Raw genomic sequence first — 57671 nt, forward strand, 5'->3', positions numbered from 1 at the left:
TCCAAGTCGAACCGGTACAGCATCAGCAAGGAAATGCCCTTGCCGACCGCCGCCACGACCGCACCAATGACCACCAGCAGAACCTGGATGCGATCCCGCGTCAAAGGCATTCGACCCAGGGCCATGCCCAGGCAGATGAAGGCCATCCACGGCAGCGCCGGATACGTACCGGTCAGGAACAACTCCGCGAGCACCGTGGTCGGTTCGGTCACCAAGTCCAGCGCGTCCGGATTGGCGTGCACGTGGGCCGGAATGTGATCCAGCGACCACTGCATGAGGAACGGCGAGCCCACCGCGAACGTCACGGCGGAGACCAGCAGCCACCGGACGGACAGCATGGTGAACGGGATCGCAAGCAGGAACATCAGGCCGTAGTAGATCAGGATGTTGTAGGCCGGGATCGCCAGGAAGTTCAGGGACAATCCCACACCGAACAACAGCATTGCCCGCACAACCAGGGACACGCGTGACCGGGCGGCGTCCCGGCCACGGCGCGGGTTGCGGCCGCCGGTCAGGAACGCCAGGCTCACTCCGGCCAGGACTGCGAACAAAGCCGCCGCGTTGCCGCCGAACAGGCTCCACGTCCAGGTCGGGTTGCCGGCGGCGTCCGCGGTTGCGGGCAGGGTATGCACCGCAACCATTCCCAGCAGCGCGAACCCGCGCGCCACATCCACGCCCACGATACGGCGACTCGTGCGCCGGCCGTCCGCGCTGGGCACATTGCGAATGGCCGCACCCTGACGGGGTGCCGGCGCGGGTGTGGGGGCCGGGGCGGTGATGATGGGAGTCTGGGCTGTCCACAGCTCATTCTCCGTGACCGGTTCGGCACGGTCCTGGCCCTCACCCGTCCATACCTGGCGTTCCGGCCGGGGTCCCGGCGCCGGGCGATGCCCCGGGGGTAGGTACCCCTCAACCACAACTTTTGCTGATTGCTCGCTCATTTCACGGCCTCCTGCGTGTCTGCGCTGTGTGCCGCAAGTGTGGTGTTCGCGGGACCTGCCCACGGTGCCATGCGGATGTTCGATGCGTCATAAATGGGTACGGGTTGGCCCGTCACGGGCGGGCCCGGGTTCACCTGACAGCTGATCGCCTGGTCTCCCGGTTCGAGGTGCTGAATGGGATTGCCACCCCAGTTGCCATCACCCGGAACGGTCTCCTGGCGCATGACCAGCGATCCCGGCCCCACGGTTGAGCGGTCTTCGATCGTGGCGCCGGGGAGCACAAAGCTGTTCGGTCCCAGGGTGGAACCCTGTTTCATGGTCACGGGTTCCAAGCGCATGATCCGATCGTGGAACAGATGTGTCTGCAACACGGTGCCTCGGTTCACGGACACGCGGTCCTCTAGTTCGACCAGGTCGAATTCGGGCAGCCACCAGGTCTCGCACCAGACGCTGCGGCCGATCTTGGCGCCCATGAGTCGGGTCCACATGTTGAACATGGGCGAACCGATGCTCAGGCGAATCAGTGACGGCACGGCCAGCGACTCGGCAAAGACGTCCGCCAGCTCATTGCGCCACACGAAGGAACTGAACAGCGGACGTTCCCCCGCGCGGAAGCGACCCATGAGCGACCACTTGACCACCACGGGAACCAGACACGCCAGGGTACTGGCGACGATCAGCACCGGCCCGGACCAGAGGAAGGTATAGAGCACACCGCTCAGCCCCTGCCCGTGGGTCATGAAAATGCTCGTCAGGGTGAACACGATCAGCAGATCGATCCACGCGGACACCATGGCGGGCACCACGCGGAACAGCTCCACGAATGCCCGGGCGGCCTTGAGTCGGTGTGGTGGCTGGAACGTCACGTCGTCGGCGGCGTCGGCCTGGGCACGCGCGATCGGCTCGGCATTGCGCCCGAGCCACGAGGACCCGGCCGGGGCTCGGTGGGGAGCCGAGCTCAGAACGGCCACCAGCACGTCGTTGGGCAGGTCTCGGTCCGGCCCGACGATCGCGGAGTTACCCACAAACGTCCGCTCACCAATCACCGAGGTGCCCACGTTCAACCATCCGAAGCCGGAACGATGCGAAGCCACCAGGGAATGGTCCGCAAGGAATGAACCGTCCTTCAACGAGGTGAGGTGCGGAATCGACTCCATGGTGGAGATCTCCACGTTGCGTCCGACCCGCACGCCCAACAGTCGCATGAACCACGGCGTCACGCAGGAGGCGTAGATGGGATAGGTGGAGATCAGAGTCCGCTGCAGCAACATCTCCGTGAACCACGTGGCCCACGCGACCTTGCCGGTGTGCGGGAAGTAGCCCGGGGTGATCATGTCCGCCACGAGCCGGATGCAGCCGGCCACGAGCAACAACCAGGTGGCCGCCGTCAGCACCGTGAAGACAGGAACCCAGAGTGCGAGAAAGGAGAAGACCTCTTCGTAGCGCTCCGTGAAAACGATGTTGACGAGGGCCAGCACTGACCCCGGGATGATTGCCAGAAGCGGCAGCAGAGAAATCAGCACCACGCCGCCCGAATACGCCAGGTGAGCTTGGAACTTACCCCACGCACCCAGTCCGGGGACCTCCTGCGGGGCCACCGCCGGCCAGGTCTGCCCGGCCACCCCCAGGTGCTCCAGAGGCGATCCGCCCCACAGCTCACCGTCAGGAATCGTTCCGCTCACGTGAGAACCGGGGGAAATCTCGGCCCATGCGCCCACACGGCTGCCGGGGTCCACGAGTGTTCGTGTCCCCAGGCGGGCGTGGGCACCAATCTCGATGGCTCCCACGTGGAGGGTGTCGCCGTCCAGCCAGTAACCGGCGATGTCCGTTTCCTGTTCCAGCGAGGCGTTCTCGCCGATGATGACCAGGCCCGTCACGGGCGGTAGGGCATTGAGGCTGGCCCTGTGGCCCACGGTGTTGCCGAAGAGCCGATGCAGCGTGCGGGCCATGGGCGTGCCCAGCAACAGCTCGTACTTGTTGAAGACCACGAGTCGTTCCGCGGCCCAGATGCGCAGATGGGTCCAGCCACCACGCGGATAATGCCCCGGCTTCAGCCCCGCATTCAGGATTCTTACGGCGCCGGCACCGATGAAGACCCGCCCCGGCAGTGAGAACATCACGAGCCAGCCCAGGAACAACGGCCAGAACGGAGGCTGCGGCACCCAGGCCGCGTCCACCACCACGGAGAGCACCCACACCACGATCAGCGAGCCCATCACGTAGCGCAAGCCGTTGAGAATGCACAGCCCCACCAGGAAAGCGCCCTGGACCCAACCGGTCCACCCCGGCATACGTTCCGGATCGACCTTGGAATCGGTCGACGCCTCCAAAGTCTCCAGGTAGGTGGCCATCCCGCGCAGGGTCGGGTCCGCATAGATGCGGGCAATCTCGGTGTCCGGATGGGTCTGCCGCAACGCCGACACCAAACGGGCCACACCCACAGAGCTCCCGCCCAGGGCAAAGAAATCACTGTCCGCGGTGAACGGCAAGGGACCCAATTGGTCCGCCCACAGCTCCGCGAGCCACTCCAGCTCCGGGTCGAGGTCCGGCTCCCCGTCCCCGCCCGAGTTCGGCAGTGGCCACGGCAGGGCCTTGCGGTCCACCTTTCCCGAGGTCTTGAGCGGTAGTTCGTCCATCAGGCACAGCGCGGGCACGAGCTGCCCCGGCAACCGTTCCGACAACCAGACACGCGCCTGCGCGAGATCCACGGAGCCTTCTGATTCGGCGACCAGGTAGCCCGCGATCACGCTGCTGCCGCCCGGAGTGGAGTGCACGGCGCACGCACCGGCGCGCACCCCGGGTACCCGAGACATGTGGTCGTCGATCTCGCCGAGCTCAAGTCGACGCCCGGAAACCTTGACCTGGTCATCGGCGCGTCCCGCGAAGACGAGACCTTCTTGGTCCGCGCGGACCACATCACCCGTGCGGTAGGCACGATCCCAGCCCAGGGAGGGCAGTGGCGCGTACATTTCCGCGTCCTTGGCGGGATCCAGATAGCGGCCCAGGCCGACGCCGCCCACGATCAGTTCACCGGTTTCGCCCCAGGCCACCGGCTGGCCCTCGGAATCCACCACCGTGAGTTCCCACCCCGGAACGGGAAGGCCGATCCGCACGGGATCCTCACCCGTCAGGATGGCCCCGGAGGCGATGACGGTGGTTTCCGTGGGGCCGTAAGTGTTCCAGACCTCTCGACCCGGACGGACCAAATGCTTGGTGAGTTCCAGCGGACAAGCCTCACCGCCGAAGATCAGGAGCCGGACGGTATCCAGGGCCTCGCGGGGCCACAGCGACGCCAAGGTCGGGACGGTCGATACCGCGGTGATGTGATGTGCCACGATCCACCGCCCCAGATCCGGGCCGGAGCGCACGATGTCCCGCGGTGCCGGAACCAGGGTGGCACCGTGGCGCCAGGCAAGCCACATTTCTTCGCAGGAAGCATCGAAGGCCACGGACAGTCCGGCCATGACGCGGTCCCCCGGTCCCAACCGCCGGCGTTGCAGGCACATCAGCGCCTCGGCGTCGACGAGCGCGGCGGCCGAGCGATGGGTGATGGCCACGCCCTTGGGCTTACCTGTGGAGCCCGAGGTGAAGATGATCCAGGCGTCGTCGCGTGTGCGTGGTGAGCCGATGTCATTGGTGGTCTTGACCTGCTCAACCCGAGTGAGGTCAAGGTTCCGACCGAAAATCGCAGCGACCCCGGCTTCTTCCCAGACGGTCCGTGCGCGCTCATCCGGGTCGTCCCAGTCGACGGGCACGTAAGCTGCGCCCGCGAATAGCGTGGCCAGAATCCCAACGTAGAGGTCGATGCTTCCGGACGGCACGCGAATCCCGACCCGGTCCCCACGCCCCACGCCCATATCCCACAGCCTCTGGACATGAGTTTCGATCAGGTCTTCGAGCTCGCCGTAGGCCACTCGCTGGTGTTCGTCCTCAAGGGCGATCGCATCAGGGGACTGCGAGACCGTGTCGAGCACGATGTCGACCAAGGTGCGCGCCTCGGGAGGCTGTTCCACCGGGTAAACGGCGCGGTCTTCGGCTACGTCTATCGGTGATCTGTCGTGAATCGTGTGGTGGTTTTCCACGGACAAGGCTTCCCCCAAACGGATAACCATTGAACACAGGGGTAGCCGGGCTCCGTCGACTCACAACGGCGATCCATTGGCGATGCGAAATTCATCCGGTCCAGTCCCCCGACGGTCCGGAACGCGCGTCACATCAACGCGCCCGCTCATTAGACAGCATCCCCTGCTGATTGTATTGTGCGTTAACCGTACATCGCAGCAGGTCAGACGACAATTTGCGTGAAAAACGATTCAATATTTGCGACCGGATCTCAGCCCCGAGCGGCCTTCATCAAGTCGTCCAGGATTCGCGCGTCCGGCATGTCGTAGTGATCATGACCGTCCAGGATTTCCAGATCTACTTGTTCGAAACCCTCGTCGTCGTAGAAATCCGCACCGGTCACCGCTGCACTCACGGCATCAAACGGCGCTGATTTGGTGGAACCGTCATCTTCTTCACCCGTGACCCACCACAGCGGCATGTTCTCCAGCTGAGACTCAGTGGCAGCTTTGTCGAGTGTCTCCGGGGCTCCCCCGCCGCCGACCAGGGCAGCACCCTGGGTCACCAGATCCCGTGGTCCGGCGAGGATACCGTAGCTGAGCATTTCGGCGCCGCCCGAATAACCCATCCAGGTGATGCGATTCCGGTCGACGGGGTAATCCTGAAGGATCCGATCCTTCACCAGGGACGTCAGCCAGTCGCGGTTACCTTTGAGGTTTTCCCACCAGGTGGGCTCCTGGGCCCTGTCCGGCGTGCGAGGCACCACGAGCAATGCGTTGTGGGATGCAGCCACGGCGGCCAGGCACGTGGTTCGGCCGCTGGGATCGTGGTATTCCCTGGCGCCGTCGCCATGCAGGTGCATCACCAGTCCGACGGGCTTGTTCGTGTTCACGCCTCCGTCAATGACGTGATACTGCCCCGTGAGACCGTTGTGAGTGAAGGTCTGAGCCATCTCCCCCAGCTCCCCGGCCGCAGAGTAGGTGCTGCCCGCCCGGAAGCTCGCATCAATGATCTGCGTGGGTTCAGCGCGCGGGTCATCGGCCGCAAGACCGTAGGTCGTGCAGCTGACAGCGGTAGGTTCTTCACCGGGATCGAGGGAGAACATGAGGGGGGAAAGAGCAGTTCCCGTTGCCAACACGAGAGCAGCGCCGAGCGCAACGCGAGCGGTGACAGAAAGGGAGCCGTCCCCCGTACGTCGGGTCGGCATGGAGCGATTCTAACGGTGTCTACGCACCCCTAACGAACTGGACGCGGAGTTACCGTGAAATAGAGAACTGCCCCGCCATCAGGCGGGGCCCTTCTCTCAATTTCAATCGTACTGAGGATTCCCTCAACCCACAGTGACGTTGCTCGGGACCCGGTCCCCTCTCGTTGGCATCGGACGTGTTTCGTGCAGCAGCCCCACGACCAGACCCGCACAAGCACCGAGCAGGAGCAGCCCGGACAGGTAGGTTGCCCACTGTGTGAAGTTGCTGCCAACGAACTCGACAACGACGAACGCGAGCAGCACCGGCCCGGTCCATCGTGGTGCAGCACCGGAACGGAGATGGGCGATGCCGAGCAGTACCAGGCCCAACACCGTGCCAATCAAACCGACCATCATGAACGGCATCAAAGGTGGAGAAGACTGCAGCTGGCCGGCCACCGAGGCGTTGACGTCAGGATCGACCGCCATCACCTGACGGGCCATTTCGGCTCCGCTGAACACAGCGTGACCAAAACCGCCGAGCACGGTGAGCGTGCCGCCGATCGTAGCCAGCTTGGGGCTGGTCGGATATAACCAGGCCGCGACACCGGCGAAGGCAATTATGCAGGCGAGTTGGCTGAGAGACAGTGCCAGAACTGCGATCCGGGCGGTGCCGCCTGCATCAGCGATGGCAAGCAAACCGTCGTGTGGATCCGCGAAGTGGTCCGGTAATAGCAGCGTCCACACGGCCGACAACAATGCGAAGAATACGAGACTTGCGGCGACGAGAAGTCGCAGTTTCTTGTTCATGTCTCCAGCACACCGCAGCTGGACCCGCCCGTCATCGGCCACAAGTCGCGACTATTGTCATCCGTGGGATGACGCCACGCGCACACATCTCGCCTACCGTTAACTCATGGAGCGGCACCGGCCCAGGATCGTAGATCTGATGATCGTCCTCGCGGTGCTCCTTGTCGGCCTGATGGAGATCTGGGTCCCGTTCGCTTCCCGAGCCGGGGGCGGGAACCTCTGGTTATCATCGGCGCAAGTGCTGATCGTGGCGGCGGCCATGGTGGTGCGCCGCACCCGTCCGTTGATTGCGGCCGGCGTGACCTTCGTGCTGTTCAGCGGCCTGCACATCGCCGAGATGACCTTTCTCCTGTTCTACGGACAGTTCGTCCCGATGGTGCTGACGACCTTCGCGGTGGCCCGCCACGGAAAGTACCGGGAGCCCTACATCGGGGCAGCCCTGATCATCGGCACGATGCTGCTCGGCGACCTGCTAGTGCCGGAATTGCAGGACCCGGACGAAATCGTCTTTCACTGGAGTGCCCTCTTCGGCGCCTACGCCCTCGGAACCTGGCAGCGAGTGATGGCAAACCAGGCTGCGCAAGCTCGGCAACGAGCAATCGATGCTGAGGTCGAAGCCGCGGCCCGGGCCACCACAGCGATCCTCGAGGAGCGCACTCGGATGGCGCGTGAGCTACACGACGTGGTGGCCCACGCAATGAGCGTAATCGTGGTCCAGGCCGGTGCGGCCCAGCTTGTCACCGATGACGAAGATGATGTCCGCCGCTCGCTGGAGACGATTCGCAGCACCGGGGCCAACGCGCTGGCTGAAATGAGGCGGTTCGTCACGATGCTCCGGGACCAGGACGAGACCGCCCTGCGCGTCCCGCAGCCGGGGCTGTCTGCGGTCGAACAGCTCGTGCACGATGCCAGGGCGAATGGTCTTCCGGTCACCTTCGAGGTGCGTGGCACGCCAAGGGATCTCCCGGCGGGGATTGACCTTGCGGCCTATCGGATCGTCCAGGAGGCGTTGACCAACGCACGGCAACATGCGTCGGGGGTCTCGTCGATCGAGGTGATTGTCGATTACGCCGGGGGTGCGCTGCACCTGGGGGTCCATGACGACGGGATGGCCGTGGCTCAGACCTCCGGTAAGGGTCACGGCCTGATCGGGATGCGAGAACGGGTTCAGCTCTACGGGGGGTCTTTACGCGCCGGGCCGTCGGATACTCGCGGCTTCCTGGTGGATGCCGTTCTGCCCCTGGGGCCACAATGACTATTTCGGTGTTAATCGTCGACGACCAGGAGCTGCTCCGGGAGGGTTTCCGGCTGATTCTGGAGAAATCGGGTCTTGACGTCGTCGGGGAAGCCTCCGACGGGGTCGAGGCCATTGAGCGCGCTCGGACCCTGTCGCCAGATGTCGTGCTGATGGATATCCGAATGCCGCGCCTGGACGGGATCGAGGCCACCCGCCGGATCGTGGCGCAGCAACCCTCCACCAGGGTGCTGGTGCTCACCACCTTCGATCTGGACGAGTACGTCTACGACGCCGTTCGGGCCGGGGCGTCCGGCTTTGTCCTCAAGGATCTGCGCCCGGCCGACCTCGTACGGGCCGTGGAGATTGTCTCGCAGGGTGAGGCGATGCTCGCTCCACAAGTGACACGCCGGCTGCTCGAACAGTTCGCGCCGGTGCCCTCACGGGCCGTGGCGTTGCCTGCACTGACAGAGCGCGAAACCGACGTGTTGCGGCTGATCGCGACCGGAATGTCGAACGCCGAGATCGCCAGTCACCTGTTTCTCAGTGAGGCAACGGTGAAGACCTACGTGTCGCGGTTGCTCGCCAAGCTCGGCCTGCGCGACCGCGTGCAGTTGGCGGTCCTGGCCTACGAGAGCCGGCTTGTTCATCCCGGATCAGGGTGACAGTTCAAGCTTTGATAACCCGGACGCGGGATATTCCGGGAAATGCGGAATGCCCCGCCATCAGGCGGGGCATTTCTGGATATTCACTTGTGGAGCTAAGGGGACTCGAACCCCTGACCCCCTGCATGCCATGCAGGTGCGCTACCAGCTGCGCCATAGCCCCGTGCTTTACCTCGAAGACTTTACCACAGTCGTCACGCCCAACCTTTGGCGGTTGTTCGTACATATTCTGTGGCGTTCCCCGTGGGCAACGCATTTATCCTAGACAGTCATTTACCCGCCGTGCAAATCGAGTTTGCCCCCGCGTGGCCGCCCGGATACCAAGCCGTTATTCGGCGTGGGAGGTGCCCGGAGCGGCGTCGGCATTCGAGGTGGCCGCCTGCTCGGGAAGGTTCAGGGAGATCTTGGGGCTGTCACCCCAGAGCCGCTCGAGGGCGTAGAAGACGCGGTCCTCGTCGTGGAGCACGTGGATCACGATGTCGCCGAAATCGAGCAGGACCCAGCGGCCCTCTCCGCGGCCTTCGCGGCGCAACGGCTTGACCTTGTGCTCCTGGATGAGCTTGTCCTCGATGGCGTCGACCACCGCGGAGACCTGTCGTTCATTCGGCGCGGAGGCGACCATGAACGCGTCGGTGATCGCCAAGGAATCGCTGACGTCGAACGCCACGATGTTCTCTGCCTTCTTCTCGTCCGCGGCCAGGGCGGCGGCGCGAATGATCTCGACAGATTCGGGGAATGCAGTCACAGAGTTGTGAGTCCTTTCAGAGGTTTTGGGATTAGAGCACAAAGATGATGAGTACCGCGATGAGTGCGGCAATGACCAGGAACAACAGGACGAGCAGCGGAACGAGCGGGCCCGATTTCTGCTTGTAATCGTTGGGTTCGAGCAGTTCCAGCCCCTGGGCGTCCACGGCGCGAACGGGCGTGCCGGGCGCGCTGACCTGCTCCGAGGGCGTCGGTTCCGGTGCGCTGGGGGTCGCCACAGGCAGTGCCTTGACCTCGCTTGAGTGCTCGCGTTCGGGCTGGGGTGCAGGCTTGGTATCGCCCACGGCCGCGGCATCGACGGCACGGTCCTGGGGCGACGACGCCGCTCGCACAGGTTCGTCCCGCGGTGCAGCTCGGTCTTCCGAAGACTCCGCCGCTGCCGCCGGTGCAGCGGCCGCCTTGGTCCCGGGCCGAGCTGGGGCCTTGGGTACCAGACTGATCGACACCGTGTTCGGGCCGGAAGTCTGGGCGAGCGGCGAGCTCGGGAACTGCCCTGGATCCACCGTCAACGGATCTGCAGCCAGCGATGATCCGATTGTCGCGGACTGCGGGAAGGACACCGTAATGGTCTCCTCACCCCCGGTCGTGGTGGAATCAGCAGCAGAAACGCCGGACTGCGTACTGCCGCCCTGTCGGGCGTCCGCGGCGCGCAGGGCTGCCTGGGCATCCTGCCGATCTTGTTCATTGGCGGCGGCGGCACGCAGAGCTAATTCCGCGAACCGTTGCTGCTTCAGGAGCAGGTCCTGATCCACTTCCCCGGAGTTGGCCGTTTCCGCTTTCTGGATCTCCTGAGCGTGGGCGGCCATTTCGCGTTGCAACCTGGCCAGCCGACGGGGACCCAACGGCTTGACGGGGCCAGAATTCACGGGGGCGTCCAGTTCGATCATGGGCGCCGGGCCGGCCACCTGTGGAACTTCAGAGGTCCACGGAGCCACCTTGGAGTCGGCTCGTTCCTCGTTTGGGTCGGAGCTGGCCGATCCGGTCGTGACCGGTTCCTGCTGATCCCCGGAATTCTCGGGATTGTTCTTCTCGGAACGAGGCTCACTCACGTCATGCTCCTGCTGGTTTCTTGATGTCCGTTCTCAGCACCACGCTCGACGGTCGCCAAGGAAGTGGTCGACGTGTTCTCGTCCTGGACATAGAGACCGTATTTATTGATGTACTGCACCACACCGTCCGGCACCAGGTACCACACGGGCTTTCCCTCTTCGACACGGGCGCGGCAGTCCGTGGACGAGATCGCCATGGCGGGAACGTTCAACAGGGACACGCTGGATGATCCCACCGGCGCGGCCAGTTCATGCCCCGGGCGAGTGACACCCACGAAGTGCGCCAGGTTCCAGAGCTCGTCCGTGCCCTTCCATGTGAGGATCTCCCCCATGACATCCGCACCGGTGATGAAGAACAGTTGCGCATCCGGCCGTTGCCGCGACAGATCGCGCAGCGTGTCAATGGTGTACGTGGGGCCATCGCGGTCGATGTCCACACGGGACACCGTAAAGCGAGGGTTGGAGGCGGTCGCGACCACCGTCATCAAATAGCGGTGTTCGGCGTCCGAGACCTGTTTACCGGCCTTCTGCCACGGCTGACCGGTGGGCACGAAGACCACTTCGTCCAGGTCGAAGACCGAAGCGACCTCGGACGCCGCCACAAGGTGACCGTGGTGGATGGGGTCGAAGGTGCCACCCATCACGCCCAGCCGGGTTTTACCCGGCTGGCGCGGTGGGATGTGCAATTCGGTGCCTTCAGCCACGGCTGAAGAATCGATCGGATTCACGCAGTCAGAATTACCGACGGCTCAGTGCTGACGCGGTGAATTGAGGTCGTTGATCATTGCACGCTCGTTGGCGGGCAGTTCCGACGGGTCCTCGTATTGGCCGATCTCCGGGCTCTTGCCGCGAGGAGAGAAGGAAACCGTGGCGATCAACATGAGGATGAACAAGATGAACGCGATCACGCCGAACATCTCCGTGGGGATGGGCAGTTCGTTCACCACATGGTGTCCGCCTTCTTCGGCGGACAGAGCGGCGTTGTTCAACAGGTGCAACATGTCTGTGCGGTTTCCCTTCTGCTACCGGGCGGTTCCGGTGTCAACAGTGCGATCCGCCCGGGGGCGGTTGATTACATGGTACTTGTCAGGAGCGCACGTGGCCGTCACCCTGGACAACCCACTTGGTGGTGGTCAGCTCTTCCAAGCCCATGGGGCCGCGCGCGTGCATCTTCTGAGTCGAGATGCCGATCTCGGCTCCCAGACCCAGCTGACCACCGTCGGTGAATCGCGTCGAGGCGTTGACCATCACGGCCGCCGACTCGATTTCCGCGACAAAGCGCTCCGAGTTGGTCAGATCGTTGGTCACGATGCACTCGGTGTGACCGGTCGAGTATTTGGCGATGTGCTCAAGCGCCTCGTCCAGGGAGTCCACGACATTCACGGCCATTTCCATGCCCAGGTACTCGGTTTCCCAGTCCTCCTCCGTGGCCTGCAGGTGGTCCGAACCCGGGGGCAGCAACTGTGCCGCACGCTCGTCCACGTGTAGTTTCACGCCGGCCTTGTCGAGGGCCGCCAGTACCTGCTTGCTGGCTTCAGCCTTGGAGTGCAGCAGCAGGGTCTCCGCGGAGTTGCACGTGGAGGTGCGGTGCGTCTTGGAGTTCACGGCGATCTTCTCGGCCATCTGCGGGGTGGCGGACTCGTCGATGAACACGTGCACGTTGCCCTCACCGGTTTCGATGACCGGCACGGTGGCGTTCTTGACCACGGACTGGATCAGTCCTCGACCGCCGCGCGGGATCAACACGTCCACCTTGCCGCGAGCACCCATCAGAGCGTTGGCGCCGTCGCGACCGTAGTCATCCACGGTCTGCACGCTGTCCACGGGGAGCTTAGCATCGGTCAGTGCGTCGCGCAGGATACCAACGAGTGCACGGTTGGACTCGAGTGCGGCGGAGCCACCGCGCAGCATGGCGGCATTGCCGGACTTCACGGCGATGCCTGCAATGTCCACGGTCACGTTGGGGCGAGCCTCGTAAATGACGCCGACCACGCCCATGGGCACGCGCATCTGACGCATCCGCAGGCCGTTGGGCAGGATTTGGCCGCGCACGATCGTACCCACCGGATCGGGCAACGCAGCCAGTTCACGCAGCGAGTCGGCGAGTCCCTTGATGCGGGCGGCATCGAGCTTGAGACGGTCCAGGAGCGCCGGCGACGTGTCGTTCTTTCGTCCGCGCTCCAGATCCTTGCCGTTCGCCTCGAGAATGACGTCGGATCGCTCTTCGATGCGCTGAGCCATGAGCAGCAGCGCACGGTCCTTCCACGCTCGGGGAGCTCGTGCGAGTCCTCGAGCAGCCTGGCGCGCGTCGTCGGCCATGAGGCCGACGCCCACCACGGGGTCTTCGCCAAACGTTTCTTGTGCGGTCAGTCCTGAAGTGTCTTTCTCGGCCAAGAGTCCTCCTGGATGTTGGTCGGTGCGGCGCCCTTGGGAGGCGCCTGCATCAGCGTACTTCTCGTAAATTTCTGCCCGGGTTACTTTGCGGGGTTCTGCTTGAGCTTGGTCTTGGCGGAACGCGGACGCAGCGTGACCAGGTTGTCCACGTGGATCAACTCGCGGGCGAATTCCTCACCGAACTCGTCTCCCAGCTCATCGGTGCGCTTACCCAGCATGCCGGGCACTTCGTCCGAGCCGTAGTTGATCAGACCGTGGGCAACCTCGTCGCCCTCCTTGTCGACCATGGACACGGGGTCACCCGCCGTGAACTTGCCGGTGACGGCGTTGACGCCCGCGGCCAGCAAGGAGCGGCGACCGCGGATGGCTTCCACAGCGCCGTCGTCGAGAGTCAGCGTGCCCTTGATGTCGGCGAGGTGTGCCAGCCAGAGTAAACGCACGTTGCGACGACCGCCGGTGGTGGAGAACCAGGTTCCCACGTCTTCGCCGGCCAGCGCCTCGTTGATGTTGCCCGCCGAGGTCACCAGGGCGGGGATGCCCGACGCCGCCGCGATACGCGCGGCCTGCACCTTGGTCACCATGCCGCCGGAGCCAACGCCCACGCGACCCACGGAACCGATCTCCACGCCCTCGAGGTCAGCGATCGGGTCGTCGATGCGTGCGATGCGTTCGCCGCCGTCCTTGGGCGGCTTGGTGTAGAGGGCGTCCACGTCGGAGAGCAGCAACAGCGCATCGGCCTTGATCAGGTGCGCCACCAGCGCTGCGATGCGGTCGTTGTCGCCGAATTTGATCTCGTGAGTGGCCACGGCGTCGTTCTCGTTGACGATGGGCAGAATGCCCAGGTCCAGCAGACGCTCTATCTGGCGGTGCGCGTTCTTGTACTGCGAATGACGCATGAGGTCTTCCGCCGTCACGAGCACCTGGCCCACGGTGATGCCGTAACGGGCAAAGTAATCGGTGTAGCGCGAGATCAACAGGCCCTGCCCCACGGAGGCCGCGGCCTGCTTGGTGGAGAGATCCTTGGGGCGCTTGGCGAGGCCCAATGGTGACAGGCCGGCGGTGATGGCACCCGAGGACACGAAAATGACGTCCGTGCCGCGAGCCTTCGCGCCGCCGAGTGCGTCCACAATGCTGCGGAGCGCGTTCTCGTCAATGGAGTTCTCGACTGAGGTCAGCGAAGACGATCCCACCTTGACTACCACGCGTCGTGCCTGGGGCAGCTGGGCGCGTTCGGTGATCGGAGACCGGCGGTTCTTTCCGCGGTTCTCCGTGCTCAACTGCATGGCCGACTTGGCCGCATCCTGTTCGACAGCTGCGACGTCAATCTTTTCGGTGGTCGTTTTTTCACTCATGCTCGGGGAGATCCTTTCGACGCTGATCAGTTTGGCGGCTGCGTGCCTGGTCCACGGACTCGGTCCAGACACCTGCCTTGCGTTCGGCTTCGAGCTCGGCGCGAGCCTCCGCCTTCGCGTCCATGCGGTCGTAGAACTGTTCGCGCTTCTCACGACGCGTGGGACGGTTCGTTTCGTCCAACCGCAAGTCCGTACCGCGCGGGCCGCCCAACAGCTCCGCGCCTCCCACCATGGTGGGTTCCCAATCGAAGACCACGCCATTGTCTTCAGGGCCAATCAACACTGCATCACCGGGACGGGCACCGGTACGGAACAGTTCGTCCTCGATACCCAGCTTGGCGAAACGGTCCGCGAGATACCCCACGGCTTCGTCATTGTTGAAATCTGTCTGCTGCACCCAACGTTCGGGCTTCTCACCGCGCACGTGCCACAGCGGCTCTCCGCCGCGATCATCGCGGGAGATGCTGAAGCCCTTGCGATGCTCTCCACGGCGGTTGCGCACCGGTTCGGGACGGACCACTCGGGTCTGCTCGTCGGCGTCCTCGGGTGCATTCTCCGTGCGGGACTCCGCCACGAGCTCCGCCATCGCGAAGGCCAATTGCCGCAAGCCCTCGTGGGAAGCCGTGGAGACCTCGAACACGCGGTAACCGCGCTTCTCGAGATCCGGGCGGATGAAGTCCGCGAGCTCACGGGCCTCCGGTACGTCGATCTTGTTCAGTACCACCATGCGGGGGCGCTCGGTCAACGGCACGGTGTCCTGGGCGTCGTCCTGAATGTCCTGGGCGTAGTGGGCCAGCTCGGCCTCCAACGCGTCCAGGTCCGTGAGCGGATCACGTCCGGGCTCCAGGGTGGCGCAGTCGATCACGTGCACGAGTGCCGCGCAGCGCTCCACATGGCGCAGGAATTCCAGTCCCAATCCCTTACCCTGGGAGGCTCCGGGAATCAGACCGGGAACGTCCGCCACGGTGAACCGCGTGTCACCGGCCTGCACCACACCCAAGTTGGGAACCAATGTGGTGAAGGGGTAGTCCGCGATCTTGGGACGGGCCGCGCTCATGGCGGCGATCAAACTCGACTTACCGGCGGAGGGGAAACCCACCAGCGCGATGTCCGCAATGGACTTCAGCTCGAGTTCGACCTCTTGCTCCGCACCGGGTGTACCCAGCAGAGCGAAGCCGGGAGCCTTGCGCTTCTGGGACGACAGTGCGGCGTTTCCCAGACCGCCGTGACCACCGCTGGCGATCACGTACTCTGTACCTTCGCCCAGCAGGTCCGCCAGCACGTTCCCCTGGCGATCCTTCACCACCGTTCCATCGGGAACGGACAGAATCAAATCCTGCCCCTTGAACCCGTGGCGAAGATCACCCTTGCCGGGCTCACCATTGGGAGCCTTCTGGTGGGGTGAATGGTGGAAACCCAGCAGCGTGGTGGACTGGCCGTCCACGCGAAGAATCACGGAACCGCCATCTCCACCGTTGCCGCCGTCAGGTCCACCGAGCGGCTTGAACTTCTCACGGCGAATGGACACGCAACCGTGACCGCCATTGCCGCCAGTAGCGTGCACGATGACTCGATCGACAAAACTGGCCACGGGGCTCCTTTAAAGTCCTCGGTGCCTACGCTGCCGTGAATGCACAGCGAACACCTCTAGTTGTAAAGACTAAAGGGTGAGCGCGTATCGCGCCCACCCTTTAGTGGTCGCCGTCCACGGGATACCAGTGGAAAGCGGGTGGACCCTGGGGTCCGAAAGATAATTACTCGGCGATCTGGATGTTGACCACGCGACGACCGCGGCGGGTGCCGAACTCGACGGCACCGGCGGACAGGGCGAACAGGGTGTCGTCCTTGCCGCGGCCGACGTTCAGGCCCGGGTGGAAGTGGGTGCCGCGCTGGCGAACCAGGATTTCACCGGCGCTGACGGTCTGACCGCCGAAACGCTTCACGCCCAGGTACTGAGCGTTCGAGTCACGACCGTTGCGAGTGGAGCTCGCGCCCTTCTTATGTGCCATGGTGTGTGCCTACCTTCGTTTAAAAATTGACGGGACGGGGTGACTCAGGCGTCGATGCCGGTGACCTTGACGGTCGTCAGCTCGGCGCGGAAGCCCTGACGCTTCTTGTACCCGGTCTTGTTCTTGTACTTCATGATCGAGATCTTGGGACCGCGAAGGTCTTCAATGATCTCGGCAGTGACCTTGACGTTGGCCAGGGTCTTGGCATCGGAGGTGACCTTGTCCCCATCGACCAGCAGCAGTGCAGGAAGCTGAATGGTGCTGCCTGCCTCGCCGGCGACGCGGTCAAGGGTCACGAGGTCTCCAACGGAAACCTTCTCCTGGCGGCCGCCTGCGCGGACAATCGCGTACACCACTTGGGAACTCACTTCTCTCGACATCTATGGACTACGTGTAAGGACGGGAACACACCTGGAGGACCACGAATGTCGAGACATCACGTCGCGGCGGTCAGAACTGACCGCGCCTCGCGTGGCTTTCGCATCGAACAGGAGGTGAACCCGAATGTGCCGCCTGACGGGGTGGAATTAACTGACCACACGCACGTCGGTACCCGGCACCGAAAATCTAGACTACCCGATGCGTGGAAGCTACGGCAAACGGGCGCGTCTCGGCGCGTCGAACGGGCTCCGCGAAGAACCGCAGTTCCAGCTCGCACGCACGCATGAACGCGTCCCGCATGCGCTGCCGGGTCACAGGATCCGCGGCGCTGGCGGCACGATCCACGATATCGCGGGCGCGTTCGGTGGCCAGTTGGAAATCGGGGGCGTCGTAGGTGGCCAGCCAATCCCCGTACGGGTGCGGGTCCAGCCCGGCAGCACGAGCCTTCTGGGTGAGCGCGCTACCCACGGCCGCGTAGAGCCAGTAACACGGGAGGACTGCGGCAGCGCCCACGGCGTAGGGTTCACTGCCCGTGGCCGCCAACAGGAAGTCCGTGTAGGTGCGGGTCACCTCGGAGGGCGGCAGGGGCTCGGTGTCACCCAGTCGAGCGCGGTGGAGTGCGGACTCCACGGCGACGACCTCGGCCGCTCCCCCGGCGAAGAATTCTCGTTCGGTCTCCGACGTTGCCGCGGCGGCCAACGCAGCCAGGGCCCGGGAGTACACGTCCAGGTACTGCATGTCCTGATCCATGTACCACTCGAACGTCTCGAACGGCAGCGAACCGTCCGCCAATTGGGTGATGAACTCCAACTCGTTGATGTCACCGCGCACACCCGCGCAGTCGCGCCACAGGGAATCCGTGAAGCGTTCACAGGACTGGCTGTCCTGCAAGGTGGCCTGGACGTGATGGAAGTGGTGCACCGGACCGTTGCCGTGCCCCACGTGCAGGCTGTCCGCGTGTGCCAGCGCACCGCGCAGCCACGCGCGTGCCGTACGCACCGCCCCCGCCCAGTCCCCCGTGCGGGCCACCACCGTGGCAATGGCGGAGGACAGCGAACATCCGGTGCCGTGAGTGTTGGAGGTCGCTACCCGAGGATCGTCGAACGTCACGACCGGCTCGGTGCGGCCCGGTTCGAGCAGCGCGTCGGGAGTTCGTGACCCGGGCAGGTGACCGCCCTTGACGAGCACACGTGCGCCGAACCTCTCGGCTACGAATCGTCCTTGTTCTAGCGCCTCACTCCACGTGGTTGCGGTGGGGGCATCGGCCAGCACCGCGAGCTCCAGGAGGTTGGGGGTGATCAGATCGGCCAGTGGCAACAATGACATGAGTGCCGTCTCGGCCTCAGCCCGCAGCAAGCGGCCGCCGGCGGTGGCCACCATCACGGGGTCCACCACGGTCACCGGAGGTTTCACGGCGGCCAACCAGTCGCGGACGGTGTCGATCACCTCGATGGATCCGAGCATGCCCACCTTGACGGCATCCAGGGTGACGTCGGAGCTGACGGCTTCTAGCTGGGAACGCAGGATGTGCACGGGCGGGGTGTGGATGTCGATCACGCTGGTGGTGTTCTGGGCGACCACCGCGGTGATCACATTCATGCCGTAACCGCCCATCGCGGCAATGGATTTCAGATCGGCGGCCTGGCCGGCACCACCGGTCGGATCCGTCCCGGCAATCGTGAGCACGCGGGGCACGGTCAAAGAATCAGAATGCGCAGTAGTCACGACATTCCCTTCGCTAGTACGAGCTAGATCAGGTTCAACGGGTGTCATCTCAGCCGCTCGTGCGGCACCCCGTGTCAGTGATACACATCATGCCACAGGGCCGCGGGTTCTCATCTTCCGCGGCCCTGTGGCATGTCATATCTCGGTGCTGGTGCTCGGTGTCAGTCCTTGGAACCGCCGGTCATCTTCATGTCCGCGGCCTTCACGCCCACGCCCACCACGCTGGGTTGCGAGGCGGCCTTGGGCGCGTCCTGCCTGGGCGCGTCGGCGGTGAACCGTTTCACGTTGCCCGTGGAGCTGACCGGCTCGTGCTTCTGCACGCTCGCCGTTCCCGGTGCTGCCGTGGGTGCGGAAGCACGGCGCGAACGACGCCGCGTGGCCGGCTTGGTCTCCGTCGCGGCGGCGGGTGCCGCGCCCTGACGTGACGCCGCCTGCTTCGGAGCAGAAGTCCCGGCGGACTGGCTGGCCGAAGACTCCGACGGCGCCTCGGCCTTCTCCGCCGCACCGGACTGCTTCGATGAATCTGCGGTCTCGGCTGAATCCGGAGTAGACTTCTCGGTCCCCTGACGGGATTCATGAGTTGCTCCACGCTGCGCCCTGCGGGAGCGGCTCCGGCGGTTGCCCCGCGAGGGCTGTTCCTGGGAAGATTCCTGCGCGGGCTCTTCCGTGAACGCTGCCGTCAACGAGTCCAGCGTCAGCGACTGCTGACCGCTCTCCGGCTGGTCCTCCGGGGAACCACCGCCGTGCGGTAGCTCGATGACCTCACCGTGAATGGTCAGGCTCGAGGACTGGTTCTCGACCTTGTCCTCCGAACCCCGGTCACGATCCTGGCCGTCCGAATCCGAGGCATCCTTCGACTGCGAATCGTTGCCCTGGCCGTCCTGGCCCGACTGAGCGCGGCCGCGGCTGCGCTTGCCGCGACGCTTCTTGCGGCGACGATCGCCGTCCTGATCACCGTGGTCCTGGTTGTCCTGGGAACCAGACTGATCCTTGCCCTGATCCGGCGTCTGTTCCTTACCACCGGAGCGTTCGCCGGACTGGTCGTCGCCCTGGTGACCCGAGGCGGCGTCGTCGTCGTGCTGGGAAGCTGCAGCAATACTGGCCAGAGCGTTGCGTGCGGCTTCCGCGCGGGCCTTCGACTCCTGGTCGTTGCCCTCGTTGCCGTTGTCCGATCCGTTGTTGCCGCCGTTACCGGAGTTCTTGGGCTTGTCCTGCTGGTTGCTCTGCTGGCCGCCCTGGTGCTGCTGCTTGTGCTTGGAGCGCTTGCGCTCGTTGCGGTTATTACGGTGATCCGGGGCGGAATCCCCCGCGCGACCCTTGAGCGGGTGGTCGTGCACGATCGCACCGCGGCCGGCGCACGCCTCGCAGGGCTCCGAGAAGACCTCGAGTAGGCCGGTGCCCATGCGCTTACGCGTCATCTGCACGAGACCCAAGGAGGTCACCTCGGCGACCTGATGCTTGGTGCGGTCTCGGCCCAGGCACTCGACCAGGCGACGCAGCACGAGTTCGCGGTTGGACTCGAGCACCATGTCGATGAAGTCGACCACGATGATGCCGCCGATATCGCGCAACCGCAGCTGGCGGACGATCTCCTCGGCAGCTTCCAGGTTGTTCTTGGTGACCGTCTCCTCCAGGTTGCCGCCGGAGCCGGTGAACTTACCGGTGTTGACGTCCACCACGGTCATGGCCTCGGTGCGGTCGATCACCAGGGAACCGCCGGAGGGCAGATAGACCTTGCGGTCCAGGGCCTTCTGGATCTGCTCCTCCACGCGGAAGGATTCGAACAGGTCCGTATCCTCGGTCCATTGCTGCAGGCGGTCCAACAGGTCCGGGGCCACGTAGGTCACGTAGGCCTCGATGTTGTCCCAGGCCTGCTCGCCCTGGACGACCATGGCGGTGAAGTCCTCGTTGAAGACGTCGCGCACGGTCTTGATGGTCAGATCCGGCTCCGCGTAGAGCATCTCCGGGGCCAGGGTCTTGGTGGACCCTGCCTTCTCCTGAATTTGTTCCCACTGCGAGCGCAACCGGTTGATGTCGTTGGTGAGTTCCTCTTCGGACGCGCCTTCCGCTGCGGTGCGCACGATCACGCCCGCACCCTCGGGTAAGCGGTCCTTCAGAATCTTCTTGAGGCGCTGTCGCTCCACGTCCGGGAGCTTGCGGGAAATACCGGTCATGGAACCACCCGGCACGTACACGAGGTAGCGGCCCGGCAGGGAGACCTGGCTGGTCAGGCGAGCGCCCTTGTGGCCCACGGGGTCCTTGGTGACCTGCACCAGGACGGAGTCTCCGGACTTGAGTGCGTTCTCGATCTTGCGGGGCTTGTTGCCCAGCTCGGCAGCGTCCCAGTCGACCTCGCCCGCATACAGCACGGCGTTGCGGCCCCGGCCGATGTCGACGAACGCCGCTTCCATGGAAGGCAGCACGTTCTGCACCTTGCCCACGTACACGTTGCCGATCAGCGAATCCTGCTGGGTATGGGACACGAAGTGCTCGGCCAGCACGCCGTCCTCAAGGACACCGATCTGGATCCGGTCCTCCTTCTGACGCACGAGCATCTTGCGCTCGACCGATTCGCGCCGTGCCAGGAACTCTGCCTCGGTGATCACGTGGCGGCGACGCCCGGACTGGCGCGATTCACGACGCCGCTGCTTCTTGGCTTCCAGCCGCGTGGAACCCTTCAGACCGGTCACCTCACCGGCGCCGCTCTCGGACACGCGCGGGGCCCGGACGCGGGTGACGGTGCCGTCGGCCTCGTCCACGAGTTCCATGTCCACGTCACCGCGGCGACGACGGCGCCTGCGACGGCTCGTCACATTGCCCGAAGAATCGTCCTCGTCCGCATCATCGTCGTCCTGCTGGCGCGACTGGCGACGCTGGTTATCGCGTTCCTTGGCGGCCTCGCGCTGACGAGCGGCCGCGGCCTCCGCGGCAGCGCGGATCTCATCCGGATCCGGTGCGTGGAACATCAGGCCGGCGCCCAGACCGAAGGACGGTTCGGTTTCAGAGGCCTCGGATTCGGAGGTCTCGGTTTCGGTCTCGTGGTTGTTGGTCTGCTCGGAGGTTTCTTGGCCGGCGGCTTCGGTGACCTCGGCGTCCTGAGTACCCGGGGTCTGAGCCTCAATGGCGTCAGTGGCGTCAGCCTCGGTGGTCTCAGCCTGTGAGTTTTCCGACTCAGTGGTCTCAACCTTTGAGTTTTCCGGCCCAGTGGTCTCGCTGCTGGGCGACGTGTCGGCAGCCGACTCCTCGATTGTCTCGGACTCGACCTGCGATTCCGCTGATTCGTCCGTCAAGGCCTGCTGCGCATCGGTCGACTCGACCGAGGTGTTCTCGCTTGCGTCAGCAGGTTGATCCGTCTCGGGGGCTACCGTTTCGGCATCCGGCGTTTCGGTCTGAGGCGTCTCAGTCTGCGACGGCGCGTCAGCCTGGGAGTCGGCCGAGTCGTCGGCCACGTCAGTGCCGGCGGGCTGCGGGAGCATTTCGGGCTCGTCGTCAACCTGGGTGTCTACCTGGGGTTCGGTCGGGGTTTGCTCAAGAACGGGCTGTTCCGCGGGGGTTTCCGCCACCGAAGTTTCGGCGGGGGTCTGCTGTTCCGCGGTAGCTGCCTGGTCCTGTGTCGTCTGTTCCGCGTTGTCCTGTTCGGATTCCATGTGAGGTTGTACTCCTGCTCGGAACACCGTCCGCACTCGGGTCCGAGGTGTGCTCGGTCGGTCGAACCGGTGGAAAATCCACGCGGCCGCCGGAAGTCATTGTGGTACTTACCGAGTGCGCTGACTGACTAGAGCGCTACTGGCAAGCCGGCGGATGTCCGAGTCGCTTGACCCTTCAGGGTGGCGAACTTTTTTCGGACGGACGCGCTCGATCTGTTGAGAGCCGCGGGTCCATCCATTTTTTATCGGAGGTCCTGCCGGACCGGTTCCCGTGTACGGCTGGGAACCGACCGTTGCCAAGTATCTCACAGGACGTACACGCACCCCAGGATTGACGTGTGCGGCAGACCACATCGCCCAAGGTGTCGGGTCGATTAGCATCGGCCTGTGAGCTCAACAAACACCATGGACCGTCAGCCCAGCACTTCCTCGGACCGAGGTTGGGGAATCCTCGCCCTGATCCTGTCGATCATCGGCTTCGGGGCCTCCGCGACCCTGGTGATGGAACGCCTGGCCATCTATGCCGACGCCGGCCACCGCACCAGCTGTGACATCAACGCGTGGCTCTCATGTGGCACCGTGATGCGCACCCCGCAGGCCGAGCTGTTCGGCTTCCCCAATCCGTTCATCGGCATCGTGGCCTACGCGGTTGTAATTGCCCTCGCTTTGGCGGTGTTGGCCGGGGCCCGCTTTGCCAACTGGTACTGGTGGCTCATCTGGGTGGGAATCCTCGCCGGTTCGGTGTTCACCCTGTGGTTGTGGTGGCAGACCACGTTCGAGATCAACACCCTGTGCCTGTACTGCATGATCGTGTGGTGCGCACAAACCATCCTGTTGGTTCACACCACGGCCCGGAATGCCCGCGCTGGGATGTTCGGCGCCCGCATGATCAATGCGGGTCACTCGACCGCGTGGGCCTGGCTGATCGCCATCGGCCTCCTGGTGATTGCTTTCGGCATCATTGCCATCCGCTTCTCCACGGTAATTTTCGTCTAACCGTGATCTGCCTGAACCCGTGAGCTTTCGGCAGTGGTGGTCAAGGGTTACCGATCGGACCGTGCCCATCCCGGTGCCCCTTGAGGAAGACAGTTGTGACCCCGTGGAACTTCGCACCGATTGCGTCATTGGCGGACATGTGAGGCGCCTTTAGGACCAGCCATGTCATCTCAGGTGCCGATGGGACCTCGTAGAAGGCCTTCAAGGGCTCCACCGACACACCAGGTGCGATCTAGGGCTCCAACCAAACACAGCATGCGGGTCATTCTGAGGGTCTTGAAAGGCGCCGTCATCATTTGGCGCCGATCCTGAGGCCCGTGATGACTCAGCGGCGCCGCTGGCGGGTTTGATCACGGCAACCCTCCGTGCACATTAGGGGCACGGGTTCGTCCACCGGGTGACACTCAAGGCACAGGCTGGCACCCTATCGACATTAGGGGCACGGGTTCGTAACGAGTGCCATACCTCGTGCGGAATTTCGTACCCGGGGTGACACTCAAGGCACAGGTTCGCGCTCGGTCGACATTGGTGGCGCAGGTTCGTAATGGGAGTTACATCTCGGGCGGAGGATCGTACCCGGTGACAATCCGGGTAGAAGTCCGTTTCGAAAGCGCACTTCACGGCGTGACACTCTGCCAGATATGTCCCGGCGGCACTCGAGTGCATTGGATCGCCCAGAGCGCGGCCCACCGCGATCCCCGCTAACCGGGTCCGGCCACAATTACGGTGAGATCCATGGCCCACGACCCCGCAACCCACCCACTACTGGCTGGCGGGTCGGCTCGCCCAATGACGACGACGGCGGGGTGAGACTGGATTTCCAGTCCCACCCCGCCGTCGTCGGTTCAGCAGGTCACCCGATCAGGCGAACCAGATGCCGATCTCGCGGTCAGCCGACTCGGGAGAATCCGAGCCGTGCACGAGGTTCTTCTGCACCTTCTCGCCCCAGTCGCGGCCGAGGTCGCCTCGGATGGTGCCGGGAGGCGCAGTGGTGGGTTCGGTGGAACCGGCCAGGCTGCGGAAACCTTCGATCACACGGTTGCCCTCGACCACAGCGGCGACCACGGGACCGGATCCCATGAACTCGACCAGCGGTTCGAAGAAGGGCTTGCCCTGGTGTTCCTCGTAGTGCTTTTCGAGGATGTCACGCGTGGCCTGCACGAGCTTGAGCTCCACGATCTTGTAGCCCTTGGCCTCGATACGGGCCAGGATCTGTCCGGTCAGGCCGCGCTCGACGCCGTCCGGCTTCACCAGCACCAGGGTGCGTTCCGTCATCTACATCTCCTTGAAATTGTTCTCGTCAGAGGTACCGCGACCAGCCTACCGGCCGGGCACCATGGCCCGGGTACTCACGCACGATCTTGCGGATGCTCGGCTTCCCACTGTTCCTGGAGCCGATCGCGCTCCCGGTTCTCACGGTCGATGGTGGTGCCCTTGGCCACCGCGTACCACCAGGCCAGGGCGCACAGCGCACCGATCACGAACATGGCGGGAAGCAGGAAGCCCGTGGCGATGAGCACCAGTTGCAGCACCCAACCGAGCACGTAACCGCCCGGTCGGCGCACCATGCCGCACGCGAGCAGGAACACGAGCGTGAGGAGCACCCCGCCGCCCACCAGCAGCCACTGCTGAGTGGTGCCCCAATCACGGGCCAGAATTCCGAAGACCGCCAAGGTCGCGAAGAAGACGATGAACGCCTCGATCGACAGGACGGACACGGCGAACATCGCCTTGATCGAACGGCGCGGTTTCTTCTGTCCCGGGCGCCATTCGCGCTGGGCCTTGGTCATTTTTGCCATGCTCAGTCCCTCCCGAGGTTCCGGCGGTTGTCAGAGTCCGAGCAGCGCACGGGCTTCACCCACCACGGTGACGGAGCCGGTGATCAGTACCGCGCCGTCGAACTCCTGACGGTCGGCGGCGTCCTGGATGGCGGAGGCGATGGCGTCGTCCAGGCGGTCCTGGGCGTGCACCATGTCCTCGTCGAAACCCATGTCCGCCGCAATCTCGGCCAGTTCTTCGGGCGCGATGGCCCGCGGGGACCGGGAGTGGCTGCACCACAGTTCGAGTTCGTACTCGCTGTACTCCTCAGCGAGCGTGCGCAACATGGTCTCGACATCCTTCTCGCGCAGGATCCCGACCACCAGGTTGAGTTTGGCGAACGTGAACGATTCCCGGACGGCCCGGGCCGAGGCCTTGAGGCCGTGCGGGTTGTGGGCGGCGTCCAGCAACACCGGAGGTGCCTTGCGGGCCAACTCCAGCCTGCCGGGCGACGTCACTGCACCCAACCCCGTGACCAACAACTCCTGGTTGAGGGGCTTGTCTCCCCCGCCCAGCAGTGCCTCCACCGCGGCAATGGCCAGCGCAGCGTTCTCCGCCTGGTGCTCGCCGAACAAGGGCAGCATCAGGTCGATGTACTCCGCGGCGAGTCCCTGGACGGCAATGATCTGTCCCCCCACGGCGATGGTGCGACCGCGCACGCCGAACTCGACACCCTCGAAGCGGAACTGTGCCCCAATTTCTTGAGCGCGTTCCAGCAGGATCTGCGCCACCACGGGATCCTGTGCAGCAGAGATGAGGAAGCCACCCGGCTTGATGATCCCGGCCTTCTCCAGGGCGATCTCCTGCAGGGTGTCCCCCAGCATTTCGGTGTGGTCCAGGTCCACGGGCGTCACGATGGAGACCGCCGCGTCCGCCACGTTGGTCGCGTCCCAGCTGCCACCGATTCCCACTTCCAGGACCATGACGTCCACGGGCTCATCCGCGAAGACCGCGAATGCCAGAACGGTCAGTACCTCGAAGAACGTAAGCCCCGGTTCCCCTCGTTCCGAAAGCTCGGTGTCCACGAGCTGAAGGTACGGGGCGATCTCCCCGTAGATCCGCACGAACGTTTCGTCCGCCACGGGCCGGCCGTCCAGGCTGATGCGCTCGGTGACCTTCTCGAGATGCGGGCTCGTGTAGCGGCCCACCCGGAGATCGTGAGCGAGCAGGAGGGACTCGACCATGCGCGCGGTCGAGGTCTTGCCGTTGGTCCCGGTGATATGGATGACCGGCGCGCTCTTCTCGGGATTACCCAGAATGTCGACGGCGCGCTGCACCGCATCCAGGCGCGGCTCCATCTTGTTCTCCGGCGCACGGTCCAGCAGTTCCGTGTAGACCTCCTCCACGGACTGGGGCGTGGACATGTTCCAGGCGTCGTTCATCAGTTCACCACCTTCACGGTCACCGAGGAATCATCGGAGACGATGAGCTCGAGTTCGCGGCTGAGGGTCTCCCCCGCCACGAGGTCACGATTGGCCTCGATCGCGGCACAGGTCTGGGCGTCCGCATGGATGGTCGTATGGATCCGGTCCGAGACGTTGAGGTCCGCGTTCTTCCGTTCCTGCTGGATGGCGCGGATCATGTCGCGGGCGGCACCCTCGGCACGCAGCTCGTCGGTCAGTTCGGTGTCGAGCACCAGGAAACCGCCCTCGGGCGGCACGGTGACGGCGCGCGCCGAGGTTTCCGCGGCGTCGTCGACGACCGTGGCCAATTCGTACTCGCCCGTTTCCAAGAGAATCGAGCCGGCCGTGACGGCGCCGTCCTCGGAGACCGACCAGTCACCGGACTTGGCGGCCTTGATGACCTGCTGGACCTGCTTGCCCAGGCGCGGGCCCGCGGCGCGGGCGTTGACCTTGAGCTGCTGCGAAATGCCGAAGTCCGCGGGCGAAACCTCTGCGGAGTCGAGCAGCGTGACGGACTTGAGGTTGAGCTCGTCCGCAATGATGGACTCGAACGTTCCGGTGAGGCGTTGGCCCTCGGGAACCGCCACGGTAAGACCGGCCAGCGGCTGGCGCACGCGCAAGTTGTGGGCCTTACGCAACGCGGAACCGGACGAACAGATGGCGCGCGTGCGGTTCATGAGCGTCATGAGGTCCTCGTCCTGTGGGAACAGGGACGCGTCCGGCCAGTCCGTCAGGTGCACCGAACGGCCGCCGGTCAAGCCACGCCAGATTTCCTCAGTGACCAGGGGCAACAGGGGCGCGGCCACGCGGCACACGGTCTCCAGACAGGTGTAGAGCACGTCGAAGGCCTGGGTGTCCTCGTCGAAGAACCGCTCGCGGGAACGGCGCACGTACCAGTTGGTGAGCGTGTCCATGTAAGAGCGCAGGGTTTCGGCGGCGGACCAGATGTCATAATCGTCGAATTGCTGCTTGGTCTCGGAGACCAACCGTCCGGTCTCGGCCAGGATGTAGCGGTCCATGACGTTCTCGGCCTGGTAGCGCAGCTGCGCCTCGTACCCGGAGCCACCCTTGGCGGCGTTCGTGTACAGACCGAAGAAGTGGTAGACGTTCCACAGTGGCAACATCATCTGACGCACGCCCTCGCGGATACCCTGCTCGGTCACGACCAGGTTGCCGCCGCGCAGGATGGGTGAGGACATCAGGAACCAGCGCATAGCGTCCGCGCCGTCGCGGTCGAAGACCTCGTTGACGTCAGGGTAGTTGCGCAGGGACTTGGACATCTTCTGCCCGTCCGAGCCCAGCACGATGCCGTGCGAGATCACGTTGCGGAAGGCCGGGCGGTCGAACAGCGCGGTGGCCAGCACGTGGAGCAGGTAGAACCAGCCGCGGGTCTGACCGATGTACTCCACGATGAAATCGGCCGGGTTGTGGGTCTCGAACCACTCCCGGTTCTCCATGGGGTAGTGCACCTGGGCGTAGGGCATGGAACCGGAGTCGAACCACACGTCCAGGATCTCGGGAACGCGACGCATCACGGACTGGCCGGTGGGGTCGTCCGGGTTGGGGCGGGTGAGATCGTCGACCCACGGGCGGTGCAGGTCCACCTCACCCTCGGCGTTGCGCGGAAGCGTGCCGAAGTCCCGTTCGATCTCGGCCAGCGAGCCGTAGACGTCGCGGCGCGGGTAATTGGGGTCGCTGGACTCCCACACCGGGATGGGCGAACCCCAGTAACGGTTGCGCGAGATCGACCAGTCGCGAGCGTTCTCGAGCCACTTGCCGAACTGGCCGTCCTTGACGTTGTCCGGGATCCAGTTGATCTCCTGGTTGAGCTCGACCATGCGGTCCTTGATGTCCGTGACCTTGACGAACCACGAGGACACCGCACGGTAGATCAAGGGGTTGCGGCAGCGCCAGCAGTGCGGGTAGGAGTGCACGTAGCTGGATTCGCGCACGAGCGCGTCCTGGGCACGCAGGTCCCGGATCACGGTGCGGGCCACTTCCTTGTCGAACACGTTGTGCCCGGCGATACCGGCCAGGGGTGCCCCGGCGGCCAAGGACTCGTCCTGGAAGAAGTCGTAGAACACGCCGGCCTCGTCCACCGAGAGCACCACGGGGATGTCGTAGCGGGCGCACACGTTCTGGTCGTCCTCACCGTAGGCCGGGGACTGGTGGACCAGTCCGGTGCCGTCGGTGGTGGTGACGTAATCGGCCACGAGGATCTGCCACGCGGTGCCGGTGCCGAAGCGCTCGGCGTCCGTGAAGTAGTCCCACAACGGGCGGTAGCGCACACCTTCCAGCTGGGATCCGGTGAAGTGGGCGGTCACGGCATCGTGGGCGGCCGCTGCCGGGTCCTCGGCGTCTCCGAAGCCCAGGTCCTTGGCGTAACCGGCGAGCAGGTCGGAGGCGATAAGGTAGCGACGCCCGGCCAGGTCTCCCCCGCCGTTGACCAGCACGTAGTCGATGTCCGGGCCGACGGCGAGCGCTTCGTTGGTGGGCAGGGTCCAGGGCGTGGTGGTCCAGGCCAGGGCGCGGGCCCCTGCGAGCTGGGACACGACGTCGGGTTGGACGGCCCACGCGGCGTCGTCGAGGATCTCGAAGCCCACGGTGACCGTGGTGTCCTGGCGGTCCTTGTAGACGTCGTCGTCCATGCGCAACTCGTGGTTGGACAGGGGCGTCTCGTCCTTCCAGCAGTACGGCAGCACCCGGTAACCGGAGTAGATCAGTCCCTTGTCGTTGAGGGACTTGAACGCGGCCATGACCGATTCCATGTACTCGACGTTGAGCGTCTTGTAGTCGTTGTCGAAATCGACCCAGCGGGCCTGGCGCGTCACGTAGTCCTGCCACTCGGTGGCGTACTTCATGACGGAGGCGCGGCAGGCATCGTTGAACTTGTCGACGCCCATCGTTTCGATTTCTTGCTTATCGGTCATGCCCAACTGCTTCATGGCCTCGAGTTCGGCCGGCAGACCGTGGGTGTCCCAGCCGAACCGGCGTTCCACGCGGCGACCCTGCTGGGTCTGGTAGCGGGCGACGAGGTCCTTGACGTAGCCGGTCAGCAGGTGCCCGTAGTGGGGCAGTCCGTTGGCGAAGGGAGGGCCGTCGTAGAAAACGAATTCGTTGGAACCGTCCTGGCCCCGTTCGCGCTGGTCGATGCTCGCCTGGAAGGTGTCGTCGGTCTTCCAGTAGTCGAGAACGCGTTCCTCGACCTGCGGGAAACGCGGGGCGGACGGCACGCCTAGGGCGGTGGGGTCGGTGCTTACCTTGGGGTAAACGGGTGAATCAGTCACGGTGCTCCATCCTGAGACGTCAGTAAATTCAGGATGCGAGGACGCTCGGGCGTACGGAGTACGCCGGTGGCGCGGTACCACCTCGCTTACTCGCGTCGGTTCGTCCCATGCCGGGGACGACGACGCCGCGAGCCGCTCATTCGCAGGCTGTCACGGGCCCACCCGCTCGGTTCTACTGAGACCCACCCGAAGGCTTGATCCGTTCTTCCGAAGACTCCCCGGTGATGGCCGGTTCACAGTCCGTGTACACACAGTGCACCGCGCCATTCTAACCCCACCGGGGACTCAGTCGTCATCCCAATCGTCGTCGCACTCCCATTCGTCGTCATCCCATTCGCACACACTGCTCAGAGCCGGCGCCTGGGGCACGGACACGGGAGCCTGCGGTGCCGGGGCGGGAGCGGGAGCCACGGGAGCCGGAAGCGGCGCGGGTGCCGCCGGGCGCTCGATCGGCGCGGGAGGCGCGGGGGCGGGCGCTTGGGCCGGGGCCGCGCGCTCGGGCGCGGGAGCGGCGTCGTCGTCCTTCTTCTTGTCCTCGGCGGCCTTGTCAGCCTTGTCGGAACGGTCGGGAGCGGCCGTGTCCGAGGGCGAGGCCGACGGCGCCGCGCTCTGACTCCCCGTCGAGGTCGGTGAAGCGTTGGGCGCGGTCTGCGGGGTCACCACAACACCGGGAACGGGCGTGGCCTCGTTGGAGTCCATGGGCATGATGACGATGGCGGTGGCCGTTGCCCCAAGTGCCGTCAGGATTGCGGCGTTCCGAAGCGTTTTCATGCTTCAAGTCTGATGCGGGTCGATGAAACCACCGTGAACCGGATATGAGGAAACTCTCATAATCACCCCGATTGGGGCGCACAGGCCTATGATTCGCGCGGGTCCACCAGCTTGTAGCCCGCGCCGCGCACGGTGATGAACCGATCCGCACCCATCTTCTTCCGCAGGTAGCGCAGGTAGACCACCACCACGTTCGACGCACCGTCGTAGTCGTAACCCCACACCCGCGACAGGATGATCTCCTGGGTCAAGACCTGATTCGGGTGCTCCAGGAACAGCGCCAACAGAGCGTACTCGCGGCTGGACAGCTCCACTTCACGCTTCTGCGCGCCGGTGCCCACCGTGGCCACGCGCGTGCGGAGGTTCAAACTCAGATCACCGAGTTCACGGATTTCCTGCGTGGGCTGTGTGGTGCCACCGGTGCGTTCACGCGCTCGCAATTTGATGCGGGCCAGCAGTTCCTCGAAGCGGAAGGGTTTGGCCAGGTAATCGTCGGCACCGCCTTCCAGGCCGTGCACGGTGTCCTCGACCGAATCGCGGGCGGTGCACATGAGCACGGGGATCTCCGCGCCCATGTCCCGCAATGCCCTCAGCACCGCGAAACCGTCCATGCGCGGCAGTCCCACGTCCAGGACCAAGAGGTCGAACTCCCCGCTGCTCGCGTAGTCCAGGGCGGTGATGCCGTCCTCCACCACCGTGGGTGTGTAACCGTGGGCCTTGAGGCCGCGGGCCACGAAACGCGAGATCCGGGGCTCGTCCTCGGCAATCAGAATTCGCATGTCAGCGCTCCTTGGGATCGGTCACGTGGGTGTTGTCCTGAGGGAAAATCATGGTGAACGTCGAACCGTGACCCGGCCTGGACGTGAGACTGACCGAGCCGCCGTGGGCCTCGGCAATGGCCTTGACGATGGCCAGTCCCAGACCGGAACCGGATTCACCGCCGCTCTCGGAGACCCGGGCGAACCGTTCGAAGATCCGGGCCTGATCCGCCCCGGCAATGCCGATTCCTTCGTCACGGACTCCCACCATGATCATGGATTGACCGGACAGCGTCATGTGCTGGACCTTGAGCTCGATCTTGGTGTCGGGTTCGCTGTAGCGCACCGCATTGGCGGCCAGCTGCACCACGGCCTGCGTCAAACGATCCTCGTCCGCTTGGGCCACCACGTCCGTACCGGAATCGAGCAACCACTCCCGCGGGCCCAGGTGCTCGATGCGGGAAAACGCATTGCGGGCGAACTCCGCCATGTTGACGTCCTTGAACTTCACGAAGTCCGGCCGCCCGGTCTTCGCCAGCGTGGACAGGTCCGTCACCAAGCTGTTCATCCGATCGAGCTCGTCCAAGGCGATCTCGTGCCCCTCCGTCACATCGGCGGGATCTTCGGGGTCGGTGGTTTCCAGCGTGCCCCGAACAATGGTCAGGGGTGTCCGCAATTCATGGGAGACGTCGGACATGAACTGGCGCTGATGCGCGTAACCCTCTTGGATGCGTTCGAGCATGCGATTGAAGTTCTGAGCGAGCGCGGCGACGTCGTCCCGGGTGCCGGGGTCGGGAACGCGACGCTCGAGGTCGTAGATCGTGATCTCGCGGGTGGCATCGCGCAGGTCGCCAATGGGGCGCATGAGCTTGCCCGTCACGACCAGGCCCACCAGCGCGGAGGCGAGCAACGTGGCCAGGCTGACGACCGTGTAGGTGATGGCCGAGATCCAGATCTGTTCTCGCTGGCTCTGAATCTTGTTCGCTGCCACGAAGATGCCGGGTGTCTCGTCGCTGTACAGTTCCACGGAGGCGATGGCCGCAGGAACCGCCTCCCCGTCCACCATGACCTCAGTGAAGATCGTCTGCCCGGGTTCGTGCGCGGCCAAGATCTGCTCAACCGTCTCCGGGTTACCGAGTTCGAAGGCCTGTTCCTGGGGTTTGAACTGGGGCTTGTCGTCGAGGAACGCGAGGAATGCCTCGTGTTCGCCGGGCACCGCGCTCTGGATGGCGGCGCGCATCAGGTCCTCGGTGCTTTCCTCATCGCCCACGTCCGACTGGCGCAGTTCGGCAATCCGTTGGAACTCGTCGACCTCTTGCAACAGCTCGGTGTTCACCCGGTCCTCCAGGACGGTGAACTGCACGTAGTAGCTGACGAATCCGGCGATCAACAGCCCACCGGCCATGAACGCGAGCATCGTGGACAGGATGCGAACGCGCACGGACCGCGCAGACAGGTCCTTGCTGAATGGGCCGTTCACTGTCACCTTCCGATGCATCGATGCCGAGGGCAGGGCGCATCCGACCGCCGGACAGCGGTTACTCCGTGGCGCGTCCCCGTTTCCAGTACCCCATGAACGATATGTCAGTTTTCTGAACCCCGTGTGCCACACACATGCGCCGCAACGATTTCACGGCGGAGGATTCCGCGGCCAAGAACCAGTACGGACCGGCCCCGGTGGCATCCGCGGTGGCCCACACGAAGTCGCCGGTGTCATCCTCTCGTTCGTCGACCGCCGACGACGCCGCGTGGCGCGCCGTTCCTTCCCGGCCTTCGAGTTGTCGGCTGAGCCAGGACTCCAGGAGCTCGTTGCGAGCAGCTGTTTCACCGCGAGCAAGCCACGTCCAGGTCAATTCGGTGCCGCTCTCGAGGGTGACCCGGATGTCCCCGTCGGTCATTACCCCGCGTGACAACGCGGCCGGTCCGGCGGGCATTGTCGCGTCACCGTGCACGGGGACTTCCACGGCTACGTGCAGGGATCGTGCTGCACCGGTCGCGTGCACGGAATCATCTCGCAGCGAGATGGACCGATCCACGCAGTCGACGATGGCGGCGGCCGCCGGTAGCGCCGTTTCGTCTGCGGCTATGACCACCCGATTGTTCCGCGCTCGGTGCTCGTCCCAGCCGGCCCACCACGCACCACTGGCCGAGGGCACCATCAATTGCACCGTGTCGCCGGGGGCCAGTTCGGAGCCCCAGCGCGCGCCGGGGCCTAGTCCCCCGTGCACTTCGTCCTCGTGCACCACCACGTCGATGTCCATCTCGGGAACGGCTTCCGCGACATCCCCGTGCCCGCCGGTCAGCACGCGTGCGTCCCGGAGGGTATAGGTGCGGATCCAGCCGCGCTCGTCCTCGGGGCGTGACAGGAACTCCTGCCGCCACCGGGACATGTCCGACGTGTCAATGCGCACGTGGTCACGTCCCGGCGCGGGGATCAGCACCTTGAAGTACGCGTCCGCCCGAGGCCCGGGGCCGGATACGCCCCACGGCAGGGTCCAGAGTTCCTCCCCGGCCACACTCACCCGGACCAGGTGCTCCCCCACCATCTCGGTGCGGGTCACGCGGGTCATGACGGCTTGGATCTCAGTCATTCGTCCCTTTCTCGGTTGCGTTCGGTTCGTGGATCTCGGGTGTCGACGACGCCGCTCGGCGGGTTCGCAACGGAACCACCAGTCGGGCGTCGGATTCGGGATCGTGCAGGACCCGGGCGGGCATTCCGAAGACCTCGCTGACCGTGTGATCGGTCATGACCTCCTCCGCGGTACCCGCGGCCAGCACTACCCCATCTTTGATGGCCACCAACTGGTCCGCGTAGCGGGCGGCCATGTTCAGTTCGTGCAGCACCATGACCAGGGTGATCCCGCGCTGTCGTTGCAGGTCCGACAGGATGTCCAGGACCTCCACCTGATGGGCGATGTCCAAGTATGTGGTGGGTTCGTCCAACAGCAGCACGTCCGTCTGTTGGGCCAAGGCCAGGGCAATCCACACGCGCTGGCGTTGGCCGCCCGAGAGCTCGGTGACCTGACGGTCCAGATAGCTCTCCAATCCGGTCAGTTCCACGGCTTCCGCGACGGCCTGATCATCAGTGGGACGCCAACGCCCGAACGCACCCCGGTGCGGGTGACGACCACGCGAGATCAGGTCGAGCACGGTGACGCCCTCCGGGGCCACCGGATCCTGCGGGAGGAACCCGACGCGCCGGGCGAATTGGGTGCGCGACCAGGTTCCTGTGTCCTCGCCGTCCAGCAGCACCTCGCCGTGGGTGGGCTTGAGCTGGCGCGCAATGGTCTTGAGGAGCGTGGACTTGCCACAGCCGTTGGCACCGACCAGAACGGTGATGGCGCCGCGTGGGATGTCCAGGGAGATCTCGCTCAGGACGGGCCCCGCACCGTAGTCCGCCGTGAGGTTACGGATCCGCAGTGAGGACTCCCCTGTCGCGGACGTGCCGTGCGCGACGAAGGAGGTGGGCGGCGTCGTCAAAGATGTCCTTTCGACCGATTCAAGCGCGTCGATCGAAGAGCGCTCGGAGAGTTTCATGATTCAGCCTTTCCGCGACCGATCAGCAGCCACAACAGAACGGGTGCGCCGGCGGCCGCCGTCACAACGCCCACGGGTAGGGCGATCCCGGGCAGTGCCTCGGCGGCGATGTAGTCGGAGACAACCATCAGCAGTGCCCCCACGAGGGCCGCATGGTGAGCCAGACCGGCACCGCCGGTGAGTCCCCGGGCAATGGGCGCGGCCATGAAGGCGACGAAGGCCACCGGACCCACCACGGATGCGGCCACGGCCACGAACACCACGGCGAGGGCGAGGGCGGTGAGTCGTACCGGCAACACCCGGACCCCGAGCCCGGAGGCCATTTGGTCACCGGTTCCCATGGCATCCACGGACGGTGCCAACAGGGCGCACAGTGGCAGCAGGACGATCAGCGCAATGCCCACGAGCCCAATGTCGCTCCACCGCGCGGAGTTCAACGAGCCGGTCAGCCACTGCAGAGCGTCTTGGGCCGCGTAGATATCGGAGCGCGTGAGCACGCCGTTGATACCGGCCGTGGTCAGTGATCCGGCGGCAACACCGGTGAGCACCAAGCGTCCGATATTTGCCCGGGTGCCACCGGCGGCGAGGATCACCGCGGCCATGAGCAGGAAGGCTCCGGCCAGGGAACTGACCGTCACGGCGGCACCCGAAAGGCCGCCCAAGGTGATGGCCACGACCGCGGCCAGACCCGCCCCGAAGGAGACGCCCATGATGTCCGGGGAGGCCAGCGGGTTGCGCAGTACCCGTTGGAAGAGGTGTCCGCCGAGTCCGAAACAGACACCCGTGAGGATCCCCAGCACGGTGCGCGGCAGGGTCACGTCCCACACGATGTAATTGGCGGGACCTTCGTAGCTTCCGGCGAGCACGGAGATCAGATCCGGGACGGCCACCACGTACTTGCCCAGGGCGATCCGGGCGAAAGAACACACCAGTAGAGCCATGCACAACCCGAGGGTGACCCTGCGCAGCTTGCGATTAGTGCGGCGTCGTCCGTCGTGGACCTTTTCGACCGTGGTCGGTGCGGTCTGGGCGGCCACGGGACGGGCAGTCAGTGTCTGGCTCACGCGGTCACCACTCCCTTGCGCCGCACGATGGCCACGAGGGCGGGTGCGCCGATGATCACCAGTGCGATGCCCACCTGCAGTTCACGATCCGGCAGGGCGACGCGCGCCACGGTGTCCGCAAGCAGGACCACTAGGGGACCGGCCAGCATGCACGCCGGAATCACGCGACGGTAGGACACCCCCACGAACGCGCGCACGGCATGGGGTACGAGTAGGCCGCAGAATACGAGCGGTCCGGCCAACGCCGTGGCGGTGCCCGCGAGCAGCACCACGGCCACACCGGCAAGCAATCGAATCAGGGCCGGGTGCGCACCCAGTCCGCGGCCCAGTGCGTCACCCAGGCTGAGTGTGTCCAGGGAACCGCTGAGCGGCCACGCCAGGAGCAGACCCACCAGGATCACGGGTGCGGCCAAGAGTAAGAACGTACCGTCGGGTCGAGAGAGGTCACCCACCTGCCACGTGCGGAACGAGTTGAAGGTTGCCTGGTCGGTCAGCAGCATGGCGCTCGTGAGTGCTCCCAGACCGGCGGAGATCGCGGCACCCGTCAGCGCAAGGGTTACGGGACGGGCGCCACCCTTGGCCGCCGTGGCCAGCCCATACACGAGCAGCATGGCCACCGCGGAACCGAGGGCCGCCAGCCACAGCTGAGAACCGGGCGAAACGAGTCCGCCCAGCACGGCACCCGTGACCACGGCGCACGCGGCACCCGCGGTGAGTCCCAGGATTCCGGGATCGCCCAGCTGGTTGCGCGTGGCACCCTGCAGGAGCGCTCCGGCCACGGCGAGCGCCGCGCCCGTGAGCACGCCGGCCGCGGTGCGCCATACACGGGACTCGACCACGGCGGCGTCGAGCGCGGGTACTCCGGAGACCGACTGGGTATCTCCCATCACGGCGTGCGGCAGCACCGACCACGTGACGGCCAGGTCCACCGGGCGGGTCCCCACGGCCACGGACACCGCGAGCGCCACCAGTAGACAGCCGAGCAGGACCGGCCACGACAAGTGTCGTCGTCGCATCGTGACCGTGCGAGGCACCGCCTCGGTCCGGGTGGCGCTCACGTTCACGAGGACTGCGACCCCAGGGCGTCACGAACGGCGGGAACGTAAACGTCCACGGCGTGGGGCAAGGACAGCGGTGAAGGCGCCAGGGTGGAGACGACGTCAGTTTTGTTGGTCGTGAAGATCGAGTGACCCGCAGCGACCGCGGGAATGGTGCGCAGCATGGGGTCGTTCTTGAACTTCTCGGCGGCGGCCTCGTCCTCGGCCACGCTGATGTACAGGTCGCTCTTGAGTTCGTCCGCGCGCTCCTCGGGCCACTCGCGCCAGAACTCGTCCTCGGTCACGTTCTCCTTGACCACGGGTGCCAGTTCCAGGCCGATCGCCTCGAAGAAACGGGGGCGGGCATCGCCCGGGCCGTAGAAGCCGAGCTTCTGCGTGGTGTCACCGTAGATGAAGGTCTTGCCGGCAGCGTCGCCCAGATCCTCACCGCGCTGCGACAGCAGATCTTCGGTCTCCTTGATCAGGTCGTCGCCGGCCTGGGAACGACCCAGCGCCTTGGCCACCGCGCGCTGCTGGTCCTGCCACGAACTCACCCACGGGCCCGTGGGATACGCGACCACGGGGGCGATCTTGGAGAGGCGCTCGTAGTCCTCCTGCGTAATGCCCGAGTTCACGGCCACGATCAGGTCCGGGGTCAGCTCGGCCACGGCGGTGAAGTTGGTTCCGTCCGCCTCATCGAACTGCTGGGGCTTCTCGCCGCCCAGGTCGGTCACAGCCTGGTCGAACCAATCGGTCGAACCGTTGGCGTTACCACCCCAGGCCACCGTGGCCACGCCCACGGGCACCACGCCCAGCGCAGTCACGAAGTCCTGGTTGTTGCTGCCGCCGATGGCCACCACGCGCTGGGGTTCGGCGTCCACTGTGGTGGTGCCCAGGGCGTGCTCCACCTCCACGGGGAAGCTGTCGGTAGCACTCGACTGCGCCGCTGCGCCGCCGGTATTCTCGCCCTCCCCACCGCGTGAACCGGTGGAACACGCGGCCAGGCCAACGAGCGAGGCGAGCGCCAGACCGGAGCCGAGCAGGCGGCGTCGGGTCACGGCGGGTGTGGGAGATGAAGGTGAAGATGCGGGCACTGTGGCTCCTCGAACAGTCCAATTAGATCAGGTTAGGCTAACCTAATTTATTCGAGCGGCTTCTGACAAGATGAGTGCGGGCCCCGCCGAAAAATTTTTCGGCGGGGCCCGCTCAGTACTCGATGAGTGTCAGGATTCCTTGCGAATCATCTTGTGAATGGCCGCCTGGGCGACCGGCTTCACGGTGAGCGTGTCGATGTTCACGTGGTGCGGCAGCTCAACAGCGAAGGCGAGCACCTCAGCCACATCCGCGCCCGTGAGCGGCTTCTCCACACCGGCGTAGACCTTGTCCGCGGCTTCTTGGTCGCCGCCGAGACGCATGAGGGAGAACTCTGGAGTGTGCACCAGGCCCGGTGCCACCTCGACCACGCGCACATTGTGCTCGGCCTCTTCAAGGCGCAGGGCTTCGGTCATGGAGCGCTCCGCGTACTTGGCTGCGTTGTAACCGGCACCGCCCTCGTAGGCACGGAAGGCGGCCAACGAGGTCAGGTTGACCACGGTGCCCTCACCGTTCTCGCGCAGGGCGGGCAGGAATGCGCGAGTCACGCGCAGGGTGCCCATCACGTTGACCTGGAACATCCAGTCCCAGTCCTCATCCTTGGCGTCAAGAATCTTGTCGGTGCCGCGGGCACCGCCGGAAATATTGAGTACGGCATCCACGGTTTTCTGCTCGGAGAGCACCTTGTCGCGCAGGGCATCGACCTGAGCGGCGTCAGTGATATCGGTCGGCGCAGCGATAGCACCGGTGCGCTGGGCGAGATCCTCGAGGCGGTCCGCACGGCGTGCCACGGCATAGACGGTCCAGCCGCTGTTGCGCAGCCGTTCCACGGTGGCCTCACCGATACCGGTCGAGGCGCCGGTCACCACGGCAACCTTGCCATTGCCTGCGGGCTTGGGGTTTGCGTAAGTGGTGTCTGTGTTCTGAGTCATACTCACCACCGTAGTCAACTTATTGTTTCAAGATAAATACCTAATCGAACTTGATTAGTATGTTTCAGAAGCCGCTGCGGTGGTCGCGCAACCACCCCAGGAGCACCACGGCGTTGTTGTGTTCCTCGTCGTGGGCGTCATAGAGCAGGGTCGCTTTCTCCACGCCTCTCAGTGCCTGCTGAAGTTCCGCCACCTGACCGGACGCGTCCTCATCCAGTGCTTTCCGGTACCGCTTGGTGAACTCCTCGAACTTCTCGGGATCGTGGCCGAACCACTTCCTGAGGTCGTCCGTGGGTGCGAGCTCCTTGAACCAGTGATCCAGGGCCGCGTGGTCCTTGCTCACCCCGCGAGGCCACAATCTGTCGACCAGGATGCGAGCGCCGTCGTCCGGGGACCTGTCCTCACGAACGCGCTTGATCTGCAACTGTGCCATGACCCCACGCTAGGCCGGTTGGGGCCGGATTGCATGAGAGACTGGGGCACATGGCACAAAATCTTGAGGGTACAGACACGCCCAATTTCAGTGACAGCGCTGCGTCCACCACCGCGGTGAACGTTCCCGACAAGCCGGCCCTGGAGGGTCTGGAGGACAAGTACTCCGCGCAGTGGCGCGAGAACGGCACCTACGCCTTCGACGAGGACACCACTCGTGAGTCCGTCTACTCGATCGACACTCCCCCTCCCACGGCCTCCGGCTCCCTGCACGTGGGACACATGTTCTCCTACACGCAGACGGACGTGATCGCCCGCTACCAGCGGATGAGCGGCAAGAACGTGTTCTACCCGCTGGGCTGGGACGACAACGGCTTGCCCACCGAGCGCCGCGTGCAGAACTACTACGGCGTGCGCTGCGAACCCGGCAAGCCCTACATCGAGGGTTACCGCCCCCCGGAAAAGCCGGCCAAGAACCAGCGCGACTGGGACGTGGTCTCCCGCCAGAACTTCATCGAACTGTGTGAAGAGCTCGCTGTGGAGGACGAGAAGGTCTTCGAGCACCTCTTCTCCACACTGGGTCTGTCCGTGGACTGGAACCGTACCTACCGCACCATTGACGCTCACTCCCGCAAGGTCTCCCAGCTCGCATTCCTGAAGGACTTCGAAGCCGGTAACGCCTACATGGCCGAGGCTCCCACCATGTGGGACGTCACCTTCCGCACCGCGGTTGCCCAGGCCGAACTCGAGGACCGCGAACGCGAGGGCGCCTACCACCGCGTCTCCTTCCACCGACCGGACGGCGAGAAGGTCTTCATCGAGACCACCCGTCCCGAGCTGCTGCCCGCGTGCGTGGCCCTGGTGGCCCACCCGGACGACGAGCGTTACCAGCCGCTGTTCGGCACCACCGTGCGCTCTCCCCTGTTCGACGTGGAGGTCGAGGTCAAGGCCCACCCGCTCGCCAAGCCGGACAAGGGTTCGGGTATCGCCATGATCTGTACGTTCGGTGACCTCACCGACGTCACCTGGTGGCGCGAACTCAATCTCCCCACGCGTGCGCTGATCGGCCGCGACGGCCGTTTCCTCGCGGAGCAGCCGGAATGGATCGCCGACGGCGCCCCGGCCGAGAACTACGCGCAGGTCGCCGGCAAGACCGTGTTCTCCGCGCAGAAGGCCGTGGTGGAACTGCTCGAGGCCTCCGGTGACCTGGAGGGTGAGCCCAAGAAGATCATGCACCCGGTGAACTTCTACGAGAAGGGTGACAAGCCCCTCGAGGTCGTCACGTCCCGCCAGTGGTACATCCGCAACGGTGGTCGTGATGCGGAGCGCCGCGAGGTGCTGATCGAACGTGGCCGTGAGATCTCGTGGCACCCCACCTTCATGCGCTCTCGCTACGAGAACTGGATCGAGGGCCTCAACGGTGACTGGCTGATCTCCCGCCAACGCTTCTTCGGTGTGCCGTTCCCGGTCTGGTACCCGCTGGACGAGTCCGGCGAGCCGGACTACGACAACCCCGTGCTGCCGTCCGAGGATCAGCTGCCCGTGGATCCCACGGCCGATGTCGCTCCCGGCTACACCGAGGAACAGCGCGATCAGCCCGGCGGCTTCATGGCTGACCCGGATGTCCTGGACACCTGGGCCACCTCATCGCTCACGCCTCAGATTGCAACCGGTTGGGCCGTTGACGAGAAGCTGCACGCCAACACGTTCCCCATGGATCTGCGTCCGCAGGGCCACGACATCATCCGCACCTGGCTGTTCTCGACCGTGGTGCGCGCCGAGACCCTGGCTCAGACCGTGCCGTGGCAGCACACGGCGCTGTCCGGCTGGATCCTGGACCCGGACCGCAAGAAGATGTCCAAGTCCAAGGGCAATGTGGTGGTTCCGACCGACGTGCTCGAGAAGTACGGTTCGGACGCAGTGCGTTACTGGGCGGCCTCAGCCCGTCTGGGCGCGGACACCGCCTACGACGAGGGCCAGATGAAGATCGGCCGCCGCTTGGCGATCAAGCTGCTCAACGCATCCAAGTTCGTTTTGGCCCAGGGCGTCACGGAGGCCTCCGTGTTGGGGTCAGGGACGGACGAGTCCGTGGTCGTCAACGGCTTGGACAGGGCCCTGCTCGCACAACTGGCGGACGTGGTCACCCGTGCGACCACCGCGTTCCAGGAATACGAGTACGCCCGCGCGTTGCAGCTCATCGAGTCCTTCTTCTGGACCTTCACCGACGACTACGTGGAGCTGGTCAAGGACCGCGCCTACGGTTCGCGCGGTGAAGCGGCCCAGGCGTCCGTGCACGCGGCCCTGGCCACCACGCTGGACACCATGTTGCGCCTGTTCGCACCGTTCATCCCCTTCGCCACCGAAGAGGTCTGGTCCTGGTGGCGTTCCGATTCGGTGCACCGTGCGTCCTGGCCCGTGACCGACGGTTTCGCCGGACTGGCCCAGCAGGGCGATCCGGAGGTGCTCACCGTGGTGGGCGAGGCCCTGTCCGGTCTGCGTAAGTCCAAGTCCGAGGCCAAGGTCAAGCAGCGCACGGCCGTCACCTCGGCCACCGTCTCCGGTCCTGCCGCCCAGCTCGAGCAGCTGCGCGCGGGTCTGGACGACCTCAAGGCCGCAGGCAACGCCGCAGACCTCACGCTCACGGATGCCGACGGTGAGTTGACTGTCAGCGATGTGGAGCTGGAAGCTGCGGTCGAGGTGTAGCCGCACGGTTATATGACAACGGCGGGTGCTCCCCTAGGGGAGCACCCGCCGTTGTCTAATCAGCTATGGGATATGAGGCCAACATCCTGGTCCGTGACAGTGCAGTTCTGGACCTGCCAGGTGCACTTTCGCGGACTGGAATGTCCGAGGTCCGCGCGTCAGCTGGAGCCTTCTCAGCTACCGAGCCGACTCAGCTGAAGTCCGGGCCCTTCTCGCGGCCGCGCTTGATCTCGTAGAAACCGGGGTACGAGGCCAGTGCGAGTGCACCGTCCCAGACCTTACCGGCTTCCTCACCCTTGGGTGCCGGGGTGAACACGGGGCCGAAGAAGCCCACTCCGTTCACTGCGATGCACGGGGTGCCGATGTCTTGGCCGGCCACGGCCTGGGCGGCCTCGGTTGAGGCGCGGATCGCGGCGTCGTAATCCTCGGAGTCCTTGGCGTCGGCCAGCTCAGCGGGCAGGCCGACCTCCGCGAGGGACTCCTGGATGATCTCCAGCTCGTCCTCCATGCCGCCCGGGTGACGGCGGGTGCCCATGGCGTCGTAGAGCTTCTTGTAGTACTCGTCACCGTGCTTCTGCGCCGCAGCCTCGATCACGCGCACCATCCACATGGACTCGATGTGGCCTTGGTGGTGATTGTCCGGGTTGTTCTCGTTGAGAATACCCAGCGAGATAATGCGCCAGTTCACCTCAACGTCGCGGATCTTGTTGACCTCTTCCATCCAGCGGGAGGTCATCCAGGCCCACGGGCACAACGGATCGAACCAGAAATCGACGTGCTGCTTCTCAGACATACGGTTACCTTTCGACAGGCGGGTGCGTTGCTTTCAGGGGGTGGTCACGCGTCACGCGGACTTATGACGACGCCGCTCCGCTTCGATCATCTCGTGCGTGAAGACCTCGGGGTCGCTCAGTTTCGCCACGGAATCCGCGGTGACCAGTACCGCCGCGACGTCGTCACGGCTGGGCAGGTCGAACATGACCGGCATGAGGATGTCTTCCAGGATGGCGCGCAGACCGCGGGCGCCCGTGCCCCGCTCGATCGCCAGTTCGGCAATGGCTTCCAGGGCCTGCGGATCGAAGGTGAGTTCCACGCCGTCGAGCTGGAAGAGCTTGCGGTACTGCTTGACCAAGGCATTCTTGGGCTCGGTGAGGATCCGGACCATGTCCGAAACCGACAGTTTGGACAGTGTGGTCACGACCGGGAGGCGGCCGATGAACTCGGGGATCAGACCGAACTTCAGCAGGTCCTCCGGGCGCACCTGACCGGTGAGATCGACATCGGAGGTGTCGCGGATAGCGGCACCGAAGCCGATGCCCTTCTTACCCGTGCGCTGCTGAACGATCTCGTCGAGCCCGGCAAAGGCACCGGCCACGATGAACAGCACATTGGTGGTGTCGATGTGCAAGAACTCCTGCTGGGGGTGCTTGCGCCCGCCCTGCGGGGGAACCGATGCCACGGTCCCTTCGAGGATCTTCAGGAGCGCTTGCTGGACCCCTTCACCCGATACGTCCCGCGTGATCGAGGGGTTCTCAGATTTACGCGAAATCTTGTCGATCTCGTCGATGTAAATAATCCCTTGCTCCGCTTTCTTGATATCGAAATCGGCAGCTTGAATAAGTTTGAGGAGAATATTTTCAACGTCTTCACCTACGTATCCGGCCTCGGTGAGGGAAGTGGCATCGGCCACGGCGAACGGTACATCCAGCTTACGAGCCAAAGACTGTGCCAGATAGGTCTTGCCGGATCCGGTGGGACCCACCAACAAAATATTGGACTTGGCCACTTCGATGTCTTCTTCGTTGCCGTCAGAACCAGCAATCGAGAGGGTCTGCCCGGAGACCCCTGCGCGAATGCGCTTGTAATGGTTGTACACGGCCACCGACAACGCGCGCTTCGCGGTGTCCTGACCGATCACGTACTCCTGCAAGTGATCGTGGATCTGCTGCGGGCGCGGAAGTTCCACCTGGTCGGTTTCTTCGACCTCGGTGAGCTCTTCTTCGATGATTTCGTTGCACAGCTCGATGCACTCGTCGCAGATGTACACGCGGGGCCCGGCAATGAGCTTGCGCACCTGCTTCTGGCTCTTACCGCAGAAGGAGCATTTGAGCAGGTCAACGCTCTCTCCGATGCGCGCCATAGCCAATCCTCACAGTTCATCTAGACGTTTGCCCTCGGCACCACTTTAGGCGAGGGCGGAAGGTGCACCAAAGCTCGACACCGGTACGTGACGCGCAGCGGCGTCGCCGGAAAAAACTCTCCCGCGACGCCGCTCAGCCTACTCGTCTTACTGGGTGACGGTGACAGGCTTGTTGATCTTACGAGATTCCAAGACCTGGTCAATGATGCCGTACTCCAGCGCATCCTTAGCGGTGAGAATCTTGTCGCGCTCGATGTCGCGATTGATCTCCTCGGCGGACTTGTTGGTGTGCAGCGCCATGGTCTCTTCCAACCAGGTACGCATGCGCATGATCTCGTTGGCCTGGATCTCGATGTCCGAAGCCTGACCGCCGCCCTGACCCTCCATCGCGGGCTGGTGGATCAGCACGCGAGCGTTGGGCAGTGCCAGCCGCTTACCCGGGGTGCCACCGGCCAGCAGCACGGAGGCTGCGGACGCGGCCTGGCCCAGGCACACGGTCTGGATCTCGGGGCGGATGTACTGCATGGTGTCGTAAATGGCCGTCATAGCCGTGAACGATCCGCCCGGGGAGTTGATGTACATGGTGATGTCGCGATCCGGGTCCTGGGACTCGAGCACCAGCAGCTGCGACATGATGTCGTCAGCGGAAGTGTCGTCCACTTGAACACCCAGGAAGATGATGCGGTCTTCGAACAGCTTGGTGTACGGGTTCTGACGGCGGTAGCCGTAAGGCGTGCGCTCTTCGAAATCCGGAATCACGTAGCGGCTGGTGGGCAACTGCGGTGCAGTGGCGTGATGCAAATTCATTGGTCCGTCCTGAAATTCTTGAAGTGGTTCGTGACAGCTACGGCTGGTTACTTGGATTCCCGCATGGTTCCGCCGCCACCGGTCACGTTGCCGGCGGACTGCGCGATGTGGTCGAAGAATCCGTATTCCAGGGCGCGCTCGGCGTCGAACCAGTTGTCGCGGTCGTTGTCGCGAAGAATGGTTTCGAGGTCCTGGCCGGTCTGCTCGGCCGTGAGCTCGGCCAGGCGCTTCTTCATGGACAGGATGAGTTCGGCCTGCACGCGGATGTCGGATGCGGTGCCGCCCATGCCGCCGGAGGGCTGGTGCATGAGGATGCGGGCGTTCGGGGTCGCGTAGCGCTTGCCCTTGGTGCCGGAGGACAGCAGGAACTGGCCCATGGAGGCTGCCAGACCGGTGGCCACGGTGACTACGTCATTGGGGATCAACTGCATGGTGTCGTAAATGGCCATGCCCGCAGTCACGGAGCCACCCGGGGAGTTGATATACAGGAAGATGTCCGCCTCGGGATCCTCCGCGGAGAGCAACAGCATCTGCGAGCAGATCAGGTTGGCGTTGGTGTCACGCACCTCGGAACCGAGCCAGATGATGCGTTCCTTGAGCAAACGGTTGTAGACGTAATCGTCCTGGCCGTTGGGCGCCCCGTCCTCCATGCGCGGAGTGACCGGTGCGGCACCGTACGGCTGGATGGGAGTGGAGGTCATGGAATGCCTCTTTCTTCTGGGCGGGGTTGCGCGCGCCGGGCGCACAGCAACCCATGAACACTTTCTGTCTCAGCAGCGTAGTGCCGTACCCGCGCCGTTTCGCGGGCTCAGGCCCATTGTTCGCTGCTGGCGCATGGTCCACGACGCACGACGACGCCGCAGGCAACCTTCGCGTGGAAGGCCCCCTGCGGCGTCGTTCTGAGCCACTGTGTGCCCGCGAATAGCGGGCTCACGGATGCTTACTTGGCTTCGGTCTCGACTGCTTCTTCGGTGGCAGCCTCGTCCTCGTCGTCGGAGCCGACGAAAGCGGACAGGTCCACCTCGTTGCCCTTGGAGTCGGTGACCGTCGCGTACTCGAGAACCTTGGCGAGAGCCTTACGGCGGCGAACCTCGCCCACCATCATGCCGGCCTGGCCGGAACCGTCCAGCATCTGAGCGAACTGGTTGGGATCCATGCCGTACTGCTGGGACATGTTGATGATGTAGTCGATCAGCTCGGACTGCTCCACGCCGACCTCTTCGGCCTCGGCCACGGCATCGAGGATGATCTCGTTGCGGAAAGCGGTCTCGGCGTTCGCGCGAACCTCGGCGCGGTGCTCTTCGGTGTCGTGATCGGGCTCGGCGGAAGCCTGGGCCTCCGGCGAATCGAAGTGCTGTGACAGTTGGTCCTCGATGACCTTTTCGGGAACCGGGACCTCGATGAGCTCAACGAGCTTGTCCAGGACCTTGTCACGGGCCTCGATGCCCTGTTCGACCACGGCGGACTCGGAAGCCTGCTTCTTGAGGTCTTCCTTGAGCTCGTCAATGGTGTCGAACTCGGAAGCCAACTGAGCGAACTCGTCGTCGGCCTCGGGCAGCTCGCGCTCCTTGACGGCGGTGACCTTCACCTTGACGGTGGCGTCTGCACCGGAGTGCTCGCCGCCGGCCAACTTGGTCTCGAAGGTGGCGTCCTCGTCTGCGGAGAGACCGGTGACGGCCTCGTCCATGCCCTCGAGCATGGTTCCGGAGCCCACCTCGTAGGACAGGTCGTTGGCGGCGTCTACCTCTTCGCCGTCGACCAGAGCCTGCAGGTCCAGGGTCACGTGGTCACCCTCGGCAGCGGGGCGGTCCACGGACTTGAGGGTGCCGAAACGGGCACGCAGCTCGTCCAGTGCCTTCTGCTCGTCCTCGGTCGTTGCCTCACGGGCCTCGACCTCGACCTTGAGGCCCTTGTAGTCGGGCAGCTCGATCTCGGGGCGGATGGCCACGTTGATCTCGACCTTGGTGTCAGCTTCGCGGTTGTCGGACTCCGGTTTGGCCAGGACCTCAACCTGCGGCTGGGACAGCGGGGTCAGCTCGTTCTCGGCGAGTGCCTGCTGGTAGAAGTCATTGAGGCCCTCGTTCAGGGCGTTCTCGATCACGAAGTCGAAGCCAACGCGCTGGTCGATGAGCTTCGAGGGGACCTTACCCTTGCGGAATCCGGGGATCTGAATCTGATCGGCCAGCTGCTTGTACGTCTCTGCGACAAACGGCTTGAGATCGGCGTAAGGGATCTCAACGGTGATCTTCGCCTCGGTGGGGTTGAGTTTCTCGACGGCGCTCTTCACTTCCGTTGTACTCCTGGGGTCGTGGATGAACAGTTCTCACGGGCCAGGTTTGGCCCGGTCGGTCAACGAGCGCTCCCCTGCCATTTGATGGCGGGTTGGCGCTCAGACGTCGGGGTGACAGGACTCGAACCTGCGATCTCCTGCTCCCAAAGCAGGCGCGCTAGCCACTGCGCTACACCCCGTTGTCGGTGTATATCCGTGCATTGATGTCCGTCCGCGGGCGTAGAAAAGACCTTGGACACACCAACATCGTGCAAGTCTAGCGTGCCATATGCCGCTGAGCTGAAATTCCGCCTGTGCTGCCGCTGAATTGACTCTCAATTGGCGAGCACCGAACGCCTCGTGTAATCTTTCGGTGTCCCCGGGGGTGTAGCTCAATGGTAGAGCCCCAGTCTTCCAAACTGGCTACGCGGGTTCGATTCCCGTCACCCCCTCAGATATCCACAGCGGCCCCGCACTGATTCAGTGCAGGGCCGCTGTGCGTTCCCGCAACAGTCTCTGCTCTCTGCGCCACCCACCTTTGGCCTACAAAACCCCACCGTGGAAGGGCACTCTCGCCACCGCACATGAAGCGCCGTTAGAACCGCAGGGCACGCGTGAGGGGTCGTTAGAACCCTTGGCGGGACCAGAAAGGGTTCCAACGAAACACTAGGTGCACACGCGGGTTTTACCGGCCCACAGAACGTGCGGCGACCCGCCGAAACCAACGTGAGACAGCGTCGTCGGCGGTCGAGGGGGCGAAGTGTCGGGGTGCCGAGGTGATTCACGCGCAAGACCGCGTGTTGGGGCCTCCGAGTGCGTATCCCTCACCCCTACGTCTCGAGCTGCCAATATCTGAGGCAGAGTTCTGCGGGCCAGAACATTAGGGGTAGAGGCAAACACCTGGAGGGCGGGTTTTGCCGCGATCCTCTGCCCCAAATGTCACCGGGTGCCATGGGCTAGGGCGCCCCACGAAAAACCACCCCTGGCCGTCTTCGCCTGACGCCTGCCCCGGACCTCGCCACATCGGGCGGCCCATCTCCAACCAAACTCCTCTTCTGAGGTGGCACTCGGACCACGGCGCACACGTGAGGGGTTGTTAGAACCCTCGGCGGGCCCGAGAAAGGTTCTAACTGCGCCTGAGGTGCACAGGAAGGTTCTACCGGCGCGCCGGAGGCGGAGCCCGACCTTCCAGGGTGCACAGGAGAGTTCTACCGGCGCACCAGAGGCGGAGCCAGTACTTTCGGGGTGCTCAGGATGACCCTAGCGCCACACAAAGGATGCCGGTCGGCGCTCAGAATGCGGGGAATCCGCTACTTCTGGCACTCCGGGCACCAGTAAAGGGCGCGGCCGTTGAGGTCCTGCCGCAGAATCGTGGTGCCGCAGTGCAGGCACGGTTGGCCGTGACGGTGGTACACGTAATTGCCGTGGTGGGGCCAGGCTTCGGCCTCGGAGATGCCGGGGCGGTCCACGGGGTCGGTGGTGATGATGCGACCCACTCGCGCACCGATGTTCATGAGGGCAACATTTTCATCCCACAATCCCAGGAGGTCTTCGCGGCTCAGGGAGGCACCCGGAAGGAACGGATCAACCCCGCGGCGGAACAGAGACTCCGCGCGAAAGATGTTGCCGATCCCTGCCACCACGTTCTGCTCCATGAGCAACACGGCGATGGGACGTTTGCTCTTCCCCGCCTTGGCGATGAACGGCTCGGGGTCCGCCTCGGGGTCGAGCGGGTCCGGACCCAACTTGGCCTCCGCGACCACGGCTTCCTCGGGAGTTTCCACGGTGCACAGTGCAGGACCGCGCAGATCGGCCCACCCGTGTTCCCCCACCAACCGGGCGCGCACGGCACCGACGGGGGCGTCGGGAACGACCAGCCCGGCGTCGTCGTGCTGGACGGATGTCTCGGCCGAGGACCCGGCCTCCTGCTCCCCCACCTTGCGGGGCGCACCGATCGACGACGCCGCTTGAAACGTCTCGTCGCCGGCGAAACTCCACGCACCGTAAATGCCGAGGTGCGAGCGCAGAATGAGAAGGTCGGCGGCGTCGGACGGCGCGGCAAAACTCATGAAGAGGTGCTTGCCGTGCGCCCGGGAACCCGTGAGGACACGGCCGTCGAGCTGTGCCGCGCCCTGCGCGAAACGTCCCTGCGGGCTGGAGACACGCAGGGACTGTCCCGCGAAAACGTCGTCGAGCTGGCGAGCCAGTCGATGAATGGAATGACCTTCGGGCACGGTCAGTTCTGGGCGACGGGGCGGGCGGTGACCTGGTCGAGCTTGCCCTTGATGTCACCGGTGGTCTCGTATTCGCCCAGCTGAGCGATGCGGCGTTCGTGACGGTCTTCACCGGTGAATTCCTCCGCGAGGAAGGCCTTGACGATGTCGAGTGCTTCTTCCTTGGAGTGCTGACGACCACCGATGGCCACGACCTGCGCGTTGTTGTGGTCGCGGGCGAGCTTGGCGGTGTCCAGGTTCCAGGCCAGTGCCGCGCGAATGCCCTCGACCTTGTTGGCGGCCATCTGCTCGCCGTTGCCGGAACCGCCGAGCACGATGCCCAGGGAATCCAGACCCTGATCACGGTCTTCCTTCACGGCGCGGGCGGCGTGGATGCAGAAGGCGGGGTAGTCATCCGCGGCGTCGTACTCTTCGGGACCGTGATCGACCATGTCGTAACCGGCGGCGGACAACTGCTCGATGAAGTACTGGGACAGTTCGAGACCGGCGTGGTCGGTGGCGATGTGCACGCGCATGAGCGGGGATTCTCCTGGATCAGGTGCGGCACCGAACGGGTGTTTTCCCGGGTGACCGCGGAGGGCAATCTGACATCCACCACCGTACCGTGAGCGCCCCCAGAACCCGCTGATCAGAGGGATCATAGCTAGTTCCGGTGTGATCCTGGCCGCAGACTGCCATAATGGCTAAATGCTCGCGCGCCAGGAGCGCGCCTACCCCCAGCAGTCGAGGAGAGGATCACTCACGTGCCCGGAATCAATTTAACCCGAGAAGAAGCCGTCCAACGGGCGGAGACTGTTTCGGTCGATTCCTATGAAGTGGTCCTGGATCTCACCGATAATCCGGAGACATTCGCAGCCCGCACCACGGTCCGCTTTTCGGCCACTCCCGGGGCGAGCACGTTCATCGATGCGATCACCGCGTCCGTCGAGTCGGTCACGCTCAACGGGAAGCAGCTGGACCCCGCCGAGGTCAGTGACGGCGTGCGCATCCAGCTGCCCGATCTCGCGGAAGCCAACGAGCTGGTCGTGGAATCTCGCATGTTTTACATGAACACCGGCGAGGGCCTGCACCGCTTCGTGGACCCGGTGGACGGCGAGGTGTACCTCTACTCCCAGTTCGAGGTGGCCGATGCCCGCCGCATGTTCCCTGTATTCGAGCAGCCGGATCTGAAGGCCACGTTCCGCTTTGACGTGACTGCCCCGGATCACTGGGCCGTGGTTTCCAATCAGCCCACCCCGGAGCCCACACCAGTCCGCGAGGGTGTGGCACGGTGGGAGTTCTCCCCCACTCCCGTGATGTCCTGCTACATCACCGCGTTGATCGCTGGTCCGTACGAATCGATCACCGATTCACTGACCTCGTCAGACGGCCGCACCATTGACCTGGGCCTGTACTCGCGCAAGTCTCTGTCCGAGTTCGTGGACGCGGACGAGATGTTCGAAGTCACTAAGCAGGGCTTCGAGTTCTTCGAGGCGCAGTTCGGTGTGCCGTACCCGTTCGAGAAGTACGACCAACTGTTCGTCCCGCAGTTCAATGCCGGTGCCATGGAGAATGCCGGCGCAGTGACGTTCGTGGAGCAGTACATCTTCCGCTCCAAGCCGTCCCAGGCGCGCGTGGAACGCCGCGCGATCACCGTGCTCCACGAGCTCGCCCACATGTGGTTCGGCGACCTGGTGACCATGCGCTGGTGGAACGACCTGTGGCTCAACGAATCCTTCGCGGAATACATGTCCACGCTCGCGTGCGCCCAGAACACCAAGTACACCAACGCGTGGACCACGTTCGTGGCCGGCGAGAAGTCCTGGGGTTACGAGCAGGATCAGTTGCCCACCACACACCCCATCAAGGCGGAGATCCGCGATCTCGAAGACGTGCTGGTCAACTTCGACGGCATCACCTACGCCAAGGGCGCGTCCGTGCTCAAGCAGCTGGTCGCGTGGGTGGGTCAGGAAGAATTCATGGCCGGCCTCAACGCCTACTTCGGCAAGCACGCGTGGGCCAATACCGAGCTCTCGGACCTCATGGTTGAGCTCGAGGCCGCGAGCGGTCGCGACCTCACCGACTGGACCGAACGCTGGCTCGAGACGGCCGGCGTCAACACCTTGATTCCGCACGTTGAGGCGGACCAGGACGGTGTGATTACCTCCTTCGCGATCGAGCAGATCGGCCAGGAGGGCCACCCCACCCTGCGCCCGCACCGTTTGGCGGTCGGCTTCTACGATCACGACGACGCCGCCAACAGTCTGGTGCGCACCCACCGTGTGGAACTGGACGTGGACGGCGAGCGCACCGAGGTGCCCGAACTCGTGGGCCGCGAACGCCCGGACCTCGTGCTGCTCAACGACGACGATCTGGCCTACGCCAAGATCCGCCTGGACGAGTGCTCGCAGGACACCGCGACCAATCACCTGGGTGACTTCGAAGAGTCCCTGCCTCGCTCGCTCGTGTGGGGTGCGGCCTGGGATGCCGTGCACGACGGCGTGTCCCCCGCCCGCGCGTACGTCCAGTTGGTGTTGGCCAACATCGGCCGCGAGACGGATTCCACCGCTGTGCAAGTTCAGCTCCGTCAGCTCGACACCGTGCTCGACTACTACCTGGCTCCGAAGGACGCGGACGAGATCCGGGCCGCCGCCGCAGCCACGATCTGGGACCTGGTCGAAGCCTCTGCCCCGGGTTCGGATCACCAGTGGCAGTTCTTCCGTGCCTTCGCCCGCCGGGCCGTCACGGCGGCACAGTTCGATCAGCTCGAAGCCTTCGACCGCGGCGAGAACATCCCCTCCGGCGTGGACATGGACACCGACACCCGCTGGGTCGTGCTGACCGCTCTGGTGGCCGCAGGTCGCCGCGGTGAGACCGAGATCGACGCCGCCCTGGCTGAGGACAACACGGAGACCGGCGCGATTGCCGCGGCCACCGCGCGCGCCGCGATCCCCACGCCCGAGGCCAAGGCCGCCGCGTGGCAGCAGATCGTGGTGGACGGCTCGCTACCCAACTCGCAACAACAAGCGGCCATCGCGGGGTTCTTCCGTGTGCATGATCAGGAACTCGTGGCTCCATACGCGGACAAGTATTTCGAATCGGTCACCGACGTGTGGATCACCCGCACGCACGAGTTGTCCCAACAGATCGCGGCCGGCCTGTTCCCGCGCCTGGCCGCACAGGCAACCGTCGACGACGCTCAGCGCTTCCTCGATCAGTTGGCCGGTCAGCACAACGGCCTGCGCCGTATCGTCCTGGAACGTCAAGACGCCATCCGCCGCGCCGTGGAGGCCCAGGCCGTGGACGCCGCCGCAGCAGGACAGGAGAACACCACCGCATGAGCACACCCGAACAACCTCACCTGAACCCCCAGGCCGGCCCGCCCGAAGGTCGCCGCACGTTCACCCTGGGCGCTGTGGGTTCGAGGTCCGCGGCGGAGCCCATGACGCAACCCCCGCAGCAGGTGGGCGACGCGCGCGAGGCGGCCGAGGCGGCGTCGTCGGACTCGTTCTACGCCCAGGTGGGCGGGCACGAAACGTTCGCAAAACTCACACACGAGTTCTACCTGCGCGTGGCGGAGGACGAGGATTTCAAGGCCCTGTACCCGGAGGAGGATCTGGGGCCGGCCGAGCGCCGCCTGCGGATGTTCCTGGAGCAGTACTGGGGCGGGCCTACAACCTACTCGGAGGAACGGGGGCATCCCCGCCTGCGCATGCGGCACGCGCCGTTCCCGGTCGACACGTGGGCGCGCGAGACGTGGCTCAAGCACATGCGCGCGGCGATGGACACGCTGGAGTTGTCCCCGCTGCACGACGGCATCATGTGGGACTACTTCGACCGCGCGGCTCACGCCATGGTGAACCGACCGGGCTGAGCGCGTCGAGCTAGCTGAACGGACCACAACAGCAGGGCCGGTGCACGTACACCGGCCCTGCTGTTGTGTCCGCGAAAGTATTCAGCGCTGACCGTTCTTGACCACCACGTGGCCTGCGTCCGTGCTGAGCCGGAGCCACTGCCCGGATTCCTCGGCGGCCACGGCCACCTCGAACTCCGAGGGTGGAATGAAACCGAGCACGTCCAACCCGAAAGCGGCACCGTCCGGGATGTCCGGGACCTCCATGGGACCCCAACCGGAACTGGCACCCCAGATCTGGGACCGCACCTTGGTCACGACCGCGGCCCCCGAATCGGTGGGGACGGCGTCCGCGACCTTCTGGATTCCGGCACGCGCAACATCGCGCACGTGATGGGCGGAGACCACACCGCGCTTGGTCCAGCCACCGCGCGGGGCCACCATCCCGGCCCACGGCGCCGCGACTTCCTGCGGCGGCGCACTGATATGGACCGGTTCGCTCTTGAGCGCGGGATCGGAGAGCGAGAAGCGCGCCAACCGGTCGAGGATGGCCGATGCCGGAACCGTGAGGTCGAGGTCCGTGGGATGAGCCAGAGACACGGCACGCAGCCCGAGCACCACGGGTGAAGGGTCCAGAATGGTGGTGGGGTAAATCACCGGAACCCACGTGGCCAGGGCAAGGCCGAAGCCTTGGAGTCGCACGGCGGCGTTCGCGTCAAGGCTGCGCGCACGGCTCAGCAGGGTGGCCAGATCGGAAGCTTCCGCGGGTCCGGCCAGTGAAATACCGGGAGTCTGAGCGCCCCCAGGGTGTGTCATCGTTCGTCGAGCTCCTTGACCTCATCTGCCAGGGCGTCCAAGAGAGCCTTGTGATCCTCCGACAGTTTCTGACTTTTGCCCGTCTCCGGGTCCATTAAGACCATCACGGATTCACCCTCCGCGTAAACAGAAGAGCCGTCTTCTTCCTGCAAACGGTAAGAAATCGTGAAGGATGAGCCGCCCACCTTGGAGATCCAGGTCCTGACGTACACAGGTTCGTGACGGTAGAACAGCTGTTCCTTGTAGTCGATGTTCTGGTGCACCACCACGGTGCGGATATCACCGATCGACTCACGGAACGTAGTGTCCTCCGGGATGCCGTGATCGGCATCCGCCTTGATCGGTGAGGAGGTCAAGCGCACGCGGGCGTCCTCGAAGAAACGCACCATGATCACGTTGTTGATGTGACCGTAGGCGTCCATGTCCGAGAAACGCATTTGAATGGGGATGGTTATGGAAGTCATGTCCCCATCAGATCACATCAGCGTCAGCACTAGAGTGGTGGCCATGAGTGTTGATCCCCAGAAGGAACCCGTGAAAGCCCTGCTCCAGATGTTGGACCTGGCGGACGGTGGAGGGGCAAGAACCCTCGAGGACATTTTCGTCGGTCAGACGATCACCAGCATGCGTAACCGTGTCTATGGCGGGCAGGTGCTGGCCCAGGCCGCGATGGCGGCGATCCGCACGGTTCCCGAGGACCGCGCGATCCACTCGATGCACGCGTACTTTCTGCGCCCCGGGGACGTGAACTTCCCGATCACCTTTGGTGTGGAGCGGGTTCGCGACGGGCGTTCGTTCTCCGCTCGCCGAATCCACGCGTATCAGGACGGTAAGACGATCCTGTCCATGATTGCGTCGTTCCAGGCCACCTCCGGCGGCCTGGACCACCAGGACGAGATGCCGCTCAACGTGCCGGATCCGGAGACGCTGCCCACGCTGCGCGACCTGCTGGGCAGCATCGACCTTCCGGAGGCCCGGGCCACCGCGTTCGAGCGGCCCTTCGACATGCGTTACGTGACCGAGCCGCTGTTCCTGCCGTGGCGCGGCACCAACGAGGCGTACAACGCGGTGTGGATCAAGGCTCTCGCGCCCTTGCCCGACGATCCCAACATCCATCGCGCGGCCCTGGCCTACGCCTCGGACTACACGATGCTCGAACCCGTGCTGCGCCGTCACGGCAAGTCCTGGGTCGAACCCGGCCTCAACGTGGCGTCCCTGGACCACGCGATGTGGTGGCACCGTGACGCCCGCGCGGACGAATGGATCCTCTACGTCCAGGCCTCCCCCAGTGCGTCCTCGGCTCGCGGGCTGGGCGTGGGACGCATGTTCACCCAGGACGGCTTGCTGATCGCCACGACCGCCCAGGAAGGCATGATGCGCCTTCCCGAGTTCCACTCGGAGTAGCAACCACACACGACGACGGCGCCCGCTCGCGTGAGCGGGCGCCGTCGGCGTTGGTGCCGGGCAGGAAATGTGTGTTCAGCGTGCGAGCCGCACGCCGCGGCGACTCACCGCGATCCCCAGGCCGGCGCAGGCCAGACCGACCGCGAGGGCGACCCCGTAGTTGCTGTAGGCCGCGATGGTGAGCCCAGCCCACGCGCCCACGGTGCCACCGAGCATGCTGATGGAGGTCAGCAACGTGAAGTCACCGCCGGGATTCTCGGTGCGCGCCAGGCCGAGATTGACCGCATAGATACCCGTGTTCATGATCGTGTAGCCGGCCAGAACGCACGAGGTTCCCAGTACGCCGAAGGCCAGTTCCAACCCACCGCCCACGGGCCACAGTGTGGTGATGACCGGGATGAAACTGAGTCCGCCGATGAGCTGGATACCCGCACCCAGGAGCATGGTTGTGGCCCTACCCCAGCGGCGGCACATGCGCCCGCCCGCAAGGGCCGCGGCCAGCGCGGGCACCGAGGCCACGACCGAGGTGACCACACCGATCCGGGTCAGCGACCAGCCCGCATCCACGAGCGCGGGAGTGACCAGGGACCACAGTGCACCGGACCCCAGGGCGATCAGGGGAACGGCCACGAGAGCCCAGGTGCGCGCGCCCGGCTGGGACAGGACACCGAACATGTCCTTGAACGTGATCCGCGAGCTGGACCTCGGTGCGCGCGGCGGCTCCACATAGCGCGCCACCGTGGCCAGGGCCAACGCGGTGAAGAATACGAGGGTCAGGACTGCCGCGCGCCATCCCCACAGGTCGTACACGAGCAGCGCAAGGCCACCGCCCACAAGGGTTCCCAGATAACTGGCGGCAACTTGAATGCCCGCACCCTTGTTGTGCTGGGCCGAATCCAGCCCCCGCACGGACAGCGCGTCCGCGGCAATGTCCTGGGTGGCGGAGAACAGCACGAAGGCACCGGCCAGAATCACCACGGTGCCCAGGCCCTGCACCGGATCGGCGACCAGGGCGAGCCCCAGCAGGCTCAACACCATGAGCGACTGCAGGATCAGTAACCACGTGCGGTAGTGACCGGACGCCGTGCGCGGTGACCAGCGGTCCAGCAGCGGAGCCCAGAGGAATTTGAGGGGCCAGACCAGTCCGAGCAGTTGTAACAAGCCGAGCGTCGAGAGGTCCGCTCCCCCGTCGCGCAGGATGCCCGTCAATCCGGTGGACAGGAACGACGCCCCGATGAACTGGGTCGTGTACAGGGCCCACAGCAGGATCCAAAAACTCCGGTGCGCGGTCGAAGCGGGTGCCGTGCGGTCACCCGAGAGAGCTGTGCTCATGCGTGCCTCCAATAGGCGGTAGCGCAAACATTGTTCTTGGGGAGCTCGAAGCGGGTTCGCAGAGTCGACGTCAGCTGCCGGTTCGCGGCCGCCTCGACCGCGATCCACACGCGGTCCCGTTCCGTGGGAGGCTCCTGATCCCAGTGTTCGGTGAGAGCTTCCGCAATTCCGGGACCGTTGTCGTCCCGGTGTACCCAGCGCACCCGGTGCTGCGGGCCGCTGGTCACGGGCAGCAAGTGATCCCTGGGATCCAGGTGTTCGAGCCACACCTCGGCCGATTGGTCGCCCAGGTGTTCGAGCATGGAATTGACCGCCGGCAGGCTCGCGGGGTCACCCACGATGATCGTGCGTCCCGGCCACGGTGCGTCCAGCGTCATGGCCGGAGCGGCCGCGGTGGACGACGGCGCCGCGCGACGTCGAGCGCGCTTCTTCAGTTCCCACGGTGGCGCACTGCCGAGCAAGGACGCGCCGATGGTGTCACCGGCCACGCACGTTCGGGCCCAGTCCGAGGCCACACCCTCGTGCAGCGCGAATTCGAGCCAGAATTTACCCTCCGCCGGTTCCGGGTCCACGACCGTGAAGGCCCGTTGGTGCGAGCGGCCGTTGTCGTCGAACCACAACCGCAGCCACATGGAGGGAAACGGTGGCCAGCGGGTGAGTAAGCCACCGTCGGCCACCTGGATCCGGACGTAAGTGGGACTGACGTGACGGCGGCGCAGGACGGTCAGTTCCGTCTCCGTTGAGCCCAGGGCTCGAATCACCAAATGCTCCCATTCGGGCATTCGTG

General features: G+C 64.8%; 47 protein-coding genes, 3 tRNA genes and 1 riboswitch (1 of these 51 only partly in view). Of the genes, 8 read left to right on the forward strand and 42 right to left on the reverse strand.

What is annotated here, in order from left to right; translation table 11 throughout:
- The 4 genes from CKW39_RS11185 to CKW39_RS11200 all read right to left on the reverse strand — a co-directional run.
- On the reverse strand, positions 1-941 hold the 5' portion of the coding sequence (locus CKW39_RS11185; protein ID WP_254049384.1) for a heparan-alpha-glucosaminide N-acetyltransferase domain-containing protein. Its footprint begins 460 nt before the window's first position; the window shows 941 of its 1401 coding nt (coding positions 1-941); it begins with the start codon at positions 939-941; its stop codon lies beyond the left edge, outside the window.
- A complete protein-coding gene (locus CKW39_RS11190; RefSeq protein WP_095798199.1) occupies positions 938-5053 on the reverse strand; it encodes a Pls/PosA family non-ribosomal peptide synthetase in 4116 nt (1371 codons plus the stop codon). The genes CKW39_RS11185 and CKW39_RS11190 overlap by 4 nt, the downstream gene beginning before the upstream one ends.
- Positions 5054-5274: 221 nt before the next feature.
- The gene (locus CKW39_RS11195; protein WP_254049385.1) at positions 5275-6210 is read right to left on the reverse strand and encodes a hypothetical protein; all 936 of its coding nucleotides are present in this window, start codon (positions 6208-6210) and stop codon (positions 5275-5277) included.
- A gap of 123 nt (positions 6211-6333) precedes the next feature.
- Positions 6334-6999: a hypothetical protein gene (locus CKW39_RS11200; protein WP_095798201.1), complete on the reverse strand. Its 666-nt coding sequence runs from the start codon at positions 6997-6999 to the stop codon at positions 6334-6336.
- Positions 7000-7105: 106 nt separating this feature from the next.
- Between CKW39_RS11200 and CKW39_RS11205 the strand changes: the two genes are divergently transcribed.
- Positions 7106-8254: a sensor histidine kinase gene (locus CKW39_RS11205; RefSeq protein WP_095798202.1), complete on the forward strand. Its 1149-nt coding sequence runs from the start codon at positions 7106-7108 to the stop codon at positions 8252-8254.
- Complete coding sequence (locus tag CKW39_RS11210; protein ID WP_095798203.1) at positions 8251-8898, forward strand: response regulator transcription factor; 648 nt, start codon at positions 8251-8253, stop codon at positions 8896-8898. Before CKW39_RS11205 ends, CKW39_RS11210 begins: the two co-directional genes overlap by 4 nt.
- Positions 8899-8988: 90 nt before the next feature.
- On the opposite strand, the gene CKW39_RS11215 is transcribed toward CKW39_RS11210, so the two are convergent.
- From CKW39_RS11215 to CKW39_RS11270, 12 genes are all read right to left on the reverse strand, one after another.
- Positions 8989-9061, reverse strand: a tRNA-Ala gene (locus CKW39_RS11215).
- Positions 9062-9226: 165 nt separating this feature from the next.
- A complete protein-coding gene (rsfS, locus tag CKW39_RS11220; protein WP_095798204.1) occupies positions 9227-9643 on the reverse strand; it encodes a ribosome silencing factor in 417 nt (138 codons plus the stop codon).
- A 31-nt stretch (positions 9644-9674) separates the two neighbouring features.
- Positions 9675-10712 (reverse strand): hypothetical protein, encoded by a 1038-nt coding sequence (locus CKW39_RS11225; protein ID WP_095798205.1) that lies wholly within the window; start codon positions 10710-10712, stop codon positions 9675-9677.
- Positions 10709-11416, reverse strand: coding sequence for a nicotinate-nucleotide adenylyltransferase (nadD, locus tag CKW39_RS11230; RefSeq protein ID WP_254049386.1), 708 nt, complete (start codon positions 11414-11416; stop codon positions 10709-10711). Before nadD ends, CKW39_RS11225 begins: the two co-directional genes overlap by 4 nt.
- A 45-nt stretch (positions 11417-11461) precedes the next feature.
- Positions 11462-11713: a hypothetical protein gene (locus tag CKW39_RS11235; RefSeq protein WP_095798207.1), complete on the reverse strand. Its 252-nt coding sequence runs from the start codon at positions 11711-11713 to the stop codon at positions 11462-11464.
- Between the two features lie 85 nt (positions 11714-11798).
- Positions 11799-13031, reverse strand: a complete 1233-nt coding sequence (locus CKW39_RS11240) for a glutamate-5-semialdehyde dehydrogenase (RefSeq protein ID WP_371514752.1) — start codon at positions 13029-13031, stop codon at positions 11799-11801.
- A 155-nt stretch (positions 13032-13186) separates the two neighbouring features.
- Entirely contained in the window at positions 13187-14458 is a 1272-nt protein-coding gene (proB, locus tag CKW39_RS11245; protein ID WP_095798209.1) for a glutamate 5-kinase, read from the reverse strand.
- A complete protein-coding gene (gene obgE, locus CKW39_RS11250; RefSeq protein WP_095798210.1) occupies positions 14451-16049 on the reverse strand; it encodes a GTPase ObgE in 1599 nt (532 codons plus the stop codon). The genes proB and obgE overlap by 8 nt, the downstream gene beginning before the upstream one ends.
- Positions 16050-16212: 163 nt before the next feature.
- The gene (gene rpmA / locus CKW39_RS11255; RefSeq protein WP_095798211.1) at positions 16213-16467 is read right to left on the reverse strand and encodes a 50S ribosomal protein L27; all 255 of its coding nucleotides are present in this window, start codon (positions 16465-16467) and stop codon (positions 16213-16215) included.
- Positions 16468-16511: 44 nt separating this feature from the next.
- Positions 16512-16823 (reverse strand): 50S ribosomal protein L21, encoded by a 312-nt coding sequence (gene rplU, locus CKW39_RS11260; RefSeq protein ID WP_095798212.1) that lies wholly within the window; start codon positions 16821-16823, stop codon positions 16512-16514.
- 211 nt (positions 16824-17034) lie between these two features.
- Complete coding sequence (locus tag CKW39_RS11265; protein WP_095798213.1) at positions 17035-18573, reverse strand: bifunctional hydroxymethylpyrimidine kinase/phosphomethylpyrimidine kinase; 1539 nt, start codon at positions 18571-18573, stop codon at positions 17035-17037.
- A riboswitch (TPP riboswitch) is annotated at positions 18561-18655 on the reverse strand. (Overlaps the previous gene by 13 nt.)
- 79 nt (positions 18656-18734) lie before the next feature.
- Complete coding sequence (locus CKW39_RS11270) at positions 18735-22220, reverse strand: Rne/Rng family ribonuclease (RefSeq protein ID WP_095798214.1); 3486 nt, start codon at positions 22218-22220, stop codon at positions 18735-18737.
- Between the two features lie 387 nt (positions 22221-22607).
- Here CKW39_RS11270 and CKW39_RS11275 point away from each other — a divergent pair, with 387 nt between their 5' ends.
- On the forward strand, positions 22608-23216 hold the full coding sequence (locus tag CKW39_RS11275) for a vitamin K epoxide reductase family protein (protein WP_238663106.1): 609 nt from the start codon (positions 22608-22610) through the stop codon (positions 23214-23216).
- Positions 23217-24077: 861 nt separating this feature from the next.
- Here CKW39_RS11275 and ndk read toward each other — a convergent pair.
- The 14 genes from ndk to CKW39_RS11345 form a co-directional block, all read right to left on the reverse strand.
- Entirely contained in the window at positions 24078-24491 is a 414-nt protein-coding gene (ndk, locus tag CKW39_RS11280; protein WP_095798216.1) for a nucleoside-diphosphate kinase, read from the reverse strand.
- A 74-nt stretch (positions 24492-24565) separates the two neighbouring features.
- Positions 24566-25015 (reverse strand): DUF4233 domain-containing protein, encoded by a 450-nt coding sequence (locus CKW39_RS11285; RefSeq protein ID WP_095798217.1) that lies wholly within the window; start codon positions 25013-25015, stop codon positions 24566-24568.
- 30 nt (positions 25016-25045) lie between these two features.
- The gene (locus CKW39_RS11290) at positions 25046-26416 is read right to left on the reverse strand and encodes a folylpolyglutamate synthase/dihydrofolate synthase family protein (protein ID WP_254049387.1); all 1371 of its coding nucleotides are present in this window, start codon (positions 26414-26416) and stop codon (positions 25046-25048) included.
- Complete coding sequence (gene ileS / locus CKW39_RS11295) at positions 26416-29724, reverse strand: isoleucine--tRNA ligase (RefSeq protein WP_095798218.1); 3309 nt, start codon at positions 29722-29724, stop codon at positions 26416-26418. Before ileS ends, CKW39_RS11290 begins: the two co-directional genes overlap by 1 nt.
- 285 nt (positions 29725-30009) lie before the next feature.
- The gene (locus CKW39_RS11300) at positions 30010-30495 is read right to left on the reverse strand and encodes a hypothetical protein (RefSeq protein ID WP_095798219.1); all 486 of its coding nucleotides are present in this window, start codon (positions 30493-30495) and stop codon (positions 30010-30012) included.
- A gap of 86 nt (positions 30496-30581) precedes the next feature.
- The gene (locus tag CKW39_RS11305) at positions 30582-31274 is read right to left on the reverse strand and encodes a response regulator transcription factor (protein WP_095798220.1); all 693 of its coding nucleotides are present in this window, start codon (positions 31272-31274) and stop codon (positions 30582-30584) included.
- A gap of 1 nt (position 31275) precedes the next feature.
- On the reverse strand, positions 31276-32733 hold the full coding sequence (locus CKW39_RS11310) for a cell wall metabolism sensor histidine kinase WalK (protein WP_095798221.1): 1458 nt from the start codon (positions 32731-32733) through the stop codon (positions 31276-31278).
- 58 nt (positions 32734-32791) lie between these two features.
- Positions 32792-33844 (reverse strand): siderophore-interacting protein, encoded by a 1053-nt coding sequence (locus tag CKW39_RS11315; RefSeq protein ID WP_095798222.1) that lies wholly within the window; start codon positions 33842-33844, stop codon positions 32792-32794.
- Complete coding sequence (locus CKW39_RS11320; RefSeq protein ID WP_095798223.1) at positions 33837-34790, reverse strand: ABC transporter ATP-binding protein; 954 nt, start codon at positions 34788-34790, stop codon at positions 33837-33839. The genes CKW39_RS11315 and CKW39_RS11320 overlap by 8 nt, the downstream gene beginning before the upstream one ends.
- Entirely contained in the window at positions 34787-35854 is a 1068-nt protein-coding gene (locus tag CKW39_RS11325) for an iron chelate uptake ABC transporter family permease subunit (protein ID WP_254049388.1), read from the reverse strand. The genes CKW39_RS11320 and CKW39_RS11325 overlap by 4 nt, the downstream gene beginning before the upstream one ends.
- Complete coding sequence (locus CKW39_RS11330; protein ID WP_254049389.1) at positions 35851-36912, reverse strand: iron ABC transporter permease; 1062 nt, start codon at positions 36910-36912, stop codon at positions 35851-35853. Before CKW39_RS11330 ends, CKW39_RS11325 begins: the two co-directional genes overlap by 4 nt.
- Positions 36913-36914: 2 nt before the next feature.
- Positions 36915-37985: an iron-siderophore ABC transporter substrate-binding protein gene (locus tag CKW39_RS11335; RefSeq protein ID WP_254049390.1), complete on the reverse strand. Its 1071-nt coding sequence runs from the start codon at positions 37983-37985 to the stop codon at positions 36915-36917.
- A gap of 129 nt (positions 37986-38114) precedes the next feature.
- The gene (locus CKW39_RS11340) at positions 38115-38915 is read right to left on the reverse strand and encodes an SDR family oxidoreductase (protein ID WP_095798224.1); all 801 of its coding nucleotides are present in this window, start codon (positions 38913-38915) and stop codon (positions 38115-38117) included.
- A gap of 64 nt (positions 38916-38979) precedes the next feature.
- Positions 38980-39348: a DUF488 domain-containing protein gene (locus CKW39_RS11345; RefSeq protein WP_095798225.1), complete on the reverse strand. Its 369-nt coding sequence runs from the start codon at positions 39346-39348 to the stop codon at positions 38980-38982.
- A 50-nt stretch (positions 39349-39398) separates the two neighbouring features.
- Between CKW39_RS11345 and valS the strand changes: the two genes are divergently transcribed.
- Positions 39399-42050, forward strand: coding sequence for a valine--tRNA ligase (gene valS, locus CKW39_RS11350; protein ID WP_095798226.1), 2652 nt, complete (start codon positions 39399-39401; stop codon positions 42048-42050).
- Between the two features lie 190 nt (positions 42051-42240).
- Here the strand turns inward: valS and CKW39_RS11355 are convergent, their stop codons facing one another.
- From CKW39_RS11355 to CKW39_RS11380, 6 genes are all read right to left on the reverse strand, one after another.
- Positions 42241-42843: a DsbA family protein gene (locus CKW39_RS11355; protein ID WP_095798227.1), complete on the reverse strand. Its 603-nt coding sequence runs from the start codon at positions 42841-42843 to the stop codon at positions 42241-42243.
- Positions 42844-42894: 51 nt separating this feature from the next.
- A complete protein-coding gene (gene clpX, locus CKW39_RS11360; protein WP_095798228.1) occupies positions 42895-44190 on the reverse strand; it encodes an ATP-dependent Clp protease ATP-binding subunit ClpX in 1296 nt (431 codons plus the stop codon).
- 147 nt (positions 44191-44337) lie between these two features.
- The gene (locus CKW39_RS11365; RefSeq protein WP_095798229.1) at positions 44338-44997 is read right to left on the reverse strand and encodes an ATP-dependent Clp protease proteolytic subunit; all 660 of its coding nucleotides are present in this window, start codon (positions 44995-44997) and stop codon (positions 44338-44340) included.
- A 47-nt stretch (positions 44998-45044) separates the two neighbouring features.
- Entirely contained in the window at positions 45045-45647 is a 603-nt protein-coding gene (locus CKW39_RS11370) for an ATP-dependent Clp protease proteolytic subunit (protein ID WP_095798314.1), read from the reverse strand.
- A gap of 290 nt (positions 45648-45937) precedes the next feature.
- On the reverse strand, positions 45938-47284 hold the full coding sequence (gene tig, locus CKW39_RS11375; protein WP_095798230.1) for a trigger factor: 1347 nt from the start codon (positions 47282-47284) through the stop codon (positions 45938-45940).
- A gap of 109 nt (positions 47285-47393) precedes the next feature.
- Positions 47394-47466: transfer RNA gene (locus tag CKW39_RS11380), tRNA-Pro, on the reverse strand.
- Between the two features lie 181 nt (positions 47467-47647).
- On the opposite strand from CKW39_RS11380, the gene CKW39_RS11385 reads away from it, so the two are divergent.
- Positions 47648-47718: transfer RNA gene (locus tag CKW39_RS11385), tRNA-Gly, on the forward strand.
- An 858-nt stretch (positions 47719-48576) separates the two neighbouring features.
- Here CKW39_RS11385 and CKW39_RS11390 read toward each other — a convergent pair.
- Together CKW39_RS11390 and CKW39_RS11395 are read right to left on the reverse strand one after the other, a co-directional pair.
- On the reverse strand, positions 48577-49500 hold the full coding sequence (locus CKW39_RS11390; RefSeq protein ID WP_095798231.1) for an Fpg/Nei family DNA glycosylase: 924 nt from the start codon (positions 49498-49500) through the stop codon (positions 48577-48579).
- Positions 49501-49502: 2 nt separating this feature from the next.
- Positions 49503-50015: a ribose-5-phosphate isomerase gene (locus CKW39_RS11395; RefSeq protein WP_095798232.1), complete on the reverse strand. Its 513-nt coding sequence runs from the start codon at positions 50013-50015 to the stop codon at positions 49503-49505.
- A gap of 228 nt (positions 50016-50243) precedes the next feature.
- Between CKW39_RS11395 and pepN the strand changes: the two genes are divergently transcribed.
- Both pepN and CKW39_RS11405 read left to right on the forward strand, forming a co-directional pair.
- On the forward strand, positions 50244-52820 hold the full coding sequence (gene pepN, locus CKW39_RS11400; RefSeq protein ID WP_095798233.1) for an aminopeptidase N: 2577 nt from the start codon (positions 50244-50246) through the stop codon (positions 52818-52820).
- A 101-nt stretch (positions 52821-52921) separates the two neighbouring features.
- Positions 52922-53353, forward strand: coding sequence for a globin (locus CKW39_RS11405; protein WP_095798315.1), 432 nt, complete (start codon positions 52922-52924; stop codon positions 53351-53353).
- An 81-nt stretch (positions 53354-53434) separates the two neighbouring features.
- Here the strand turns inward: CKW39_RS11405 and CKW39_RS11410 are convergent, their stop codons facing one another.
- Complete coding sequence (locus CKW39_RS11410) at positions 53435-54148, reverse strand: hypothetical protein (RefSeq protein WP_095798234.1); 714 nt, start codon at positions 54146-54148, stop codon at positions 53435-53437.
- Positions 54145-54612: a thioesterase family protein gene (locus tag CKW39_RS11415; RefSeq protein ID WP_095798235.1), complete on the reverse strand. Its 468-nt coding sequence runs from the start codon at positions 54610-54612 to the stop codon at positions 54145-54147. Before CKW39_RS11415 ends, CKW39_RS11410 begins: the two co-directional genes overlap by 4 nt.
- 43 nt (positions 54613-54655) lie before the next feature.
- On the opposite strand from CKW39_RS11415, the gene CKW39_RS11420 reads away from it, so the two are divergent.
- Positions 54656-55552, forward strand: coding sequence for an acyl-CoA thioesterase II (locus CKW39_RS11420; protein ID WP_095798316.1), 897 nt, complete (start codon positions 54656-54658; stop codon positions 55550-55552).
- Between the two features lie 75 nt (positions 55553-55627).
- On the opposite strand, the gene CKW39_RS11425 is transcribed toward CKW39_RS11420, so the two are convergent.
- Both CKW39_RS11425 and CKW39_RS11430 read right to left on the reverse strand, forming a co-directional pair.
- Positions 55628-56884, reverse strand: coding sequence for an MFS transporter (locus CKW39_RS11425; protein ID WP_095798236.1), 1257 nt, complete (start codon positions 56882-56884; stop codon positions 55628-55630).
- The gene (locus tag CKW39_RS11430; protein ID WP_095798237.1) at positions 56881-57666 is read right to left on the reverse strand and encodes a siderophore-interacting protein; all 786 of its coding nucleotides are present in this window, start codon (positions 57664-57666) and stop codon (positions 56881-56883) included. The genes CKW39_RS11425 and CKW39_RS11430 overlap by 4 nt, the downstream gene beginning before the upstream one ends.
- Positions 57667-57671: the final 5 nt, after the last annotated feature.

This window comes from Kocuria sp. WRN011 (assembly GCF_002295155.1).
In the GTDB taxonomy this organism is placed as follows: domain Bacteria; phylum Actinomycetota; class Actinomycetes; order Actinomycetales; family Micrococcaceae; genus Kocuria; species Kocuria carniphila.

What these genes read in the sequence shown, in the direction of transcription:
- CKW39_RS11190 (WP_095798199.1), bottom strand. Translation starts at nt 5,053, where the DNA reads ATGGTTATCCGTTTGGGGGAAGCCTTGTCCGTGGAAAACCACCACACG.
- CKW39_RS11195 (WP_254049385.1), bottom strand. Translation starts at nt 6,210, where the DNA reads ATGCCGACCCGACGTACGGGGGACGGCTCCCTTTCTGTCACCGCTCGC.
- CKW39_RS11200 (WP_095798201.1), bottom strand. Translation starts at nt 6,999, where the DNA reads ATGAACAAGAAACTGCGACTTCTCGTCGCCGCAAGTCTCGTATTCTTC.
- CKW39_RS11205 (WP_095798202.1), top strand. Translation starts at nt 7,106, where the DNA reads ATGGAGCGGCACCGGCCCAGGATCGTAGATCTGATGATCGTCCTCGCG.
- CKW39_RS11210 (WP_095798203.1), top strand. Translation starts at nt 8,251, where the DNA reads ATGACTATTTCGGTGTTAATCGTCGACGACCAGGAGCTGCTCCGGGAG.
- CKW39_RS11235 (WP_095798207.1), bottom strand. Translation starts at nt 11,713, where the DNA reads ATGTTGCACCTGTTGAACAACGCCGCTCTGTCCGCCGAAGAAGGCGGA.
- CKW39_RS11240 (WP_371514752.1), bottom strand. Translation starts at nt 13,031, where the DNA reads ATGGCCGACGACGCGCGCCAGGCTGCTCGAGGACTCGCACGAGCTCCC.
- proB (WP_095798209.1), bottom strand. Translation starts at nt 14,458, where the DNA reads ATGAGTGAAAAAACGACCACCGAAAAGATTGACGTCGCAGCTGTCGAA.
- rpmA (WP_095798211.1), bottom strand. Translation starts at nt 16,467, where the DNA reads ATGGCACATAAGAAGGGCGCGAGCTCCACTCGCAACGGTCGTGACTCG.
- CKW39_RS11270 (WP_095798214.1), bottom strand. Translation starts at nt 22,220, where the DNA reads ATGGAATCCGAACAGGACAACGCGGAACAGACGACACAGGACCAGGCA.
- ndk (WP_095798216.1), bottom strand. Translation starts at nt 24,491, where the DNA reads ATGACGGAACGCACCCTGGTGCTGGTGAAGCCGGACGGCGTCGAGCGC.
- CKW39_RS11285 (WP_095798217.1), bottom strand. Translation starts at nt 25,015, where the DNA reads ATGGCAAAAATGACCAAGGCCCAGCGCGAATGGCGCCCGGGACAGAAG.
- CKW39_RS11290 (WP_254049387.1), bottom strand. Translation starts at nt 26,416, where the DNA reads ATGAACGACGCCTGGAACATGTCCACGCCCCAGTCCGTGGAGGAGGTC.
- CKW39_RS11300 (WP_095798219.1), bottom strand. Translation starts at nt 30,495, where the DNA reads ATGAAAACGCTTCGGAACGCCGCAATCCTGACGGCACTTGGGGCAACG.
- CKW39_RS11305 (WP_095798220.1), bottom strand. Translation starts at nt 31,274, where the DNA reads ATGCGAATTCTGATTGCCGAGGACGAGCCCCGGATCTCGCGTTTCGTG.
- CKW39_RS11315 (WP_095798222.1), bottom strand. Translation starts at nt 33,844, where the DNA reads ATGACTGAGATCCAAGCCGTCATGACCCGCGTGACCCGCACCGAGATG.
- CKW39_RS11320 (WP_095798223.1), bottom strand. Translation starts at nt 34,790, where the DNA reads ATGAAACTCTCCGAGCGCTCTTCGATCGACGCGCTTGAATCGGTCGAA.
- CKW39_RS11340 (WP_095798224.1), bottom strand. Translation starts at nt 38,915, where the DNA reads ATGACTCAGAACACAGACACCACTTACGCAAACCCCAAGCCCGCAGGC.
- CKW39_RS11345 (WP_095798225.1), bottom strand. Translation starts at nt 39,348, where the DNA reads ATGGCACAGTTGCAGATCAAGCGCGTTCGTGAGGACAGGTCCCCGGAC.
- valS (WP_095798226.1), top strand. Translation starts at nt 39,399, where the DNA reads ATGGCACAAAATCTTGAGGGTACAGACACGCCCAATTTCAGTGACAGC.
- CKW39_RS11355 (WP_095798227.1), bottom strand. Translation starts at nt 42,843, where the DNA reads ATGTCTGAGAAGCAGCACGTCGATTTCTGGTTCGATCCGTTGTGCCCG.
- clpX (WP_095798228.1), bottom strand. Translation starts at nt 44,190, where the DNA reads ATGGCGCGCATCGGAGAGAGCGTTGACCTGCTCAAATGCTCCTTCTGC.
- CKW39_RS11365 (WP_095798229.1), bottom strand. Translation starts at nt 44,997, where the DNA reads ATGAATTTGCATCACGCCACTGCACCGCAGTTGCCCACCAGCCGCTAC.
- CKW39_RS11370 (WP_095798314.1), bottom strand. Translation starts at nt 45,647, where the DNA reads ATGGAGGACGGGGCGCCCAACGGCCAGGACGATTACGTCTACAACCGT.
- CKW39_RS11395 (WP_095798232.1), bottom strand. Translation starts at nt 50,015, where the DNA reads ATGCGCGTGCACATCGCCACCGACCACGCCGGTCTCGAACTGTCCCAG.
- CKW39_RS11405 (WP_095798315.1), top strand. Translation starts at nt 52,922, where the DNA reads ATGACGCAACCCCCGCAGCAGGTGGGCGACGCGCGCGAGGCGGCCGAG.
- CKW39_RS11410 (WP_095798234.1), bottom strand. Translation starts at nt 54,148, where the DNA reads ATGACACACCCTGGGGGCGCTCAGACTCCCGGTATTTCACTGGCCGGA.
- CKW39_RS11415 (WP_095798235.1), bottom strand. Translation starts at nt 54,612, where the DNA reads ATGACTTCCATAACCATCCCCATTCAAATGCGTTTCTCGGACATGGAC.
- CKW39_RS11420 (WP_095798316.1), top strand. Translation starts at nt 54,656, where the DNA reads ATGAGTGTTGATCCCCAGAAGGAACCCGTGAAAGCCCTGCTCCAGATG.
- CKW39_RS11425 (WP_095798236.1), bottom strand. Translation starts at nt 56,884, where the DNA reads ATGAGCACAGCTCTCTCGGGTGACCGCACGGCACCCGCTTCGACCGCG.
- CKW39_RS11430 (WP_095798237.1), bottom strand. Translation starts at nt 57,666, where the DNA reads ATGCCCGAATGGGAGCATTTGGTGATTCGAGCCCTGGGCTCAACGGAG.